General features: G+C 53.2%; 53 protein-coding genes and 1 pseudogene (1 of these 54 running past the window's edge). 27 read left to right on the forward strand and 27 right to left on the reverse strand.

The window, feature by feature from the left end; all coding sequences use genetic code 11:
• Nucleotides 1-144: 144 nt before the first annotated feature.
• Nucleotides 145-648: a molybdopterin-guanine dinucleotide biosynthesis protein MobB gene (mobB, locus tag OGX93_RS00040; protein WP_286448780.1), complete on the reverse strand. Its 504-nt coding sequence runs from the start codon at nt 646-648 to the stop codon at nt 145-147.
• Complete coding sequence (mobA, locus tag OGX93_RS00045; protein ID WP_286448781.1) at nt 645-1229, reverse strand: molybdenum cofactor guanylyltransferase MobA; 585 nt, start codon at nt 1227-1229, stop codon at nt 645-647. Before mobA ends, mobB begins: the two co-directional genes overlap by 4 nt.
• 68 nt (nt 1230-1297) lie before the next feature.
• On the opposite strand from mobA, the gene OGX93_RS00050 reads away from it, so the two are divergent.
• The 3 genes from OGX93_RS00050 (at nt 1298) to dsbA (ending at nt 3280) form a co-directional block, all read left to right on the forward strand.
• On the forward strand, nt 1298-1567 hold the full coding sequence (locus tag OGX93_RS00050; RefSeq protein WP_012133952.1) for a YihD family protein: 270 nt from the start codon (nt 1298-1300) through the stop codon (nt 1565-1567).
• Nucleotides 1568-1643: 76 nt separating this feature from the next.
• Entirely contained in the window at nt 1644-2630 is a 987-nt protein-coding gene (locus OGX93_RS00055) for a serine/threonine protein kinase (protein ID WP_200054094.1), read from the forward strand.
• A gap of 26 nt (nt 2631-2656) precedes the next feature.
• Nucleotides 2657-3280, forward strand: coding sequence for a thiol:disulfide interchange protein DsbA (dsbA, locus tag OGX93_RS00060; RefSeq protein ID WP_012133950.1), 624 nt, complete (start codon nt 2657-2659; stop codon nt 3278-3280).
• 12 nt (nt 3281-3292) lie between these two features.
• On the opposite strand, the gene yihG is transcribed toward dsbA, so the two are convergent.
• Nucleotides 3293-4228: a 1-acylglycerol-3-phosphate O-acyltransferase, YihG family gene (gene yihG / locus OGX93_RS00065; RefSeq protein WP_047459928.1), complete on the reverse strand. Its 936-nt coding sequence runs from the start codon at nt 4226-4228 to the stop codon at nt 3293-3295.
• A gap of 363 nt (nt 4229-4591) precedes the next feature.
• On the opposite strand from yihG, the gene polA reads away from it, so the two are divergent.
• Both polA and spfP read left to right on the forward strand, forming a co-directional pair.
• A complete protein-coding gene (gene polA / locus OGX93_RS00070; protein WP_049009351.1) occupies nt 4592-7378 on the forward strand; it encodes a DNA polymerase I in 2787 nt (928 codons plus the stop codon).
• Nucleotides 7379-7544: 166 nt separating this feature from the next.
• Nucleotides 7545-7592: a small protein SpfP gene (gene spfP / locus OGX93_RS22305; protein WP_071892919.1), complete on the forward strand. Its 48-nt coding sequence runs from the start codon at nt 7545-7547 to the stop codon at nt 7590-7592.
• 306 nt (nt 7593-7898) lie between these two features.
• Here the strand turns inward: spfP and yihA are convergent, their stop codons facing one another.
• The gene (gene yihA, locus OGX93_RS00075; protein WP_024130677.1) at nt 7899-8531 is read right to left on the reverse strand and encodes a ribosome biogenesis GTP-binding protein YihA/YsxC; all 633 of its coding nucleotides are present in this window, start codon (nt 8529-8531) and stop codon (nt 7899-7901) included.
• A 241-nt stretch (nt 8532-8772) separates the two neighbouring features.
• Here yihA and OGX93_RS00080 point away from each other — a divergent pair.
• The 3 genes and pseudogenes from OGX93_RS00080 to hemN all read left to right on the forward strand — a co-directional run bounded on the left by OGX93_RS00080 (nt 8773) and on the right by hemN (nt 11247).
• Nucleotides 8773-8997 (forward strand): annotated as a pseudogene (locus tag OGX93_RS00080) (hypothetical protein).
• A 178-nt stretch (nt 8998-9175) separates the two neighbouring features.
• Nucleotides 9176-9685 (forward strand): Der GTPase-activating protein YihI, encoded by a 510-nt coding sequence (yihI, locus tag OGX93_RS00085; RefSeq protein ID WP_012133944.1) that lies wholly within the window; start codon nt 9176-9178, stop codon nt 9683-9685.
• Nucleotides 9686-9873: 188 nt separating this feature from the next.
• Entirely contained in the window at nt 9874-11247 is a 1374-nt protein-coding gene (gene hemN / locus OGX93_RS00090) for an oxygen-independent coproporphyrinogen III oxidase (protein WP_101744345.1), read from the forward strand.
• A 90-nt stretch (nt 11248-11337) separates the two neighbouring features.
• Here the strand turns inward: hemN and OGX93_RS00095 are convergent, their stop codons facing one another.
• The 4 genes from OGX93_RS00095 to glnA form a co-directional block, all read right to left on the reverse strand.
• Nucleotides 11338-11448 carry a YshB family small membrane protein gene (locus OGX93_RS00095; RefSeq protein WP_096753919.1) on the reverse strand — a complete coding sequence of 37 codons (111 nt, stop codon included), beginning with the start codon at nt 11446-11448 and terminating at the stop codon, nt 11338-11340.
• Nucleotides 11449-11559: 111 nt separating this feature from the next.
• The gene (gene glnG, locus OGX93_RS00100) at nt 11560-12969 is read right to left on the reverse strand and encodes a nitrogen regulation protein NR(I) (protein WP_012133942.1); all 1410 of its coding nucleotides are present in this window, start codon (nt 12967-12969) and stop codon (nt 11560-11562) included.
• An 11-nt stretch (nt 12970-12980) separates the two neighbouring features.
• On the reverse strand, nt 12981-14030 hold the full coding sequence (glnL, locus tag OGX93_RS00105; protein ID WP_115609795.1) for a nitrogen regulation protein NR(II): 1050 nt from the start codon (nt 14028-14030) through the stop codon (nt 12981-12983).
• Between the two features lie 279 nt (nt 14031-14309).
• Complete coding sequence (gene glnA, locus OGX93_RS00110; protein ID WP_024130676.1) at nt 14310-15719, reverse strand: glutamate--ammonia ligase; 1410 nt, start codon at nt 15717-15719, stop codon at nt 14310-14312.
• A 377-nt stretch (nt 15720-16096) separates the two neighbouring features.
• Here glnA and typA point away from each other — a divergent pair, with 377 nt between their 5' ends.
• Complete coding sequence (typA, locus tag OGX93_RS00115; protein WP_012133937.1) at nt 16097-17920, forward strand: ribosome-dependent GTPase TypA; 1824 nt, start codon at nt 16097-16099, stop codon at nt 17918-17920.
• Between the two features lie 111 nt (nt 17921-18031).
• Here typA and ompL read toward each other — a convergent pair whose 3' ends face one another.
• The 7 genes from ompL to yihU all read right to left on the reverse strand — a co-directional run bounded on the left by ompL (nt 18032) and on the right by yihU (nt 26870).
• Nucleotides 18032-18724 (reverse strand): porin OmpL, encoded by a 693-nt coding sequence (ompL, locus tag OGX93_RS00120; protein ID WP_286448782.1) that lies wholly within the window; start codon nt 18722-18724, stop codon nt 18032-18034.
• A gap of 88 nt (nt 18725-18812) precedes the next feature.
• A complete protein-coding gene (locus tag OGX93_RS00125) occupies nt 18813-20207 on the reverse strand; it encodes an MFS transporter (RefSeq protein ID WP_286448783.1) in 1395 nt (464 codons plus the stop codon).
• A 45-nt stretch (nt 20208-20252) separates the two neighbouring features.
• Nucleotides 20253-21635, reverse strand: a complete 1383-nt coding sequence (locus OGX93_RS00130; protein WP_012133934.1) for an MFS transporter — start codon at nt 21633-21635, stop codon at nt 20253-20255.
• Nucleotides 21636-21680: 45 nt separating this feature from the next.
• Nucleotides 21681-23705: an alpha-glucosidase gene (locus OGX93_RS00135; protein ID WP_286448784.1), complete on the reverse strand. Its 2025-nt coding sequence runs from the start codon at nt 23703-23705 to the stop codon at nt 21681-21683.
• 110 nt (nt 23706-23815) lie between these two features.
• Nucleotides 23816-25057, reverse strand: coding sequence for a sulfoquinovose isomerase (gene yihS, locus OGX93_RS00140; protein ID WP_047459905.1), 1242 nt, complete (start codon nt 25055-25057; stop codon nt 23816-23818).
• Between the two features lie 15 nt (nt 25058-25072).
• Complete coding sequence (gene yihT / locus OGX93_RS00145; protein ID WP_047459903.1) at nt 25073-25951, reverse strand: sulfofructosephosphate aldolase; 879 nt, start codon at nt 25949-25951, stop codon at nt 25073-25075.
• Between the two features lie 22 nt (nt 25952-25973).
• Entirely contained in the window at nt 25974-26870 is an 897-nt protein-coding gene (gene yihU, locus OGX93_RS00150) for a sulfolactaldehyde 3-reductase (protein ID WP_024130674.1), read from the reverse strand.
• A 166-nt stretch (nt 26871-27036) separates the two neighbouring features.
• On the opposite strand from yihU, the gene OGX93_RS00155 reads away from it, so the two are divergent.
• The 9 genes from OGX93_RS00155 to OGX93_RS00195 all read left to right on the forward strand — a co-directional run bounded on the left by OGX93_RS00155 (nt 27037) and on the right by OGX93_RS00195 (nt 36018).
• Nucleotides 27037-27933, forward strand: a complete 897-nt coding sequence (locus OGX93_RS00155) for a sugar kinase (RefSeq protein ID WP_049009345.1) — start codon at nt 27037-27039, stop codon at nt 27931-27933.
• A 32-nt stretch (nt 27934-27965) separates the two neighbouring features.
• A complete protein-coding gene (locus OGX93_RS00160) occupies nt 27966-28769 on the forward strand; it encodes a DeoR/GlpR family DNA-binding transcription regulator (protein WP_012133927.1) in 804 nt (267 codons plus the stop codon).
• A 435-nt stretch (nt 28770-29204) separates the two neighbouring features.
• Nucleotides 29205-31919 (forward strand): autotransporter outer membrane beta-barrel domain-containing protein, encoded by a 2715-nt coding sequence (locus OGX93_RS00165; RefSeq protein ID WP_286448787.1) that lies wholly within the window; start codon nt 29205-29207, stop codon nt 31917-31919.
• A gap of 361 nt (nt 31920-32280) precedes the next feature.
• Complete coding sequence (yihX, locus tag OGX93_RS00170) at nt 32281-32880, forward strand: glucose-1-phosphatase (protein WP_047459890.1); 600 nt, start codon at nt 32281-32283, stop codon at nt 32878-32880.
• Complete coding sequence (locus OGX93_RS00175) at nt 32874-33746, forward strand: virulence factor BrkB family protein (RefSeq protein WP_012133924.1); 873 nt, start codon at nt 32874-32876, stop codon at nt 33744-33746. Before yihX ends, OGX93_RS00175 begins: the two co-directional genes overlap by 7 nt.
• On the forward strand, nt 33743-34180 hold the full coding sequence (dtd, locus tag OGX93_RS00180; RefSeq protein WP_047459887.1) for a D-aminoacyl-tRNA deacylase: 438 nt from the start codon (nt 33743-33745) through the stop codon (nt 34178-34180). The genes OGX93_RS00175 and dtd overlap by 4 nt, the downstream gene beginning before the upstream one ends.
• Nucleotides 34181-34224: 44 nt before the next feature.
• The gene (fabY, locus tag OGX93_RS00185; RefSeq protein WP_024130670.1) at nt 34225-35166 is read left to right on the forward strand and encodes a fatty acid biosynthesis protein FabY; all 942 of its coding nucleotides are present in this window, start codon (nt 34225-34227) and stop codon (nt 35164-35166) included.
• 235 nt (nt 35167-35401) lie between these two features.
• Nucleotides 35402-35644, forward strand: a complete 243-nt coding sequence (locus OGX93_RS00190) for a ribbon-helix-helix domain-containing protein (RefSeq protein WP_160880417.1) — start codon at nt 35402-35404, stop codon at nt 35642-35644.
• Nucleotides 35644-36018, forward strand: a complete 375-nt coding sequence (locus OGX93_RS00195) for a type II toxin-antitoxin system VapC family toxin (RefSeq protein WP_012133919.1) — start codon at nt 35644-35646, stop codon at nt 36016-36018. Before OGX93_RS00190 ends, OGX93_RS00195 begins: the two co-directional genes overlap by 1 nt.
• Before the next feature lie 36 nt (nt 36019-36054).
• On the opposite strand, the gene fdhE is transcribed toward OGX93_RS00195, so the two are convergent.
• The 4 genes from fdhE to fdnG are packed head-to-tail and all read right to left on the reverse strand — an operon-like array spanning nt 36055 to nt 41578.
• On the reverse strand, nt 36055-36984 hold the full coding sequence (fdhE, locus tag OGX93_RS00200; protein ID WP_286448789.1) for a formate dehydrogenase accessory protein FdhE: 930 nt from the start codon (nt 36982-36984) through the stop codon (nt 36055-36057).
• Nucleotides 36981-37616: a formate dehydrogenase cytochrome b556 subunit gene (fdoI, locus tag OGX93_RS00205; protein WP_049011887.1), complete on the reverse strand. Its 636-nt coding sequence runs from the start codon at nt 37614-37616 to the stop codon at nt 36981-36983. Before fdoI ends, fdhE begins: the two co-directional genes overlap by 4 nt.
• Entirely contained in the window at nt 37613-38515 is a 903-nt protein-coding gene (gene fdoH, locus OGX93_RS00210) for a formate dehydrogenase O subunit beta (RefSeq protein ID WP_012133916.1), read from the reverse strand. Before fdoH ends, fdoI begins: the two co-directional genes overlap by 4 nt.
• A 12-nt stretch (nt 38516-38527) precedes the next feature.
• Nucleotides 38528-41578 (reverse strand): formate dehydrogenase-N subunit alpha, encoded by a 3051-nt coding sequence (gene fdnG, locus OGX93_RS00215; protein WP_286448791.1) that lies wholly within the window; start codon nt 41576-41578, stop codon nt 38528-38530.
• A 642-nt stretch (nt 41579-42220) separates the two neighbouring features.
• On the opposite strand from fdnG, the gene OGX93_RS00220 reads away from it, so the two are divergent.
• The 6 genes from OGX93_RS00220 to OGX93_RS00245 all read left to right on the forward strand — a co-directional run bounded on the left by OGX93_RS00220 (nt 42221) and on the right by OGX93_RS00245 (nt 48066).
• Complete coding sequence (locus OGX93_RS00220; RefSeq protein WP_049009568.1) at nt 42221-42928, forward strand: DUF1120 domain-containing protein; 708 nt, start codon at nt 42221-42223, stop codon at nt 42926-42928.
• Between the two features lie 73 nt (nt 42929-43001).
• A complete protein-coding gene (locus tag OGX93_RS00225; RefSeq protein ID WP_012133912.1) occupies nt 43002-43685 on the forward strand; it encodes a fimbria/pilus chaperone family protein in 684 nt (227 codons plus the stop codon).
• A gap of 36 nt (nt 43686-43721) precedes the next feature.
• The gene (locus OGX93_RS00230; protein ID WP_115609785.1) at nt 43722-46145 is read left to right on the forward strand and encodes a fimbrial biogenesis outer membrane usher protein; all 2424 of its coding nucleotides are present in this window, start codon (nt 43722-43724) and stop codon (nt 46143-46145) included.
• The gene (locus OGX93_RS00235) at nt 46136-46756 is read left to right on the forward strand and encodes a DUF1120 domain-containing protein (RefSeq protein WP_286487709.1); all 621 of its coding nucleotides are present in this window, start codon (nt 46136-46138) and stop codon (nt 46754-46756) included. Before OGX93_RS00230 ends, OGX93_RS00235 begins: the two co-directional genes overlap by 10 nt.
• Nucleotides 46757-46972: 216 nt before the next feature.
• Nucleotides 46973-47725 carry a formate dehydrogenase accessory sulfurtransferase FdhD gene (fdhD, locus tag OGX93_RS00240; RefSeq protein ID WP_353622159.1) on the forward strand — a complete coding sequence of 251 codons (753 nt, stop codon included), beginning with the start codon at nt 46973-46975 and terminating at the stop codon, nt 47723-47725.
• Between the two features lie 128 nt (nt 47726-47853).
• Nucleotides 47854-48066, forward strand: a complete 213-nt coding sequence (locus OGX93_RS00245) for a YdgH/BhsA/McbA-like domain containing protein (protein WP_286448792.1) — start codon at nt 47854-47856, stop codon at nt 48064-48066.
• 88 nt (nt 48067-48154) lie between these two features.
• On the opposite strand, the gene OGX93_RS00250 is transcribed toward OGX93_RS00245, so the two are convergent.
• Together OGX93_RS00250 and OGX93_RS00255 are read right to left on the reverse strand one after the other, a co-directional pair.
• On the reverse strand, nt 48155-48478 hold the full coding sequence (locus OGX93_RS00250; protein WP_012133907.1) for an AzlD domain-containing protein: 324 nt from the start codon (nt 48476-48478) through the stop codon (nt 48155-48157).
• On the reverse strand, nt 48478-49137 hold the full coding sequence (locus OGX93_RS00255) for an AzlC family ABC transporter permease (protein ID WP_286448795.1): 660 nt from the start codon (nt 49135-49137) through the stop codon (nt 48478-48480). The genes OGX93_RS00250 and OGX93_RS00255 overlap by 1 nt, the downstream gene beginning before the upstream one ends.
• A gap of 101 nt (nt 49138-49238) precedes the next feature.
• Here OGX93_RS00255 and OGX93_RS00260 point away from each other — a divergent pair, with 101 nt between their 5' ends.
• Nucleotides 49239-49787 (forward strand): helix-turn-helix domain-containing protein, encoded by a 549-nt coding sequence (locus tag OGX93_RS00260; RefSeq protein ID WP_012133905.1) that lies wholly within the window; start codon nt 49239-49241, stop codon nt 49785-49787.
• Nucleotides 49788-49925: 138 nt separating this feature from the next.
• On the opposite strand, the gene rhaM is transcribed toward OGX93_RS00260, so the two are convergent.
• From rhaM to rhaB, 5 genes are all read right to left on the reverse strand, one after another.
• On the reverse strand, nt 49926-50240 hold the full coding sequence (gene rhaM, locus OGX93_RS00265; RefSeq protein ID WP_248623349.1) for an L-rhamnose mutarotase: 315 nt from the start codon (nt 50238-50240) through the stop codon (nt 49926-49928).
• Nucleotides 50237-51385, reverse strand: coding sequence for a lactaldehyde reductase (fucO, locus tag OGX93_RS00270; protein WP_286448797.1), 1149 nt, complete (start codon nt 51383-51385; stop codon nt 50237-50239). The genes rhaM and fucO overlap by 4 nt, the downstream gene beginning before the upstream one ends.
• A gap of 86 nt (nt 51386-51471) precedes the next feature.
• Nucleotides 51472-52299, reverse strand: coding sequence for a rhamnulose-1-phosphate aldolase (gene rhaD / locus OGX93_RS00275; RefSeq protein WP_012133901.1), 828 nt, complete (start codon nt 52297-52299; stop codon nt 51472-51474).
• A gap of 143 nt (nt 52300-52442) precedes the next feature.
• Entirely contained in the window at nt 52443-53702 is a 1260-nt protein-coding gene (gene rhaA / locus OGX93_RS00280) for an L-rhamnose isomerase (RefSeq protein ID WP_049009558.1), read from the reverse strand.
• Nucleotides 53699-55168 (reverse strand): rhamnulokinase, encoded by a 1470-nt coding sequence (rhaB, locus tag OGX93_RS00285; RefSeq protein WP_286448798.1) that lies wholly within the window; start codon nt 55166-55168, stop codon nt 53699-53701. Before rhaB ends, rhaA begins: the two co-directional genes overlap by 4 nt.
• A 300-nt stretch (nt 55169-55468) precedes the next feature.
• On the opposite strand from rhaB, the gene rhaS reads away from it, so the two are divergent.
• Nucleotides 55469-56305 carry an HTH-type transcriptional activator RhaS gene (gene rhaS, locus OGX93_RS00290; protein ID WP_012133897.1) on the forward strand — a complete coding sequence of 279 codons (837 nt, stop codon included), beginning with the start codon at nt 55469-55471 and terminating at the stop codon, nt 56303-56305.
• A gap of 153 nt (nt 56306-56458) precedes the next feature.
• Complete coding sequence (rhaR, locus tag OGX93_RS00295) at nt 56459-57307, forward strand: HTH-type transcriptional activator RhaR (protein WP_024130665.1); 849 nt, start codon at nt 56459-56461, stop codon at nt 57305-57307.
• Here rhaR and rhaT read toward each other — a convergent pair.
• A protein-coding gene (gene rhaT, locus OGX93_RS00300) for an L-rhamnose/proton symporter RhaT (RefSeq protein ID WP_012133892.1) crosses the window boundary here: on the reverse strand, nt 57304-57671 show its 3' portion. The gene runs 667 nt beyond the window's last position; the window shows 368 of its 1035 coding nt (coding positions 668-1035); its start codon lies beyond the right edge, outside the window — the gene reads right to left on this strand; it ends in the stop codon at nt 57304-57306. The two genes, rhaR and rhaT, sit on opposite strands and share 4 nt — an antisense overlap.

Raw genomic sequence — 57671 nt, forward strand, 5'->3', positions numbered from 1 at the left:
CCCATGCGAGAGTAGGGAACTGCCAGGCATTAATTAAAGTGAAGAGGCCATCCTGAGGGATGGCCTTTTTGCGTTCATGCACCCGGGTGCAGCCGGATGACGCTGCGCTTATCCTGCCTGCAAAAAACCTGTGCCGCCCGCGTACTATCGTCCCAGCCAACGCAAAACAAATGTAGCGATCTGTGGTATATCATTGATATCTAATAGCGGGACATCCAGGGAAAGCGGAATGTCGCTGGCGACGGCGATCACATGCTCATCAATGGTCAGCTCCTCCACTTCATGCCCACACCCCTGTCGGAATAATAAGATCTTCGCCACCGCTTCGTGCTTAAAACCTTCAACAAGCACTATATCCAGCTTAGAAGCATCCATTCGACTCACCAGATACGTTAAATCCAGCTCAGGTTCTTCCGGTGTTTCTGTCATCAGCGCCCAACGTTGCTGACTGGCGACAAGCGTTTGTGCTGCGCCTGCCTTGCGTAACTCGTAACTGTCTTTGCCGGGCTTATCTACGTCCATATTGTGATGGGTATGCTTAATTAACCCTGGGCGAACCCCTCTGGCGCATAACGCTGGAATCAATTTCTTGAGCAGCGTAGTCTTACCGGTGCCGCTCCATGCGGCTATGCCGAGTAGTGGGATCATGATTTCTCCTGCCATCTGGCGAGCTCTTCCGGCGTATTCACATTCACAAATGCCTGCTTAAAATCACTGAAATCAACAGCATGACCACCGGCCTGGCGCATAAAGACCATGACCCGCCGTTCACCTGACTGGAGATATTCCTGTAAGAAAGGTGCTACGGAGCGATTAACCAGTGCAATTGTCGGGTGGTCCCGCTCGCCGTCGTGAACCCATACGACAGGCGCGTTATTGCGCTGAGCTTTTAAACGCGCAACCAGATCGCGGGGAATGTAAGGTGTGTCGCAAGGGCAAAACAGAAACCAGTCTCCCTTCTCTTGCTGTAAAACAGACAACATACCCGCCAGAGGCCCCGGAAAATCGGCCAGTGAATCGGGGATCACTTTCAGACCGCTTTGTTGATAAATATCCTGATGGCGATTCGCGTTAATCACGACGGTTTCAAGCTGAGACGCCAGCGTATCAGCAACATGCTTCCAAAGTGGTTTGCCATCCAGCTCAAGCAGACCCTTATCTGCCCCCCCCATTCGCCTGGCTTTACCGCCTGCCAGCACAACCCCCGTTATTGCACTCTCCAGATTCACTGATATCGCCTCTTTTATTGTGGGATTGACCCTGCTAACGTATCTACATCAAATTAAGGAGCACAGCCATGAAATGTAAACGCCTGAATGAAGTCATTGAACTCCTGCAACCAGCCTGGCAGAAAGAGCCCGATCTTAATCTGCTGCAATTTTTACAGAAACTGGCGAAAGAGTCAGGTTTTGACGGCGAACTGGCGGATTTAACCGACGACATTCTGATCTATCACCTGAAAATGCGTGACTCCGCAAAAGATGCGGTGATTCCTGGCATTCAGAAAGATTATGAAGAAGATTTCAAAACGGCGCTATTACGCGCACGCGGCGTGATTAAAGAGTAAAACCTTGTAAGCGGCGCCACCGAAATCGCCACAAAATGATATCCTGAATCATTCGTAGTATTTTCCGGATGATGGGATGAACGATAACGCTTTTACTTTCCAGACATTACACCCGGATACCATCATGGATGCGCTGTTTGAACAGGGAATCCGGGTGGATTCCGGTCTTACCCCGCTCAACAGCTATGAAAACCGCGTCTATCAGTTTCAGGACGAAGACCGTCGACGCTTTGTCGTTAAGTTTTATCGCCCTGAGCGTTGGTCTGCCGATCAAATACGGGAAGAGCATCAGTTTGCACTGGAACTGGTAAAAGATGAGGTGCCGGTTGCGGCGCCGCTTGTCCTCAATGACCAGACGCTACTGAACCACCAGGGGTTCCACTACGCGATTTTCCCAAGCGTCGGCGGGCGACAGTTCGAAGCAGATAATATCGATCAGATGGAAGCGGTAGGGCGCTATCTGGGTCGCCTGCATCAGACCGGGCGTAAACACCCTTTTGCCTTCCGGCCGACAATGGGCCTGGAAGAGTATCTCATTGAACCTCGTAAACTTTTCGAAGACGCATCACTGATTCCCGCGGGGCAAAAAGCGGCTTTCCTGAACGCGACGGACACTCTTATTGCCGCCGTTACCGAACGTTGGCATACCCGTTTTGAGACGCTGCGTTTACACGGGGATTGTCATGCCGGAAATATCCTCTGGCGTGATGGCCCGCTGTTTGTTGATTTAGATGATGCCCGCAATGGCCCTGCCGTTCAGGATCTGTGGATGCTGCTGAATGGCGATAAAGCCGAGCAGCGGATGCAGCTTGAAACGATTATCGAGGCTTATGAAGAAGTTAGTGAGTTCGATACCGCTGAAATAGAACTTATTGAGCCTTTACGCGCGATGCGTTTGGTTTATTATCTTGCCTGGCTGATGCGTCGCTGGGCTGATCCTGCGTTTCCTAAAAATTTCCCGTGGTTAACCGGGGAAGATTACTGGCAACGGCAGACTGCGACATTTCTTGAGCAGGCAAAAGTGCTGCAAGAACCCCCTTTACAATTAACGCCAATGTATTAAACGGACACATCAGGAGAGAGTTGATCATGAAAAAGATTTGGCTGGCGCTGGCTGGTATGATTTTAGCTTTTAGCGCATCGGCAGCGCAGTTCAGTGATGGTAAGCAATACATCACACTGGATAAGCCCGTTGCTGGCGAGCCTCAGGTTCTGGAGTTTTTCTCCTTCTACTGCCCGCACTGCTATCAGTTTGAAGAAGTGCTGCACGTTTCTGATAACGTGAAGAAAAAGCTGCCTGAAGGCACCAAAATGACCAAATACCACGTTGAGTTCCTGGGCCCATTGGGTAAGGACCTGACGCAGGCATGGGCTGTGGCGATGGCACTGGGCGTAGAAGATAAAATCACTGCGCCGATGTTTGAAGCAGTACAGAAAAACCAGACCGTTCAGTCTGCTGCCGATATTCGCAAAGTATTCGTTGATGCGGGTGTGAAAGGTGAAGACTACGATGCGGCATGGAACAGCTTCGTGGTGAAATCACTGGTTGCGCAGCAAGAAAAAGCGGCCGCTGATCTCCAGCTTCAGGGTGTACCGGCGATGTTTGTAAACGGCAAATATCAGGTTAACCCGCAAGGGATGGATACCAGCAGCATGGATATCTTCGTACAACAGTACGCCGATACCGTGAAACATCTGGTTGAAAAGAAATAAAAAAATCGCCGGTCATTGACCGGCGTTTTTGTTTTCCGCTTTAATCTTTTCTATCTGTTCGTCTTTTTCATTCCAGAGTGCATTCAACCAAAGCTGGAAACGGCGTTTGAATCCTTTGTCGTTCACATAGTCACCGTGCAGCTCTTCTTTAATCGGCTCCAGATCGATACGTACCACGATGCGCGTCAGTTTACCGCTCAACATATCGTAGAATGGTTTCCGATCGTTTTCCGGGTAGCAGAGGGTAACGTTGAGCAGCTTATCAAACTGAGACCCTAAGACGTTTAGCGCCATCGCGATCCCCGCCGCTTTTGGTGGGAGAAGGTTTTTATATGGCGAGCGAGTTTGCCGACGTTTCTCTTCGGTAAAACGCGAACCTTCGACAAAATTTACGATCGTTGTGGGATGCGCGCGAAATTTCTCGCAAGAACGGCGGGTTGTTTCTACATCTTTACCGCGTTGTTCGGGATGACGGAGCAAATAAGCGCGCGAGTAGCGTTTCATAAACGGCATATCCAGCGCCCAGCAGGCCAGGCCGATAAACGGCACCCAGGCTAACTGCTGCTTAAGAAAGTATTTATTCATTGGAATGTGCTTACGGAACAGAACGCAAAGCACCACGATATCGGCCCAACTGTGATGGTTACAAATAAGCAGATACCAGTTTTTCTTGTTCAGGCCTTCCAGCCCTTCCACGTCCCATTTAAGCCACGGATTGAGATGCAGCAGCAGCGCCAACCCTTCACACCAGCAGTACATCATGAAATTACAAAAAACGGATACCTTGCGCCAGACGACAGGAATGGGCAAAAGGAGCTTCACGATCCCGGCAAGGATGATCGGCACAGAACAAAAAATAGTGACCAAAATGGTCAATACGATACTCAGCAACAGCGTTATCGCAGCGAGTATTCTTGTCATAATTAAATTATTCAACGGGTTAGCCATAAATAGTGCGCGAAAGAGACGCAAGGGGCTGATTTTATCAGAAAACGCATCAAATGACGGGTCTTAGCGAAACAGAAAAAATATTGATATCTATCCACACACTGAGATGACGCTGAATAATGGGATAAAGTTCTGGTGATTTAATTAACGTATTGAAAAATAAGAGTAAGTTTAATGAAAATTAAATCATCAGGATGAAATTAAATGAAATGTAATAATTTATGCACAAAGTTATCCACAGTTCGCTTTGCGAGCGATCCAGAAGATCTACAAAACTTTTTCGACAAATGCGGCGAAAAACTCATGTTTTCATCCTGTCTGTGGCATCCTTTACCCATAATCTGATAAACAGGCACGGACATTATGGTTCAGATCCCAGAAAACCCACTTATCCTTGTAGATGGCTCATCTTATCTCTATCGCGCGTATCACGCCTTTCCTCCTCTGACGAACAGCGCAGGGGAGCCTACAGGGGCGATGTACGGTGTTCTCAACATGCTGCGCAGCCTGATTATGCAGTATCAACCGACGCATGCCGCAGTGGTATTTGATGCCAAGGGTAAAACCTTCCGTGATGAGTTATTTGAACATTACAAATCGCATCGCCCGCCGATGCCTGATGACCTGCGTGCGCAGATTGAACCGCTGCATGCGATGGTAAAAGCGATGGGCCTGCCGCTGCTGGCCGTTTCGGGCGTGGAAGCGGACGACGTTATCGGTACGCTGGCGCGTGAAGCCGAGAAGGTGGGCCGTCCGGTGCTGATCAGCACCGGTGACAAAGATATGGCCCAGCTGGTGACGCCAAATATCACGCTGATTAATACCATGACCAATACGATTCTGGGCCCGGATGAGGTCGTGAACAAGTACGGTGTTCCACCCGAATTGATCATCGATTTCCTGGCGCTGATGGGCGACTCTTCCGATAACATTCCTGGCGTGCCGGGCGTGGGTGAAAAAACCGCCCAGGCGCTCCTTCAGGGGTTAGGCGGGCTGGATACCCTGTATGCCGAATCAGATAAAATTGCGGGCTTAACCTTCCGTGGCGCGAAAACCATGGCCGGGAAGCTTGAGCAGAATAAAGAGGTGGCTTACCTCTCTTATCAACTGGCTACCATCAAAACGGATGTCGAACTGGAGCTAAGCTGCGATCAGCTTGAAGTACAACAGCCAGCGGCTGAAGAGTTGCTTGGCCTGTTTAAGAAATATGAATTTAAGCGCTGGACCACCGATGTGGAAGCGGGTAAATGGCTACAGGCGAAAGGTGCGAAGCCCGCAGCAAAACCGCAGGAATCCATTGTTATTGATGAAACGCCAGACGTGCCTGCGACCGCGCTTTCTTACGATAACTACGTCACCATCCTGGATGAAGCGACGCTGGAAAGCTGGATTGAGACGCTGAAAAAGGCGCCCGTTTTTGCATTTGATACCGAAACGGACAGCCTGGATAACCATGCGGCGAATCTGGTTGGTCTCTCTTTTGCTATTGAACCGGGCGTGGCGGCCTATGTTCCTGTGGCGCATGACTACCTGGATGCGCCCGATCAGATTTCCCGCGAGCGAGCGCTGGAGCTGTTGAAGCCGCTGCTGGAAGATGAGAAGGCGCGTAAGGTTGGGCAAAACCTGAAGTACGATCGCGGCGTATTGCAGAACTATGGCATTGAGCTGCGTGGTATTGCTTTTGACACTATGCTCGAATCCTACATTCTGAACAGCGTTGCTGGCCGCCACGACATGGACAGCCTGTCCGAACGCTGGTTGAAGCATAAGACCATCACTTTTGAAGAGATTGCCGGTAAAGGTAAAAATCAGCTGACCTTTAACCAGATTGCCCTGGAAGAGGCCGGACGTTATGCCGCAGAAGATGCGGACGTTACGTTACAGCTGCATTTGAAAATGTGGCCAGAGCTACAGCAGTACAAAGGGCCGCTGAATGTCTTCGAGAATATCGAAATGCCGCTGGTGCCGGTGCTTTCCCGCGTAGAGCGTAACGGTGTAAAAATCGACCCTGCCGTGCTGCACAAGCATTCAGAGGAGATCACGCTGCGTCTGGCGGAGCTGGAGAAGAAGGCGCATGAGATCGCCGGAGAAGAATTTAACCTCTCTTCTACCAAACAGTTGCAAACCATTCTGTTTGAAAAACAGGGTATTAAGCCGCTGAAGAAAACGCCGGGCGGTGCGCCGTCCACCTCGGAAGAGGTGCTGGAAGAGCTGGCGCTGGACTATCCGCTGCCGAAGGTGATTCTGGAATATCGCGGGCTGGCGAAGCTGAAATCGACCTACACCGATAAACTCCCGCTGATGATCAACCCGAAAACCGGGCGAGTGCATACCTCTTATCATCAGGCGGTGACCGCGACGGGGCGTTTATCGTCTACCGATCCTAACCTGCAAAATATTCCGGTACGTAACGAGGAAGGGCGCCGTATTCGTCAGGCGTTTATCGCTCCGCAAGATTACGTCATCGCATCAGCGGACTATTCGCAGATTGAACTGCGTATTATGGCGCACCTTTCCCGCGATAAAGGTCTGTTAACCGCCTTTGCCGAAGGAAAAGATATCCACCGGGCGACGGCTGCTGAAGTGTTTGGACTGCCGCTGGAGAGCGTTACGGCTGAACAGCGCCGCAGCGCCAAAGCGATTAACTTTGGTCTGATCTACGGCATGAGCGCATTCGGTCTGGCGCGTCAGCTCAATATTCCGCGCAAAGAGGCGCAGAAGTATATGGATCTCTACTTCGAACGCTACCCTGGCGTACTGGAATATATGGAGCGCACGCGCGCTCAGGCAAAAGAGCGAGGCTATGTTGAAACGCTGGAAGGGCGTCGTCTCTACTTGCCGGATATTAAATCCAGCAATGCTGCGCGTCGTGCTGGTGCGGAACGTGCCGCCATCAACGCTCCGATGCAGGGGACGGCAGCAGACATCATCAAGCGCGCTATGATTGCCGTCGATAAATGGCTGCAAGATGAACAGCCGCGCGTGCGTATGATCATGCAGGTACACGATGAACTGGTGTTCGAAGTGCATAAAGATGATCTCGACGTGGTATCGAAAAAGATCCATCAACTGATGGAAAACTGCACGCGTATTGATGTGCCGTTGCTGGTGGAAGTGGGTAGCGGCGAAAACTGGGATCAGGCGCACTAAGGCTTTACTGAATAACGCGCTTTTTTCGTAACTAAGCAACATAAGATAGAACGTTTTGTGATGATCATTAGAATTCCCTATGTAAAGAATGAAAAAAAATTACAAAAAGTGCTTTCTGAGCTGCTCAAAAAAGAGTAAAGTTATTCGCGTAGGGTACAGAGGTAAGATGTTCTATCTTTCAGACCTTTTACTTCACGTAATCGGATTTGGCTGAATATTTTAGCCGCCCCAGTCAGTAATGACTGGGGCGTTTTTTATTTTGCTCGTCATACTTCAAGCTGCATACGCGTTGGCTTCGAATTATTCGGCTCATCCATGAGCCTCACCCTTACGGGCCGCCGCTTCGCGGCGTTCAAATCTGTTCCAGACAGATTTGTCGCTCACCCCAGTCACTTACTTATGTAAGCTCCTGGGGATTTGCTGTGTTGCCGCCTTTATGCAACTCGAATTATTTAGAGCAAGAATAAAGAACTGTAGGCCGGATAAGACGCGCAGCGGCGCCATCCGGCATATCGGTGGGTTATTCCCCGTCCTGCGTCTCTTCCACGGGAGCCAGATCGTTAAACCAGCTATCCAGTTTCTGACGTAATTTATCCACGCCTTGCTTCTTCAGGGAAGAAAACGTTTCTACCTGCACATCGCCGTTAAAGGCCAGTACCGCTTCACGCACCATATTCAGCTGCGCTTTACGTGCGCCACTGGCCAGTTTGTCCGCTTTGGTGAGTAAAACCAGAACCTGAATGTTGCTCTCTACGGCCCACTGGATCATCTGCTGGTCGAGATCTTTTAACGGGTGACGGATATCCATCAGTACCACCAGGCCTTGCAGACTCTGACGTTTTTCCAGATATTCGCCCAGCGCGCGTTGCCACTTACGCTTCATCTCTTCCGGGACTTCTGCATAGCCATAGCCGGGCAGGTCAACCAGACGTTTGCCTTCAACCACCTCAAACAGGTTGATGAGCTGAGTACGGCCCGGTGTTTTGGATGTACGCGCCAGACTCTTCTGATTCGTAAGCGTGTTCAGCGCGCTGGATTTGCCTGCATTGGAACGGCCAGCAAAAGCCACTTCGATTCCGGTATCGGAAGGTAAATGGCGAATATCAGGCGCACTCATCACAAAGTGCGTCTGTTGATAATTCAAATTAGTCAAAGCGGTCGTCTCCGTCAGTCAAAGCTTTGCAGCGATTATACCTGAACAGCGGCAAAAGACGGATTTTTCAGCATGCGGGGTGTGTGTAAGCTAAAACCATGCTCTTTGTGAGACATTGCCGATTGTTCTTATGCGAAATTTCAGAGTAAGCGCAGACCGAAAATTAAGATAAAATAATAAAATCATAACGTTATGTTTCAGGCAATATTCTGAAAAGTGGACATTCGCGTTTCGATTACTTGTGCGTTTATGCCAGAAGAGTAAAGTAGCATCCATAGCGAGGAAGCTGTCAGGATTACGACTCAGGATGAGGGTCAGGAGCGCCAGGAGGCGAAGACGCAGGATTTGTCAGGAAGACAAACGTTCGGAGACGTTAGTAAAAGGAAATGGAAACAACACGGAATGTTTCAGGCTAAGGGAAAAACAGGGCGTGTTGGTAGCCAACAGGGATCGTAGAGCCCGTTAGGGTTGTTAGACAGCAAAAAAGGCGACAGATTACTCTGTCGCCTTTTTTCTTTATAGGGTTTCTGCTAGATTCCGCGGCAAATGAAACTCGTCATACTTCAGGTTGCATGTGCGTTGACTTCCTGCAACTCGAATTATTTAGAGTATATACTGACTAAAACAGCCAAAGACGAATCACTATGAAATCAACTTCTACACCACGCGGTAAAGGTCCCGCAAAAGCGCGTCGTAAAACACGCGAAGAGCTGAATCAGGAAGCGCGCGACCGTAAGCGTCAGAAAAAACACCGTGGTCATGCGGCGGGGAGCCGTGCGACAGGTGACAACGCGGCTTCAGGCGGTAAAAACCAGAACAAGCAGAAAGATCCACGAATTGGCAGTAAAACCCCCATTCCCCTGGGTGTGACCGAAAAAGTCACCAAACAGCACAAACCGAAGAGTGAGAAACCTATGCTTTCACCGCAGGCTGAGTTGGATTTACTGGAAACGGATGAGCGCCTGGATGCGCTGCTGGAACGTCTGGAAGCAGGCGAAACCCTGAGTGCGGAAGACCAAACCTGGGTAGATGCCAAACTGGATCGTATTGATGAGCTGATGCAGAAGTTGGGCCTCTCTTATGATGACGATGAAGAAGAGGAAGAGGACGAAAAGCAGGAAGATATGATGCGCCTGCTCCGGGGCGGCAACTAACGGGTTTACACCGTGGGCCTTCCCGTCCTGCTTATAACCCTTCCGGTTGTATGTTATCTGGTGTGGTTATTCGTTAAACTACAGCGGTTGTCGCGGCGACAGAAGTGGCTGCGCAACCGGTTTATTACCCGTAGTGGGGTAAAGCCGGTACGCCGTACCCGCCAGCGACGCCATCGGAAGGAGTGAGCATGTCTGAACAGTTGATAGACTGGGATCTGGCCCTGATCCAGAAATATAACTATTCCGGGCCACGATATACCTCGTATCCCACAGCGCTGGAGTTTTCGGAAGACTACGGCGAAGAGGCATTTCAGCACGCTGTGGCGCGTTACCCTGAACGTCCGCTGTCTCTGTACGTTCATATCCCGTTTTGCCATAAATTGTGCTACTTCTGCGGTTGCAACAAGATTGTGACCCGCCAGCAGCATAAGGCCGACCAATATCTCGATGCGCTTGAACAAGAAATTATTCATCGCGCGCCGCTGTTTGCCGGACGTCGCGTTAGTCAACTGCACTGGGGCGGCGGAACGCCAACGTACCTGAATAAAGCGCAAATCAGTCGGTTAATGACGCTTCTGCGTGGAAACTTTCATTTTAACGACGACGTCGAAATCTCGATCGAAGTCGATCCCCGTGAAATTGAGCTGGATGTGCTCGATCATTTACGCGCGCAAGGGTTTAACCGCCTGAGTATGGGGGTGCAGGACTTCAATAAAGACGTTCAGCGTCTGGTTAACCGCGAGCAGGATGAAGAGTTTATCTTCTCGCTGCTCAATCATGCGCGCGAGATAGGCTTCACCTCGACGAATATCGATCTGATTTACGGGCTGCCAAAGCAAACGCCGGAAAGCTTCGCCTTTACGCTCAGACGCGTGGCAGAGCTGAGCCCCGATCGCCTGAGCGTCTTTAACTACGCTCATTTGCCCACGTTATTCGCCGCTCAGCGCAAAATCAAAGAGGCTGACCTGCCCAGCGCGCAGCAAAAACTCGATATCCTGCAAGAGACCATCTCATCGCTGACGGAGACGGGCTATCAGTTCATCGGGATGGATCACTTTGCCCGCCCGGATGACGAGCTGGCCGTTGCCCAGCGTGAAGGTGTTCTGCATCGTAACTTCCAGGGCTATACCACTCAGGGCGATACGGACCTGCTGGGGTTGGGCGTTTCCGCCATCAGTATGATTGGCGACAGCTACGCGCAGAACCAGAAAGAGCTGAAGCGCTACTATCAGCAGGTGGATGAGCTGGGGAATGCGTTATGGCGCGGCATTGTGCTGACCCGCGATGACTGCATTCGTCGGGATATTATTAAGTCGCTGATCTGCAACTTCCGTCTCGATTACGCAGCGGTTGAACAGCAGTGGGATCTCAACTTCGCGGCGTACTTTGCGGAAGATTTAGCGCTGCTGGCGCCGCTGGCGAAAGATGGGCTGGTGGATGTGGATGATAAGGGGATTCAGGTTACGCCGAAAGGCCGTCTGCTGATCCGTAACATCTGTATGTGCTTTGATGCTTATCTGCGCCAGAAAGCGCGGATGCAGCAGTTCTCACGGGTGATTTAGTGGCGTTGCCCGGTGGCGCTACCGCTTACCGGGCCTACAAGTTAACATCAACCGTAGGTCGGATAAGCGTTAGCGCCATCCGGCACGCATTTAGCTAAACAGCCCAACCAGCGCTGCACACAGCACTGCGGCAACCGCAGTTTGTGGCGTGTGGCTGTCGACCGCTCCGCTCGATACCAGATTGATTAATGATTCCAGCATGATGATTCCCCCTGTTTGCCGGGCATGATCATACTCAACTCATCGGAACAGTAAAGCGCAAAATAACGGCAATTTGCGCTTAAATATTAATCTTTACACAACGACGAATCGTCACTCCATACCCAGCTCTTTTAGCTTGCGAGTCAGGGTGTTACGACCCCATCCCAGCAGCCGTGCCGCTTCCTGTTTGTGCCCCTGGGTATGACGCAGCGCGGTGGTTAACAGCGTACGCTCCAGCTCAGGCTGCGCTTCAGAAAGCAGGTTTTGATGACCGGAACGCAACGCGCGATCCGCCCACTGTGCCAGCAATGTGGCCCAACTGTCTGACTGTATGTGCGACTGGCTGTCTGGCACCGTGGCTTCAAACAGCTCGCCGGGTAAGTCCTGAATCAGAACCTCCTGTCCGGCGGCCATCACCGTTAACCAACGGCAGGTATTCTCCAGTTGACGCACGTTGCCAGGCCAGGCCAGACGCGTCAGCGCCGCTTCGGTTTCCGGGTGGAGCAATTTGGCTTCGACGCCCAGCTCGCGAGCAGCCACTTGCAGGAAATGCCGCGCCAGGCGTGGAATATCTTCCCGGCGCTCGCGCAGCGGCGGCAAATGTACGCGAATCACGTTCAGGCGGTGGAACAGATCTTCACGGAACTTACCTTCCTGTACGCGTAATTCCAGGTTCTGATGGGTGGCGGCGATAATCCGCACATCAACCTTCACCGGCGCATAGCCACCAACGCGGTAAAACTGCCCATCGGCTAAGACGCGTAGCAAACGCGTCTGCACATCCAGCGGCATATCGCCGATCTCATCGAGAAACAGCGTGCCGCCGTCGGCCTGCTCAAAGCGCCCCTGACGAATGGTATTCGCCCCGGTGAACGCCCCTTTTTCATGACCAAACAGTTCGGACTCGATCAAATCCTTCGGAATAGCCGCCATATTCAGGGCGATAAAGGGAGCTTTTACGCGTGGGCTATGGCGATGCAGCGCATGGGCGACCAGCTCTTTACCGGTCCCGGACTCGCCGTTGATCAGCACGCTGATAGACGAGCGTGAGAGGCGGCCAATAATGCGAAAGACATCCTGCATCGCGGGCGCTTCGCCGATGATATCGGTTGTCGGGCCGTTGATCTGGACATTGCGCGGCTGTTGCTGCTCCTGATAATGGCTGATCGCGCGTTCAACCAGCGCGACCGCTTCGTCAATATCAAAAGGCTTTGGCAGATAATCAAACGCGCCTTGTTGATAAGCGCTGACGGCGGCATCAAGATCGGAATGCGCCGTCATTATGATGACCGGAAGCATGGGGTGACGCTGTTTGATCTGTTTTAACAGCGCCAGTCCGTCCATTCCCGGCATACGGATATCCGACAGCAGGACATCCGGCGTTTTACTCGCCAGCGCGTCCAGCACTTCGTTGCCGCTTTCAAATGTGGTGCAATGTAATCCCGCCCCGGCGAGCGCACGTTCAAGCACCCAACGGATGGAACTATCGTCATCGACTACCCAGACTATCCCTCGTTGCATAAACGTCACCTTTATTTCCTGATAGGCAGGTAAACCGAGAACTCGGTATGACCCGGCCAACTGGTAAATTCAATTTTGCCGGAATGCTGATCAATCAAATTACGGGCAATGGATAAGCCCAGCCCGGTGCCGCCTTCGCGGCCGCTGACCATCGGGTAAAACAGCGTGTCCTGTAAATGGGACGGAATACCCGGCCCGTTGTCCTCAACGTCGATGCGCGCCGCCAGGCGATAACGCACGCCATGCAGCGTCAGCTGGAATGCGGTACGGGTACGCAGAATGATTTCACCGCCTTCCGGCCCTAACGCCTGTAAAGCGTTACGCACGATGTTCAGCAGGACCTGTTCAATCTGGTCCGGGTCGTGAGGCAGTTCCGGCAGACTGGGGTCGTAATCACGAATCAGCATGACGTTCTCCGGCAGCTCCATCGACACCAGTGCGACGACGCGTTCTGCGACTTTGTGGATACTCTCCGTGACGTGCATACCCGGCTGTTGCGGCCCCAGCAGTCGGTCAACCAGATTACGCAGCCTGTCGGCCTGCTCAATAATGACTTTGGTATACTCCAGCAACGCCGGGTCAGGCAGGGCTTTACTGAGCAGTTGGGCCGCGCCGCGTAAACCACCAAGCGGGTTTTTGATCTCATGCGCCAGACCGCGCACCAGATCGCGGGCGGCGATTTGCTGGGCATGCTGAAGCTGTTCCTGGCTCAGGCGACGCTGGTTATCCATCGGCGCCATTTCCAGCAGGATGAAGTTATCCGGCAGGCGCTGGGCGGTTAGCGAGAGAATATGGGAGCGTCCGTCGATCACCAGCGTGACTTCGTTGTCCGTAAATCCCTGACCTGCTTCCAGGCTTTCGCGCATCAGCCCAATATTTAATGAAAAATAGCTCAACAGCTCAGGCAGCGGCGTACCAAACAGCTTGCGGGCGCTTTGGGCGAGCAGCTGTTGTGCGGCCGGGTTGGCGTAATGCACCGCCAGTTCGTCGTCGACCAGTAAAATGCTGTTGATTAAAGAATTGAGGATCTGCCCAGCATCGGGCTGCGTGCCTGTTGCCATTTAGCAGTCTCCTGGAATAGTTTGCACCAATTTAGTGCATTATAGCTTTTTACGTGTAAAAAGCGCGTGGGATCAGAACGTTGGTGGAGAAAAAAGCCCATCGTGTGATGGGCTACAGATGAGTGGCAAACGTTGTGCCGGATGGCGGCTTTGCCTTATCCGGCCTACAAGGTGATGTTACCGGTAGGCCTGATAAGCTTGCGCCACCAGGCGTCTTATCATTCGCCATCAATCTCAAACCTGCCTGAACAGGCTAAAAGTTCCACGGCAACTCAACGATTAAACGCTGTAGTACAGCTCAAACTCTACCGGGTGCGGCGTCATGCGCACACGGTCATTTTCTTCAATGCGCAGGGCGATGTACGCGTCGATCGCTTCATCAGTGAACACGCCGCCTGCTTTCAGGAATTCGCGGTCAATATCCAGCTCGTTGAGCGCTTCTTCCAGAGAGCCTGCAACCTGTGGGATCTCTTTCGCTTCTTCCGGCGGCAGGTCATACAGGTTTTTGTCCATCGCTTCGCCTGGGTGGATCTTGTTCTTAATACCGTCAAGACCCGCCATCAGCAGAGCGGCAAAGCACAGGTACGGGTTTGCAGCCGGGTCCGGGAAGCGCACTTCGATACGACGCGCTTTCGGAGAGGCCACAACCGGAATACGGATAGAAGCAGAACGGTTACGGGCGGAGTAGGCCAGCATGACCGGTGCTTCATAACCCGGGACCAGACGCTTGTAGGAGTTGGTGGTCGGGTTCGCCAGGGCGTTGATCGCTTTCGCGTGTTTGATTACGCCGCCGATGTAGTACAGCGCCTGCTCAGACAGACCCGCATATTTGTCGCCGGAGAACAGGTTAGTCCCGTTTTTGGACAGGGACATGTGGCAGTGCATACCGGAACCGTTATCGCCGAACATCGGTTTTGGCATAAAGGTCGCAGTTTTACCGAAACGGTGAGCGACGTTGTGCACAACGTATTTGTAGATCTGAATTTCGTCCGCTTTTTTGGTCATGGTGTTGAAGCGGGTTGCCACTTCGTTCTGACCTGCGGTTGCCACTTCGTGGTGGTGTGCTTCTACAACCAGACCCATTTGCTCCATAACGGAACACATTTCAGAACGGATGTCCTGAGAAGAGTCTACCGGCGGAACCGGGAAGTAACCGCCTTTTACTGCCGGACGGTGACCTTTGTTGCCACCTTCGTACTGGGTGGAGGAGTTCCATGCGCCTTCGATATCGTCGATAGCGACGTGGGAACCAGAGATAGAAGAACCGAAGCGGATATCGTCAAACAGGAAGAACTCTGGCTCTGGCCCGAACAGAACGGTGTCTGCGATGCCGGTAGAGCGCAGGTACTCTTCCGCGCGCTTGGCGATGGAACGCGGGTCGCGATCGTAACCTTGCAGGGTGCCTGGCTCCAGGATGTCGCAACGAATAATCAGCGTAGAATCAGCGTAGAACGGGTCAATGACCGCAGTGGATGCGTCCGGCATCAGAACCATGTCGGATTCGTTGATACCTTTCCAGCCACCGATCGAGGAGCCGTCAAACATTTTGCCTTCTTCAAAGAATTCGGCATTCACCTGATGAGCAGGAATCGTGACGTGCTGTTCTTTACCTTTGGTATCGGTGAAGCGCAAATCAACAAACTTCACTTCATGCTCATTCAGCATCGTCAAAACGTGTTCAGCGGACATACTTAACTCTCCCGGATTGGTCATTGTCGTCGTGGTAACGAAGTCTTCAATTCTGCAAAAATTGGCCGTGTCGCCGTAAAAAATACAAAGCGAAATCTGTGCCAACTTTTAAATTGCCCCTAAAAGGCGTTATCATGCGCACCATCGTGCAAAAGGGCCGCACCATAGTGGATATGTTGCACCAATATAGTGCTTTAATGTGAACATTAAGCACCATGTTGGTGCAATGGACAGTGAGTGACCCTTTTAACGCTCCGTGAAAGCGATCACAAAGAAACTCTGCAATACTTGTTTGCGGAGGATCTCTGTGATCCTGTTTTGTAGTGCGATTAATCCGTGTACAATAACGCGCTATTTCTAATGCCTGAGGCAAAGTTGTGATCGAAAATTTGCGTAACATCGCCATCATCGCGCACGTTGACCACGGTAAAACTACCCTGGTCGATAAGCTGCTACAGCAATCCGGTACGTTTGATGCGCGTGCCGAAACTCAAGAGCGTGTGATGGACTCCAACGATTTGGAGAAAGAGCGTGGGATTACCATCCTCGCTAAAAACACTGCTATCAAATGGAATGATTACCGTATCAACATCGTTGATACCCCAGGACACGCCGACTTCGGTGGTGAAGTTGAACGTGTAATGTCCATGGTAGACTCCGTGCTGCTGGTGGTTGACGCATTTGACGGCCCGATGCCGCAGACGCGCTTCGTGACCAAAAAAGCCTTTGCTCATGGCCTGAAGCCGATTGTTGTTATCAACAAAGTTGACCGTCCTGGCGCGCGCCCTGACTGGGTTGTAGACCAGGTATTCGACCTGTTCGTTAACCTCGACGCGACCGACGAACAGCTGGACTTCCCGATCATCTACGCTTCGGCGCTGAACGGTATCGCAGGTCTGGATCACGAAGATATGGCGGAAGACATGACCCCGCTGTATCAGGCGATCGTTGACCACGTACCGGCACCGGACGTTGACCTGGACGGCCCGCTCCAGATGCAGATCTCTCAGCTGGACTACAACAACTATGTTGGCGTTATCGGCATTGGTCGTATCAAACGCGGTAAAGTGAAGCCGAACCAGCAGATCACTATCATCGATAGCGAAGGCAAAACCCGTAACGGTAAAGTGGGCAAAGTGCTGACTCACCTGGGTCTGGAGCGTATTGATAGCGACCTGGCGGAAGCGGGCGATATCATTGCAATCACCGGTCTGGGCGAGCTGAACATCTCCGACACCATCTGCGATCCGCAGAATGTTGAAGCGCTGCCAGCGCTGTCTGTTGATGAGCCGACCGTTTCTATGTTCTTCTGCGTAAACACCTCTCCGTTCTGCGGTAAAGAAGGTAAATACGTGACCTCTCGTCAGATCCTTGAGCGTCTGAACAAAGAACTGGTACACAACGTTGCGCTGCGCGTTGAGGAAACCGAAGATGCGGACGCGTTCCGTGTATCCGGTCGTGGTGAACTGCACCTGTCCGTTCTGATTGAAAACATGCGTCGTGAAGGTTTCGAGATGGCGGTTTCCCGTCCGAAAGTTATCTTCCGCGAAATCGACGGCCGTAAACAGGAGCCGTACGAAAACGTCACGCTGGACGTCGAAGAGCAGCACCAGGGTTCTGTGATGCAGGCGCTGGGCGAGCGTAAAGGCGACCTGAAAAACATGAATCCAGATGGCAAAGGCCGCGTACGTCTCGACTACGTGATCCCAAGCCGAGGTCTGATCGGTTTCCGTTCAGAGTTCATGACCATGACCTCCGGTACGGGTCTGCTGTACTCCACCTTCAGCCACTACGACGATATCCGTCCGGGCGAAGTGGGCCAGCGTCAGAACGGCGTACTGATCTCCAACGGTCAGGGTAAAGCGGTTGCGTTCGCACTGTTCGGTTTGCAGGATCGCGGTAAGCTGTTCCTGGGTCACGGCGCGGAAGTTTACGAAGGCCAGATCATCGGTATTCACAGCCGTTCTAACGACCTGACCGTAAACTGCCTGACCGGTAAGAAACTGACCAACATGCGTGCGTCTGGTACTGACGAAGCAACGGTTCTGGTTCCGCCGATCAAGATGACCCTGGAGCAGGCTCTGGAGTTCATCGATGACGACGAACTGGTAGAAGTGACTCCAACCTCTATCCGTATTCGTAAACGTCACCTGACGGAAAACGATCGTCGTCGTGCAATGCGCGGCGCGAAAGAAGAGTAATACGGGCTTACAAAATCGGCCTGATAACTCCGATTCGTAGGCCGGATAAGGCGTTAGCCGCCATCCGGCAACAAAAAGCCGCTGATTTCAGCGGCTTTTTTATTATCCTGTTCAGAAGAAATATTTTACCCCGACACGAATCTGGTTTTGCTCCCGATGGTAGGGCTCCACATTGCGATCCAACCAACGTAACTCTAAGTACGGCAGCCAGTTCTGGTTAATCCGGTATCTGAAAGTATTGGTAATTTCCCAGTGGTGTTTGGTTCCGTTGCTGCTGTTAAAATCATTCACATTATAAAAATAGTGTGGCTCAAAGGTATAAGAAAATTTATCAGTAATGATGAAATTCCAGTAGTTGCCGATTTCATAGCTATCGTTATTATCTAATTCACCATTTAAATCAGTAGAACTGTAGTTATTATGGTTGTAACGGTTACGAACCGTCAGGTTAAACCACGGCGTGAATTTATAATTGACGTCCAGATAAACAGCGACGCCAGAACCGATGCTTTTATCGTTTATCAGACCACCGGGTTGAATGGTTAACCGGTCCGTCGGTTTAAATAACGGATACCAACCCTCAATTTCATTATAACCATGCTTTAATTCATCATCACGCTGTAGCGTATAGGTGTTGGTCAACATAATTCCGGCCCCCATATCGGAGTTGTAGCCAACGCGCAGCATGAATTCCATTTGATCGGATGCCAGATTATAGGCCTCGCGGTTTTCCACATACGCGCCCGCAAAAACAGAAGTGGAGATAACAGAGGATAACAGCATTATTGTGTTCAACGTTTTCATAGTAAATCCATTTTTTAAGCGTAGGGAGCCGCTATCCATCGAAATGGATAGAGCGGCAATTATTTTATTTAATTAGAACAGAGGTTTTTTAATGGCTTACAACGCCGGTTTGTATCGATTGTTTCTTTCGTTGGCTAATTTCCTCAATAATAAAAGCAAAGCGTTTTTCATTGAGCTTATAAAAAAAGCCCATTGTGAGTGCGGCGATAATCGCCAGGCCGCATGGCCAGAGAAATATCAGCTGACGCAGGCCAAGTAACGTCTCCGCGCTTTGCGCTATGTTCGGCACGTAGCCAATTTGCGTCAGCATAATGCCGGGCAAGAAACCCGCCAGCGCCGCAGAAATTTTTCGTGAGAAGGTATAACCGGTATAGACCGACCCTTCCGCACGAATACCTGTTTTCCATTCGCCGTAATCGACCGTATCAGGAACCAGCGCCCAGTTCAGGCTGTTAACGAACGCGGTGCCGAAAAACGCCATGCAGGAGAAGATCACGAACAGGAAAGAGGTTCCACCCCAGAGAAAGTTCAGCACATCGCCGATAGCCCACAGCGTCAGGCCGCCGAGATAGACCTGCTTTTTCCCAAACCGTTTTACGGTTACGGGCACCAGCAGTACGCCGACCAGAATGCACCCCATACTGAAAAATCCCATCCATGACAGCAAATGGATGTCGTTCAGCACGTACTGGGTGTAATAGACCTGAATCGCCAGTTTGATGTTAAACGCGGCCAGCGTACATAAGTTGGCCACGCAGAGCACCAGCAGCGGCGGATTGCGGAAAATCGCACAGAAGGATTTAAGAATGCTGGGCTTATGGTGGGCCGGAACGATATCGATATACCGTTCTTTCACCCCGCTGAAACACCACCACATACTGAACAGGCCGCAAACGGAGAAAATCAACGCGGCTACCAGATAACCCAGAGAAGATGACTGGGTAAAGAGCGCCTGAATCGGCATAAAGCCAACGGTACACAGCAACAGACCGAGCGTTGCGCCGCCCTGACGCCATGCTGCGAGTTGGGCGCGCTCATGCGGGTTTCTGGTGATAGCGGGCACCATCGCCCCGTATGAGCAATTCATCAGGCTGTAAAACAGGCCAAACAGCATGAACAGTACGGTTGCCAGCGCTGTTTTGACCGTCAGTGTAAAATCGGTGGCGAGAAACTGCGCGCTGGCAACCAGCGCGACAGGAAATGATGCATGCAGAATGAAAGGGCGAAACTTACCTTTAGCGCCAATATGACGACGGGAATCCAGCAGCACCCCCGTCAACATATCGGTGAACGCGGTAAAGAACTTCGCCACCAGAAAGATAATCCCACCGTAATATGCGGGCATCCCCAGTTCATCGGTATAAAACTTAAGCAGATACAGCGTACCGATACACAGCATCAAATTTGAGCCGAAGTCACCCATGCCATAGGCATATTTTTCCCGTAGGCTCAGTTTTAGCGTCAGCGGATCATGGTCAGACATAATCGCTCCTCAATAACGCCCCGAAGGGCGCCTTTATTATCGTTGTTAAGCCGTTTGTTTACGGGCTTCTATCTCTTCAACGATGCGGACATACATCTTCTCGTTGAGGTTGTAGAAACACCCCATTGCGATGATGGTTATCACCGCCAGCGCGCACGGATAAATGAAGATCAGCTGCCGCAAACCTTCGACAGTGCCTGCCGATTGCACCACATTGGGCACGTAGCCGATTTGGGTCAGCATCCAACCGGGGAAGAAGCCCGCCAGCGCCTGAGACACCTTACGGAAGAAGGTAAAACCGGTGTATACCGTTCCTTCTGAACGCACGCCGGTGCGCCATTCACCGTATTCCACCGTGTCGGAGACCAGTGCCCAGTTCAGGCTGTTCACAAACGCTGAACCGAAAAACGCCAGGCAGGAAAACGCGACAAAACTGACCGAGCCGCCGCCAAAGAAGTAGTTGAGAAGATCGCCGATAACCCAAACCAGCAGGCCGCCGATGTAGACCTTTTTCTTGCCGAAGCGTCTTACCGCGCCGGGCATTAAAAAGACGCCGATAAAAATGCAGCCCATGCTGAAAAAGCCCATCCAGGAGAGGAGGATCGGGTCATTCAGTACGTACTGGGTGTAATACACCTGGATCGCCAGCTTAACGTTGAAAGCGCCCAGGGTGCAGAGATTCGCGATACATAAAATGAACAGCGGACGGTTCCCGGCAATGGCGCGAAACGACTGAAGCAGCCCCGGTTTTTCGGTCGCTTCAACCGGTTTTACCTCCACATAACGCTCTTTGACGCCTGCGTAGCAGAGCCACATAAACAGCAGGCCAAACAGTGAGAACAGCGTGGCGGCGAAAATATAGCTTAGCTGTGCGTTCCCTTCGATCAGATTCATCACCGGAACAAAACCGACGGTGCACAGCAGCAGGCCGAGCGTGGCGCCGCCCTGACGCCAGGCGGCAAGCGAGGCGCGCTCATCCGGGTTTTTGGTAATGGCGGGCACCATCGCGCCATACGAACAGTTCATCATGCTGAAGAACAGGCCGTACAGCATAAACAGCACCGTCGCCATCACCGTCTTACCGGTAATTTCAAACGGCGTGCCGACAAAGTTGGCGATGGCCAGCAGGGTCACCGGAAACGCGGCATAGAGCACGAACGGACGGAACTTGCCTTTCGGGCCGATTTTACGTCGCGAGTCGAGCATAATCCCGGTGCCCATATCGGTGAAGGCGGTAAAGAATTTGGCGATCAGGAAAATAATACCGCCATACGTGCCCGGTAGACCCAGCACATCGGTATAAAACTTAAGTAAATAAAGCGTACCAATATCCAGCAGGATATTGGAGCCTAAATCACCCATCCCATAGGCAAGTTTTTCTTTAAACGGCAAGCGTAGGGTCGCCGGATTTGATGACGTTTGACTCATTATTTTTCTCCATATGCCCGTGAGTTTCCCCACGGGCGAGCCGTATTAGATAGTGCGTAAAGAGGCAAACAGAGATGCCCACTCGCTCTCTGCACGGTAAAAGACCGGAGGCTTGCCGAGCGGCGCGTCCACGGTAATCTCGCCGCCGCGAAGCGTTTCGCCCGTCCACGCGTTGATCCAGTTATCCTCAGGCAGATATAGCGTCCAGTCGCGGCGTCCTTGTTCGTGGACCGGCGCAACCAGCAGGTCGCGACCCAGCAGATACTGGTACTTCAGGGTGTAAGTCTGCGCATCGTCCTCGTAGTGCAGGAACAGCGGGCGCATGACCGGCAGACCGGTTCTGGCGTTCTGCGCCACCGCCTGTTTGAGATACGGTTTCAGGGTGGTAAAGACGGTTGTCATACGGGCAAAGTGGGCGATAGTTTCCGCGTCGCCATCAAACTGCCAGTTATCGCCGGGGCGGTTCCCTTCGTGGGTACGCATCATCGGGGTGAAGGCGCTGAAGTCACACCAGCGCAGCAGCAGCTCTTTGCTGCGCTTCATGTCGAACAGGGTGGTATAACCGCCAATATCGCTGTGATGCAGACCGTGACCCGTCATCGCCAGCGACAATGCGGCAGGCACCACGGAGGCGAGACCGTCGTCCAGACTCCAGTCGACGTTCTGATCGCCCGCCCACATCATGGTGGAGTATTTCTGGCTGCCGGTATAACCCGCACGCATAAAGAACAGGATCTCGCCCAGCTTGCCGGTCTCTTGTAGCGCTTCGTAGTTACATTTCGCCCACAGCGCCGGCCAGGCGTTATGCATAATTTCCGCGCTGACGCCGTTATGCAGGTAAGTGTCGGTAGGCAGGTATTCCCCGAAATCCGCCATCCAGCCGCCGCAACCCAGCTCAATCATGTTTTTCTTGATGACATTCTTGAACCAGTCATAGGCTTCAGGATTGGTCAAATCCACGACGCCGCCATAAAACTCGCCGAACTCAACCAGATAGTCATCGCCCGCAGCGTCTTTTGCCAGATAACCGTGTCTGGCCGCTTCGGCGCAAAGATCTTTATCGCTGGCGACGTAAGGATTGATGTAGGAGAGGAACTGCACGCCTTCTTCTTGCCACTGCTTGATACGGGTATCCAGCTGCGGATAGTTGTCGCTGTTCCACTTCCAGTTCCACATCACGCGTTTGCCGAAAGAGGTCATGCGGATGCCGGACCAGTCCTGCGCCCAGATGCCATTCACCTTCACGCCTGCGTTGCGCATGGTGTCCAGCTTCTGCTGGCAGACGTCGGTGCCGCCCTGAATGCCGAGCGTCACGCCGTCGTAAACCCAGTCCGGCAACACCGGCTGGCGGCCTAACAGCGCCGTCAATTTTTCCAGCAGGGCGATGTAGCTGTCGGCGCATTCAAAACGCAGGGTGGCATTGTCTTCCCATAGCGCCAGCTCATGGTATTCCGGCGCGCTAAAGTCGAAATTCATGTAGCAGCTGTTATCGACGTGGCAGTAGTACTTTTGCGTGCTGACAAAAGTGGGCTGTGGGAAAAAGGTCCAGTAGTAATCCCCGCCCGCGTTTTCTTTGCAGTCCGCCTGCCAGGTGACATAGCTGTTTTTGTTGCGCCCGACGCCTTGTTCGCTGGTCCAAAGCGGGAAAGGCTTGCCGCGTAAATCGAAATAAGAGAATTGTTCGCCGCAGCCATAGATGTGATCTTCTGGCTGGGCGGCCAGGCGTAACCAGATGCGGTTATGGGTAAGATCGCTGTTTTGCAGTTTCAGCGTCAGGCGGCCCGCCTCATCGGTGGTGATGTGTAACGCTGCGCTGATGGCATCGCCGCGATTGAAATGGATCAACCAGCCATCCGGGGACTGGCTTATCGTTGCGTCAGTCAGCGCGATTTTCTCATTCAGCTTATCTTTTATGCTGAAATTACCGCGAAACATGTCGATATCGGCGACGCCGGCGCCGATCCACAGGCAGGGATTTTCTGCGCTGTGGGATAGCAGCAGACGATCTTGCCAGCTCAGGGTGAAGCCGCCATCGGTTGTTGTCAGGGTGATATTGTGTAGGGTATGCATAAGTTTTCTATCCTCAATGTTGCCGGACGGCAGCGCTCTTGCCTACGGTTAGCATGGCGCTCGTCGGCCGGATAAGACGCCTTAACGTCGCCATCCGGCATGTCATATTGTTATTTCGCGTTGCTATCCAGCAGACCCGCAGCAACGGCGGGTGCCAGCCCCGGTGCCAGCGGCAGGCGCGGGATCACCAGGCAATGCAGCAGGTGGTAAATATCCTGCTTGCCGTCCCACACTTTGGTGGTCACCTGGTTATTGGTATCCAGCTCCTGCCACCACGAACCGTTCTCGTAGTCCATCAGATAAGTGATGCAGTAATCCCACCACTTCTGATACCAGGCTTCGTATTGGCTATCGCCGGTGAGGGTATACAGGGCGTAAGCGGTGCCCATTGCTTCCACAATCGGCCAGCGCACTCTTTCACGTACAATCGGTTTGCCGTCCCAGTCCACGGAGTAGACGAAGCCGTCTGCGCCATCGGGCGCCCAGGCGTCGCGAAGGGTGGCGTGGAATAACCCTTTGGCATCTTCCAGCAGCCAGGCGGGAGGAGTTTCAAAACGCGCTTCCAGGGCCGCATGCAAGTGCAGCATCAGGCGACCCCACTCGATCCAATGCCCCGGCGTGCCGCCGTAAGCGCGGAAACGGTGGGCAGGGTTATCTTTGTTGTAATCGCGAATGGGGTTCCACTGCGCATCGAAGTGCTCGTTGACGCGGTAGTCGCCGTTGCGGGCCACATCGTGAATAATGACGGAGGCGATGCGCAGCGCGCGGTCGAGCCATTTACGATCGTGGGTCACGTCGTACACGATCAAAAAAGCCTCTACGGCATGCATGTTGGCGTTGCCGCCACGGTAATCTTCGGTCTGGCTGAAGGCTTCGTCCCAGGACTCCAGGCACATCTGCTCCTCTTCGCTCCAGAAGTATTTTTCGATGACCTCGATCGCGTCATCCAGCAGTTTTCTGGCCTGTGGATGGCCCGTGGTGACGGCGCTTGCCGCCCCTAACAGGACGAAGAAATGCTGATATCCCTGTTTGGAGGCGTCCATCACGCCTTCATCGTTTACACAGGCATACCAGCCGCCGTAGCGCCGATCGCGTAACGCGCCGTTCAGCGCGTTAATACCATGGTCGACTAACTGATATGCGCCCGGACGGCCCATCGATGCGGCAACGGAATAAACGTGCAGCATACGGGCGGTAATCCACAGGTGCGTACCCATCTCCGCTCTGATCTGTCCCTGGTTTCCCAGCCAGCCGAAACCGGTAGGTACTGCGGATTTTTTCCCAAAGTCAAAAATGCGATCGGTTTCTTGCTCCAGCCAGCGGTTGTGGCTCAACGTGTTAAACCATTTCATGCTTTCATCCTCACATTAACGACGGCGGGCCATCATTTCGTCGACGATCTCACCCAAACGCTGCAACTTAGGCACAGAAATATCACGCAGCATCAGTTCGGTATCCGGCAGGCCAATCACCGATGACCAGACGGCGCGACCCGCCAGAAAACCGGATGCGCCCGCGGTCATTGCGACTCTGACCGCCCGAGGGAACAATTTTTCATCAATACCGGAGGAGAGGATGACCCACGGCATATTGATATGCTCGTTCAGGCGCTGTGACGCGGCGAGAAGGTCGTGCTGCGCGCCTTTGCCGTACAGCGGCATTTCAACTTTGTAGAGATCCGCGCCGCTGTCGCCCAACTCTTTCGCGGCATCAATGATGGCCTGTTCACGGTCGAACTTATCGCCACGGCGAGGTGGGCGCACAACCGGTTCGATAATGCTCACCAGACCATTGCTGTGGCACATCTCATTAAATTCTTTGACCATATCAAGACGCTGTTGGGCATCTTCATCGCTGCGCCAGAGCACCAGCAGTTTTAGCGCTTTACCGCCGTCTTGCTTTATCGCTTGTGGATTGATCTTTTTATCAATGACGACGCTATCGACAGGAATGCCATTGCCGGGAATGAACGCATCGGCGGCGACGATCATGGCGCAGTTTTTCGCAATCGCGTTTTGCTCCACCACCTGGCGGTAACAGAACTGTTGGTCAATCAGAATGGCGGAGGCATAAGGAGACAGCGCTTTTGCGGCATTCACTTTGAAATCCGTCAGTACGCTGTCGGCAACAGGAGACTTCGCACCAGCAGCTGCAAACATTAAGCGCATCGCTTCACGCTGATCGACCGCCAGCATGGCAAAGCCGCCGGATGCGCGCGTAATGTCTTTGATGGTGTAGTTGTTCATTCAGTTTTCCTTTATTCAGTCGTTACATTTTGAATTTGTTCGGTAATCCGGCGCTGTTACGCACCTGTTCGAGAATGGCTGTCCAGTCTTCCCGGCCACGACCGGCGGCGCGAGCCTGGTTATAAACTTCACGGGATGCGGCGCCGAGCGGCATCGGCACATGCAGTTGGTTGGCAACATCCAGCGCAATCCCCAGGTCTTTGTGCGCCAGATCGATCATGAAGGAGGGAGAAAGGTCGCCTTTCAGCACTTTGTTCGGCCAGGAGGTGGTGAAGTGGCCTTTGCCTGCCGGGGTTCCGCTCATCACTTTTAACGCGACGTCGAAGGAGAGGCCCAGCGCTTCGCATAACGCGGCGGCTTCGGCAGAAAGCGCATTCAGCGCGATGCTCATATAGTTATTGATAAGCTTTACGCGAATCCCCATGCCGGGGCCGCCAGCGTTAATCAATTCATTGCCCATCGCCATCAGTACCGGCGTTGCGCGCTCCACCTGTTCTGCGCTGCCGCCTGCCAGTAATAGCAACGTCCCCGCAATGGCGTGATCGGACGTTCGACCGACCGGGACATCCATCATGCTGAACCCTCTGGCGCGCATATCTGCGATAAGTTTGTCCGTCTGTAGCGGATGGATGGTGGACATATCGATCACCAGCGCGTCCTGCGACAAGCCTTCGCAAACGCCTTGATCGCCGAATAACACGCTGCGAACGAGATCGCCATTAGGCAGCATTGTGATGACAAACTCGGCCTCTTTCGCCGCCTGCGCCGGGCTGCTGGCCGGACGAGCGCCTTTTTCCACCAGGGTCTGTATGGCGTCGGGGTTCACATCAAAGACGCTGAGCTGATGGCCCTGCTTGAGCAAATTACTCGCCATGGGCGAACCCATCTGGCCTAATCCGACAAATGCAATCACTGCCATATCGTTCTCCTGAAACGTGAATGTCATTTTTTGTCACTTGCGTGACGCTGATTTTGTCTGTTTTTGATCGTATTTGTAATTTATGGTCAAAAAATTGACAGCCGTCACTTTTTAAACATTTTGCGAAATTAAAATAATCGCATCCCGAAATGCTTAAGGAATGACCATGATTCGTGTTGCTTGTGTGGGTATCACCGTGATGGATCGCATCTATTACGTTGAAGGTTTACCGACTGAAGGAGGTAAATATGTGGCGAAACGTTATACGGAAGTGGGCGGCGGGCCTGCTGCAACTGCCGCAGTGGCTGCGGCGAAACTGGGGGCGCAGGTGGACTTTATTGGGCGTGTGGGAGATGACGACACCGGAAACAGCCTGCTGGCGGAGCTGGAATCCCTGGGGGTAAATACCCGCTATACCCGGCGTTACGCGGGGGCGAAGTCCTCACAGTCTGCGGTCATCGTCGATGCGAAAGGGGAGCGGATTATCGTCAATTATCCCAGCCCGGATTTATTGCATGACGCTGACTGGCTTAATGAGATCGACTTTTCTCAATGGGATGTGGTGCTGGCGGATGTTCGCTGGCATGAAGGGGCGAAACGGGCGTTCACGCTGGCGCGCCGGGCCGGAGTCATGACGGTTCTGGATGGCGATGTGACGCCACAGGACATCAGCGAGCTGGTGGCGTTAAGCGATCATGCCGCCTTCTCTGAACCGGGTCTGGCGCGCCTGACGGGAATACAGGATACCGTAAGCGCGTTAAAAAAATCACAAATGCTCACAAATGGACATGTCTATGTCACGCGCGGCGGTGAAGGATGCGACTGGTTAGACGATAATGTCTTCCGGCATCAACCCGGATTCCTGGTAGAGGTGGTCGACACCACCGGCGCGGGGGATGTTTTTCACGGTGCGCTCGCCTTTAGCCTGGCGGGCGGAACGCCAATCGAAGAGGCCGTCAGGTTTGCCAGCGGCGTGGCCGCACTGAAATGCACCCGACCAGGCGGGCGTGCCGGAATCCCTGACTGTGATCAAACCCGATCTTTTCTGTCACTTTTTGTATAAAATGTAAGGCAATGGTTTTTCGAGGAATTTGCATGAGTCTTACTGAACTGACCGGTAACCCACGGCATGATCAGTTGCTGGCGCTGATTGGCGAGCGCGGTTACATGAATATTGACGAACTGGCTGGCCTGCTGGATGTGTCCACGCAGACCGTGCGTCGCGATATCCGCAAACTGAGTGATCAGGGATTGATTACGCGTCATCACGGTGGCGCGGGACGGGCTTCCAGCGTTGTGAATACCGCCTTTGAGCAGCGAGAAGTCTCCTGGACGGAAGAGAAAAAAGCCATCGCGGAAGCGGTGGCGGACTATATTCCAGACGGCTCCACGGTCTTTATCACCATTGGTACGACCGTTGAGCAGGTAGCGCGGGCGCTGTTAAACCACAATCATCTGCGCATTATCACTAACAGCCTGCGTGTGGCGCATATTCTGTACAATAATCCGCGTTTTGAAGTGATGGTGCCTGGCGGAACGCTTCGCCCGCATAACAGCGGCATTATCGGCCCTTCTGCGACGGCGTTTGTGGCGGGGTTTCGTGCGGACTATCTTGTCACCAGCGTCGGTGCGATAGAAAGCGATGGCGCGTTGCTGGAGTTTGACGTCAATGAAGCCAGTGTGGTGAAAACCATGATGGCTCACTCCCGGCATATCCTCCTTGCTGCCGATCATACGAAATACCATGCTTCCGCAGCGGTAGAGATTGGCAACGTGTCGCAGGTAACGGCGCTGTTTACTGATGAGTACCCAGGCCCGGCATTGCATAACCTGCTTCAGTCACAGCAGGTTGAGATTGTCCAGGTTAGCCCAGGCCAGGATGACGCAACGTCAGTCTGAAGGGGTTATAAAAAGAACCGTCTTTTTAGACGGTTCTTTTTCACTTTTTTGCTAAATATATAATCATCCTGGTGGTGATATAAAAATCTTAAAATAAAACCGCCTGCTTATTGTTACCCTGATAGCTGTTGTTTTATAAGACGTTTATTTTCCTGCCAGGGATGCTTTTATTTTATAAAAATAGTTATTAAGAATAATGCCAATAAATAAGGTGCATTTTATTTACTGTTATCTCATGGGCCCCTGCCGTACATTGACAGATTAAATGAATACTTGTATTTATTCTGCTAAGGTGACAATTCATTACGCCTTTGAACTCTGACTCTTTAATTATTTAAAGATGAGCGGATGGATTTCGCCTTTTATAAATATCTTATGCACGCGTCTTTGATGCTTTTATCCGAATAAAAAAGCCTTACGGAAAAGGTGGCTCTCATGAAATCTTCTCGTCTTATTCAAAAAACGCCGATCCCGGCAAAGCTTGCGCTCTGTATCGCCAGTGCGCTGGCGTTGAGCGGGCAGGCTGTAGCAGGATGTAGTTACACGTCTACCGCACAACTATTTTGTGACAATACAACTATATATCACTATGGTAATCCGCTCGGAGGAGCTGCAAGGGATTACAGTGGATTTGATGAAGTCCGTATTGATACCACCTCAGAAGGAACCACTTCAGGATTAACTGGCTGGGGTGTCTATATTGATAACATTGGCTATAAATTTAAAAATTTGGTTATCAATACAACAGGCACCGCAGCAGATGGAATCCACTCTAAAAATGCAGGTGGTAAACTGGTTGCAGATAATATCTATATTACCGCAACAGGAAGTAGTGCTGATGGAATAAATATTGGTCGCGAATTACAGGCTGATTATTCAATTGTTGAAGTCAATGGTGATGTAACGGTTGATGCTGAAAATGGAATGGGGCTACGCGCCAACGCGTCTGCGAATAAAGACAACGCCCAGTCATCAATAATTATCCATGGTGATACTGATATTGTTACCCGTGGTCCTGGTGGCGCGAATACGGGATACGGGATCTATGCAGGTAGAGATCCCGCGCAATTTACAGGTACAGCAAAAGGCGATGCGAGTATTACGGTTAATGGCACCGCATCAGTCGCGACGTCAGGGCGTAGTGCTCATGCGGTATATGTGGCCCGTAAAGGGTTAATAAACCTTAATAATGTGGATTTGAAAACCTCCGGCGTGAGCGCACATGGCGTTTATGCGTATTCATCTACTGATTCTGCAACGGTGAACCTTAGCGGTGATAGTAAAATTCAGGTTACTGATAGCGGCGCTTATGCCATTTACGCCTATGGTTCACAGGCGTTGGTTCGCTCGTGGGATTATGCTACCGATAGTGCTGGCTCTGGCGTATATGACATTGAAGGAAATTTACGCGCATATTACGGCGGTACGATGGATCTGCGGATGGAAGAGGGGAGCCGTTTTGTGGGGCAAACGGATTCTTCACAACAAAATAGTAACGCGAACTACCATGGTACGCTGGATCTGGATATAAACGGTGCAAACAGCGAATGGACGATGACCGGTAACTCTGTGGTCTCTACTCTGACGCTGAACCAGGCCGCATTGCGTTATAGCGCAGATGGCGTGTCCCGCGATGACGAAAGTACCTTTAAAACCCTGACCGTGATGGGCAACTACACCGGCACAGATGCGTTACTGGTGTTGAACACCGTGCTTGAAGGCGATGACTCTTTTACCGATAAACTGATCGTCAAAGGGGATACCTCCGGCAATACCAACGTAGGCATCAATAACATCGGCGGTGTGGGCGATCTGACCCTTAACGGCATTGAGATTGTGGACGTTGAGGGCGTTTCCGACGGAACGTTCACCAAAGCCGGACGTATTGTGGCGGGCGGCTATGACTATGACGTGGTGAAAAATGCCAGTAACTGGTATCTCACCAGCCAGCTAAGCCCGGTGGAGCCAGAACCAGAACCTGAGCCGGAGCCGGAACCAGAAAACCCGGACCCGGTCGATCCACCAACACCGCCGGGACCGGTTGACCCGGTGGACCCGCCGGCACCACCAGGGCCGGTTGATCCCGTGGAACCACCAACGCCGCCAGGACCGGTCGATCCTGTTGATCCCCCTGCGCCACCAGAGCCGCCGCTGCCGCCAGCGCCTGAACCTGGTGAACATCAATACCGCCCTGAATTTGGTAGCTATCTGGCGAACAACTATGCCGCTAATACGCTGTTTATCACCCGTCTGCACGATCGCCTGGGTGAAACCCAGTACACCGACATATTAACGGGCGAGCAGAAAGTGACCAGCATGTGGATGCGTAACGTAGGTGGTCATATGCGCTTTACTGATGGCAGCAAGCAGCTGAAAACGCAGGCTAATCGCTATGTATTGCAGATTGGCGGCGACCTGGCGCAGTGGAACAGCGATGGTCTCGACCGCTGGCATCTGGGTGTGATGGCAGGTTACGCCAATCAGAAAAGTAAAACGCATAACACCCATAATGGCTACGCTTCACGCGGTCATGTGAACGGCTACAGCGCGGGGTTGTATGCGACGTGGTATGCGAATGAAGCGGATAAAACCGGGACGTATCTGGATAGCTGGGTGCTCTATAACTGGTTTGATAACACCGTGCAGGGTGACCATCTTGCCAGTGAAAAATACAAATCTGACGGTATCACGGCATCCATCGAAGGGGGATACACCTTCCTGATAGGCGAAAGCGAGCGTACGAGTTACTGGCTCCAGCCAAAAGCCCAGGTGATCTGGATGGACGTGCAGGCTGACTCGCACCGTGAAAGCAACGGCACTCAGGTGAAAGACAAAACTGACGGCAACCTGATGACCCGACTCGGTGTGCGTGCATACCTGAAAGGCCATAACGCCATTGATGACGGCAAAGACCGCGAGTTTCAGCCGTTTGTTGAAGCAAACTGGCTCCACAATACCCATAACCAGAGCGTCCAGATGGGGGCGATCCGGGATGAAATCAGCGGCACCAAAAATATTGGTGAGTTGAAAGTTGGTGTGGAAGGGCAAATTAACCCGCGTTTGCAGGTGTGGGGGAATGTAGCTCAGCAGGTAGGCGACAACAGTTACAGCGATACCGCAGCGATGTTGGGGGTGAAATACAGTTTCTGAACCATAATGGCAGATAGCTTACCGGGCCTACGGACTGTTTTGTAGGCCGGATAAGGCAAAGCCGCCATCCGGCAGGTCGCCCGGTGGCGCTACCGCTTACCGGGCCTACGGACTATTTTGTAGGCCGGATAAGACACAGCCGCCATCCGGCAGGCGCCCGGTGGCGCTACCGCTTACCGGGCCTACGGGCTATTTTGTAGGCCGGATAAGGCAAAGCTGCCATCCGGCGAAAAGTGTTAAGGCGATGCATTGCATCGCCTTTTTTCCGGTTGCGTTAGTCGATTTTTTCCCTGTCCGGCGCATAGTCAAACTCTTGCTTTCCCGCTACAGTTATTCATCCACGGCTTGCAAGGAGAGGATCATGCTCTATATCTTTGATTTAGGTAATGTGATTGTCGATATCGACTTCAACCGCGTGTTAGGTGCATGGAGTGACCTGAGCCGTGTCCCGCTGGCTTCGTTGAAGCAAAGTTTTACGATGGGAGAGGCGTTTCATCAGCATGAGCGGGGGGAGATCACTGATGAAGCCTTCGCAGAAGCATTGTGCCATGAGATGGCGTTGCCGCTGAGCTATGAGCAATTTTCCCACGGCTGGCAGGCGGTATTTGTCGCATTACGGCCCGAGGTTATCGACATCATGCATAAGCTTCGCGAGCAGGGGCATCGTGTCGTCGTATTGTCTAATACCAACCGTCTGCATACGACCTTCTGGCCGGATGAATACCCTGAAGTTCGCCAGGCTGCCGATCATATTTATCTGTCCCAGGAATTGGGCATGCGTAAACCTGAGGTGCGGATTTACCAGCATGTTTTGCAGACAGAAGGTTTTTCCGCCGCCGATACGGTCTTTTTTGACGACAACGCCGATAATATAGAAGGGGCTAACCAGTTGGGGATCACCAGTATTCTGGTGACGGATAAAACGACCATCCCGGACTATTTCGCGAAGTTGTTATGCTAAAAAACGTGCATCAAAAAGCCAGGCATCATACGCGTCCAGTCAGGGCCTGGCTTAAACTGTTGTGGCAGCGCATTGACGAGGACAATATGACCACCCTGGCGGGGAACCTGGCCTATGTCTCGTTGCTCTCGTTAGTGCCGTTGATCGCCGTCGTTTTTGCGCTTTTCGCCGCCTTTCCCATGTTTTCCGATGTCAGCCTCCAGTTACGCCATTTTATTTTTGCTAACTTCATCCCGGCGACGGGAGATGTTATTCAGCGTTATATTGAGCAGTTCGTCGCAAATTCCAACAAAATGACGGCGGTAGGCGCTTGTGGACTGATCGTCACGGCGCTGTTGCTGATGTATGCCATCGACAGCGCCCTGAACACTATCTGGCGTAGCAAACGCACGCGTCCAAAGGTGTATTCTTTCGCCGTTTACTGGATGATCCTGACCCTGGGGCCACTGCTGGCGGGCGCCAGCCTGGCGATCAGCTCCTATCTGCTTTCTCTGCGCTGGGCCAGCGAGCTCAATACGGTTATCGATAACGTCCTGAGGGTATTCCCTCTGATTCTCTCCTGGATTTCGTTCTGGCTGCTGTACAGCATTGTGCCGACCACGCGCGTACCAAACCGCGATGCCGTCGTCGGCGCTTTTGTCGCAGCGGTACTGTTCGAAGCAGGAAAGAAAGGATTCGCGCTTTATATCACCATGTTCCCGTCATATCAGTTGATTTACGGCGTGCTGGCGGTTATCCCCATTTTGTTTGTCTGGGTGTACTGGACATGGTGTATCGTCTTGCTTGGTGCCGAAATAACTGTCACTCTCGGGGAATACCGCAAACTCAAACAAGCCGCAGAACAAGAAGAAGCAGACCAATCATGATTGCATTAATTCAGCGCGTAACCCGTGCCAGCGTCACCGTGGAGGGCGAGGTGACGGGTGAAATCGGCCAGGGACTTTTAGTGTTATTAGGTGTCGAAAGGGATGATGACGAACAGAAAGCGAATCGCCTGTGCGAGCGCGTGCTCGGTTATCGAATTTTTAGCGATGCCGAAGGCAAAATGAATCTCAACGTGCAACAGGCGGGGGGAAGCGTGCTGGTGGTATCGCAATTTACGCTGGCCGCCGATACCGAACGCGGTATGCGACCGGGCTTCTCAAGAGGCGCCGCGCCGGATCGCGCTGAAGCGCTGTATGAATACTTTGTTGAGCGCTGCCGCCAACAGGAAATGAACACGCAAACCGGACGTTTCGCTGCCGATATGCAGGTCTCGCTGGTCAATGATGGCCCCGTAACGTTCTGGCTACAGGTATGAGCCAGCTTCCGGCGTGGCCGCGGGTAACAAGAGAGAGTACAGCTATGTATCACCTTCGAGTACCGCAAACAGAAGAAGAATTAGCGCGTTACTACCAGTTTCGCTGGGAAATGCTGCGCAAACCGCTCCACCAGCCGAAAGGCTCCGAACGCGATGCCTGGGATGCGATGGCACATCATCAAATGGTGGTGGATGAAGAGGGGAACCTGGTTGCGGTAGGGCGTTTGTATATCAATGCGGATAACGAAGCCTCTATTCGTTTCATGGCCGTTGAACCGTCTGTTCAGGATAAAGGGCTGGGAACGTTGATGGCGATGACCCTGGAGTCCGTGGCGCGCCAGGAAGGAGTAAAACGCGTCACCTGTAGCGCCCGTGAAGATGCGGTAGCGTTCTTCGCCAAACTTGGCTTTGTGAATCAAGGGGAAATCACGACCCCGCAAACCACGCCGGTTCGCCATTTTCTGATGATTAAACCGGTCGCGACGCTGGATGACATTCTGCACCGTGGCGACTGGTGTGGGCAGCTTCAGCAGGCCTGGTATGAGCACATCCCGTTAAGTGAAAAAATGGGGGTGCGCATTCAGCAGTACACTGGTCAGAAATTTATTACGACCATGCCTGAAACGGGCAATCAGAATCCTCACCACACGTTGTTTGCCGGGAGTCTGTTTTCACTGGCGACGCTTACCGGCTGGGGGCTGATCTGGCTCATGCTGCGCGAGCGTCATCTGGGCGGTACGATTATTCTCGCCGATGCGCATATTCGCTACAGCAGGCCCATCAGCGGCAAACCCAGCGCAATTGCCGATCTGGGGTCGTTGAGCGGCGATCTGGACAGGCTGGCGCGAGGCCGTAAAGCACGCGTGCAACTGCAAGTGGAGTTGTTTGGCGACGAGACGTCAGGCGCAGTTTTTGAAGGTATTTATATCGTATTGCCGGCAAAACCGTTTGGCCCTTATGAAGAGGGCGGCAACGAGGAAGAGTAGGATAAAGGGGGCAATCCTCCTTTATTCGATATTTTGCTCCCTTTGTCTGTATGGATATACAGCGTTATAACCTGGTTTTTAGCGAAAAGGAACGGGGAGTGTTGACGAGGTTGCAATTCTGGAAAGCGGCTCGTAAAAGCAAAAATCGCGCTCATAAAGTCTTTTTTCTGGTCTTTCATCGGTGTATGTTGTTTGAAAATTAATCGCCAATGATATACTGGAGGTATATATGAGTATGATGGCTGGGATGGAAATGGGCAGAATATTACTTGATTTATCAGATGAGGTTATCAAGCGGCTTGATGACCTCAAACAACAGCGTAATCTTCCGCGAGCAGAGCTATTACGCGAAGCAGTTGAACAATACCTGGAAAGGCAGGGACAAGCCGAAACCACTATTTCCGATGCGCTGGGGCTCTGGCAAGGTTGCGAAGAAGATGGCGTTGAATACGAAAGGAAACTTCGCGAGGAGTGGTGATGATTAAAGGTCCGGTGTTGTTTGACACCAATATTCTCATTGATTTATTTAGCGGGCGTGGTGAAGCGAAGAAGGCTCTCGAAGCTTACTCACCCCAGAATGCCATTAGTCTCATTACCTGGATGGAAGTGATGGTAGGGGCAAAAAAGTACCATCAGGAATCCCGCACACGTATAGCATTGAGCGCTTTTAACGTTATCGGCGTTTCACAGGATATTGCCGAAAGAAGTGTCAGTCTCAGGCAGGAATATGGGATGAAGTTGCCGGATGCGGTTATTCTGGCTACAGCGCACATTCATCGTTTTGCGCTCGTGACGCGCAATACAAAGGACTTCGCGGGGATTCCGGGAGTCATTACGCCTTATCATTTATAAGCCGGGCGGCACGCGCCACCCGACCTGACGTCAGAATTACTCCCCTTCGCCCGGGAACAGGAACGGGTTGATGGAGCTGCGGGCAAAGCCCTCTTGCTCCATGCGCGCGTCGAGCACCAGTGAGGCGAGATCGTCGGCGACGGCTTCCACTTTCGGGTCTTTTTCCTGATACAGAATTTTCAGGTAAGTACCGCAGTCGCCACAGCTTTCTGCTTTAATCGACGCCTGTTCGTTATCCAGCGACCAGTAGTGCAGATCGCGACTCTGCTCGCAGTTGCTGCATTTGACGCGCACCACATGCCACTCGGTTTCGCACAGGTTGCAGTGCAGGTAACGCAGACCCTGCGTGGTGCCGATTTGCACCATGCTGGAAACCGGCATTGAGCCGCACACCGGGCAATACTGACGCTGTTCGCCGTACTCCGCACGGGCTTTACCGGGGATCAGGTTGGCCATTTGCGCCCAATAGAGCGACAGCGCCGCCCAGATAAACGGGGCCTTATCACTGCTGACGGAGGCAAAATCGGATTCAAATAGCGCGCTCGCCATTTGCTCCAGTTCCTGTTCCGAAGCCTTCTCCAGATTTTCGATTACCGCCAGCGCGGGGCCGCTCATCTCCGGTTTCAGCTCAGCAATCAGCGAATGCAGCAGTTTCTGCCAGTGCTTATCGCGCGGTAAAACGTGAATATCCAGCGGCGGTTTGCCCTGCGCGTTCGCTTCTTTGATGCGCGCGGTTAGATCCATCTCCAGCGGATGGTCGTACAGCACCACTTCCTGGGCATGTGCGATCAGCGCGGCAAAGCGCAGATAATCGCCCAGCGGGTTGTTTTCGGCCAGCTCGCGCAGACGCTCGGCGCGGCGGTTATACAAATTTTTGAGCCGGGGGAACAATAACGGCGGAATCATATCCGCCGTACGTTTCTCGCTCTTCTCCAGCTCATCTTGCGGGATTATGCGAATACTCATTCAGATGACTTTTCCTGTTTCTGGCGGACTTCACGGTACCAGCGCGGGTGATGTTTCTTCGCCCATGACCGGGTTACCCATCCCTCCACCATCGCGGTAATGGTGCCTTTCACCCAGAGGGCGGCGTAAATGTGCACCATGATAACCACAATTAACGCTACTGCGGCAAATGAATGCAGCATTAACGCGAATCGGATCACCGGGATTGAGAAAGCAGGCGCAAAATACGGACGCCAGATGATCACTCCGCTGACCAGCAACAGGACCAGGAAAATAATCGCCGCCCAGAATACGCATTTCTGGCCGAAGTTATAACGTCCGGTGTCGCCGACTTCCTCGTTGACGACGATCTTACGAATATTCTTCGCCCAAAAGATATCATCCCGATTGATTAGATTGTGGTGCCAGTAACGGAAAAACATGATGATGAATGAGGCGAACATGATCACGCCCACGAACGGGTGCACAATGCGCGCCAGCTGTGGGGTGCCCATGATATGCATCAGCCAGTTGAAGGACGGGAACAAAAAGCCCAGTCCGCTCACCGCCGCCAGTACGAAACAGAAGGCGGTTACCCAGTGGTTGATGCGTTCCGGCGCCGTATAGCGCACGATGGTGTCACGTCGTTTCATTTGCGCACCTCGTCTTTCTCTTCATGCAGATTGTCTTCTTCCTCATCTGCACGGTTCGGGCCGACACCGACATAGTGGAAGATGCTGGCCGCAAAGGTCGCAGCAAAGCCGACCGCTGCGAGAGGTTTCCAGATGCCTTTCCAGAATTTCACCGTCGCGCTGATTTCCGGGTTTTCCGGCAGACCGTGGTACAGATTCGGTTTGTCGGCATGGTGCAGCACGTACATGACGTGAGTACCGCCGACGCCCGCCGGATCGTACAGACCTGCATTGTCGTAACCACGGGTTTTCAGCTCAGCCACACGTTCGCCTGCCAGCGTTTTCATCGCCTCTTTGGAACCAAAGTGGATAGCGCCAGTCGGGCAGGTCTTCACGCAGGCCGGTTCTTGCCCCACCACCACGCGGTCAACGCACAGCGTACATTTATAAACGCGGTTGTCGTCCGGGTTGAGGCGCGGCACATCGAACGGACAACCGGCGATGCAGTAGCCGCAGCCGATGCACTGTTCAGACTGGAAGTCGACAATGCCGTTGGCATACTGAATGATAGCCCCTTCTGCCGGACATGCCTTCAGGCAGCCCGGATCGGCGCAGTGCATACAGCCATCTTTACGGATAAGCCATTCCAGTTTGTCGTCTTGCTCCACTTCCGAGAAGCGCATCACCGTCCAGGATTTTGCGGTCAGATCAGCCGGGTTGTCGTACACCCCGATGTTGCTGCCCACTTCATCACGAATATCGTTCCATTCCGAACAGGCCACCTGACAGGCTTTACAGCCAATACAGGTGGTGACGTCGATAAGCTTCGCCACCTCTTGCTGGTGATCCCGCGCCTGTGGCGCGGGAGTGAAACCGTTAGTCGCGGAACGACGAATGATGTCTTGCGATTGATAAGCCATAGGTCGTCTCCGTTACACCTTTTCCACATTCACCAGGAAGGACTTGAACTCCGGTGTCTGCGTGTTCGCATCACCGACGAATGGCGTAAGCGTATTGGCGATAAAGCCTTTTTTCGCCACCCCTTCGTAGCCCCAATGAATAGGAATACCGATGGTATCGATATCCTTGCCGTCTGCTTTCAGCGTGCGAATGCGCTTGGTCACTACCGCCTTGGCTTTGATATAGCCACGGTTGGAGGAGACTTTTACGGTATCGCCATGCGCGATGCCGAGCTTGTTCGCCAGCTTCTCGCCGATCTCCACAAACTGTTCCGGCTGCGCGATAGCGTTAAGCAGCGCGTGTTTGGTCCAGTAGTGGAAGTGCTCGGTCAGACGGTAAGTTGTTCCGACGTAAGGGAACTTATCGGCTTTACCCAACGCCTCTGCGTCGCCTTTAAAGATACGGGCGGCAGGGTTGGAGATAACGTTCGGGTGCAGCGGGTTCGTCCCCAGCGGCGTTTCAAACGGCTCGTAGTGTTCCGGGAACGGCCCTTCCGCCATCTTGTCGAGCGCGAACAGGCGACCCATCCCTTCCGGCTGCATGATGAACGGCCCGACGTTGCTACCTGGCGCAGCGGCGCTGTAGTCCGGGATATCCATCCCGCCCCATTTCGCGCCGTCCCATTTCAGGATTTGGCGCTTCGGATCCCACGGGTTGCCCTGTGGATCGGCGGAGGCGCGGTTATACAGAATGCGGCGGTTCAGCGGCCATGCCCATGCCCACCCCAGCGTATTGCCGAGGCCTGACGGATCGGAGTTATCGCGGCGCGCCATCTGGTTGCCTTCCGGCGTCCAGCTACCGGCGAAAATCCAGCATCCGCTGGACGTGGTGCCATCGTCACGCAGCTGGGCGAACGAGCTGAGCTGTTGGCCTTTCTTCACGATCACCGCACCCGTTTCCGGGTCGATAAGATCGGCCAGCGCCTTACCGTTACTTTCCATCGCCACTTCTTCCGAAGACGGTTCATGCGGCGTGGAGTAGTCCCAGGTCATATTCAGCACCTGTTCCGGGTTCGCGCCGCCTTGCTCAGCGTACATCTTACGCAGGCGTAAGAAGATACCGGCCAGGATCTCGCCGTCGGTTACGGCGTCGCCGGGGGCGTCCGCGCCTTTCCAGTGCCATTGCAGCCAGCGGCCGGAGTTGACGATAGAGCCGTTCTCTTCGGCAAAGCAGGTTGACGGCAGACGGAACACTTCGGTCTGGATTTTCGACGGATCAACATCGTTCGACTCACCGTGGTTTTGCCAGAAGGTGGACGTTTCGGTATTGAGCGGGTCGATAGTCACCAGGAACTTCAGTTTAGAGAGTGACGCAACCACTTTGTTTTTGTTCGGGAATGAGGCGACCGGGTTAAAGCCCTGGCAGAGATAGCCATTGACCTTGCCTTCGTTCATCATCTCGAAGTATTGCAGGACGTCGTACCCTTTGTCCCACTTCGGCAACCAGTCGAAGCCCCAGTCGTTGTCCTTCGTCGCGTTATCGCCAAAGAAGGCTTTCATCATAGAAACGAAGAATTTCGGGTAGTTGCTCCAGTAGTTGACCTGACCTTCCAGCAGCGGTTTTGGCGTGTTGGCGGCAAGGTAGGTTTGCAGGTCGGTCTGTTTTTCGCTGGGCAGCGTCATGTAACCCGTCAGACTTTGCGACAGCAACCCTAAGTCAGTCAGCCCCTGAATGTTGGAGTGACCGCGCAGCGCGTTGACGCCGCCGCCAGCCATCCCCATGTTGCCGAGCAACAGTTGGATCATCGCCATCGTGCGGATGTTTTGCGCGCCGATGGAGTGCTGCGTCCAGCCGAGGGCATACAGGAACGACGCGGTTTTATCTTTGACGCTGGTTTCCGCAATGTATTCGCATACTTTCAGGAAATCGGCTTTCGGCGTGCCGCAGATATTTTCCACTACATCCGGCGTATAGCGGGAAACGTGCTGCTTGAGCAGGTTCCACACGCAGCGAGGATGTTGCAGCGTGGTATCGCGTTTAGCGAAGCCATTTTCATCCAGTTCGTAGGCCCAACTGGTTTTGTCGTACTTGCGTTTATCCGCGTCATAGCCCGTAAACAGGCCATCTTCGAAGCCAAAATCTTCACGCACGATCAGGCTGGCGTTGGTATAGGCTTCGGTGTATTCGCGGTTGTATTTTTCGTTGTTCAGCAGGTACAGCAGTACGCCTGACAGGAAGGCAATGTCAGTACCGGAACGGATAGGGGCATAGAAATCGGCCACCGACGCCGTACGCGTGAAGCGAGGATCAATCACAATCAGCTTCGCGCCGTTGTGAATTTTAGCTTCCATCGCCCAACGGAACCCTACCGGGTGGGCTTCAGCGGCGTTACCGCCCATCACCACGATGAGGTTGGCGTTCTTCATGTCGACCCAGTGGTTGGTCATCGCACCGCGACCAAATGTTGGAGCAAGACTTGCTACCGTTGGTCCGTGTCAGACACGCGCCTGGTTGTCGACCGCGAGCATACCGAGCGCGCGGGAGAATTTTTGCGTTAAATAGCCGGTTTCGTTACTGGATGCGGAAGCGCACAGCATCCCGGTGGAGAGCCAGCGGTTAACGGTCACGCCTTCGGCGTTCTGCGCAACGTAGTTGGCGTCGCGGTCCTCTTTCATCAGTTTAGCGATGCGGTCGAATGCCTCATCCCAACTGATTTGCTGCCATTTATCTGAACCTGGCGCGCGGTATTCCGGGTATTTCAGGCGGCTTTCGGAGTGAATGAAGTCCACCAGACCGGCCCCTTTCGGGCAAAGCGCGCCACGGCTGACCGGATGATCCGGATCGCCCTCGATGTGGAAGATAGATGCTTTGGCGTTTTTTGCACCGTCGCCGAGGCTGTACATTAACAGCCCACAACCAACGGAACAGTAAGTGCAGGTGTTACGGGTTTCGCGGGTGCGCAGCAATTTATATTGCCGTGTTTCCGCTAGCGCTACGCTGGGTGCGAAACCCAGTGCCGCTGCCGTGGTGCCTGCCATACCGCCAGCGCAGATCTTAAAGAACTGCCTTCTGCTGACCTGCATGGTTTGCTCCTTGTTTCGACATTGCTATGTAGTTTTACTTTGCGGACCACAATGAAACCGGCCGCAAAGGGAAGAATTTGCGCATTCCCTCAGTTCCGGGAGGGATATAACTCAGGATACCATAATGTTGGTAGGTGTGTTCTGTTGCGGTTAAATAAAAGTGAATGAGTTTTCATGATGGCAACATGAAAATGTGATGTTTATCACATTGATGCATAATGACTGACGATCTTTGCAACCGAAAAAGCAGGAACTAATACTTTGGAGTTAATAAATTTCGCTGCGTAATCATCACTATGTTAAATAATTGTGTTGTTGTTCGAAAAGAGATGAGGTATCAGCATTCTTTATCGGTAGTTCTGGATGGATCGGCTTTTCTGGCGGTAGATAATATTTATTATTTATACAATAACGGGATTTAATCTTTTATATGAATCATTGTATATGTTTGATGAATATATATAAGGATTTCCTTTGAGGATTTTCCTGGAATAAATTCTTAAAAATAATCTTTCGATTGTATGGTTTTTTGACAAATGATAAATTTCGCCAACCAATATTGTATGTTGGTGTCATGTCAATTTTTTGAAATATGCAGAGGTCATCATTATATAAAGTGGCTTCTTTTATAAGGAAATAAAAATGAATGTTTTTTTTAAAAAAAGCCTGATGGCGTCTGTGCTGGCGCTGACGGCTTCTTCCGTTATGGCGGCACCGAGCGTTGATATTAAAGTATCAGGGAAAATTGTTCCCGCTTCCTGTATTCCGTCATTCCCAAGCGGCGGCGGTATCGCTGATTTTGGCACCATCAAAGTGGCGTCATTAAATTCAACTGCGCCAACCGCGCTGCCTGACATTAAAACCGTGCCAGTCGCCATTACCTGTGAAGAAGATACGCGTGTCGGCGTTTCTTTTACTGATATGCATAGCGCTTCTGCACCGACCACCGGTTATGCCATTAATTTCGCATCGACTGATTTCATTTCTTCTGCTAATTATCTTTTTGGCCTGGGGCTGTACGGTAGCCAGAAAATTGGGGCATATGCGCTGGGTATTCAGATTGATTCAGGAACGCTGACTAACGGCAATGGCGATAACCTGGTTGCCTATTTCTCAGCAAATGACGGCACTACCTGGGGAACAAAAGCAGGCAACAGCTATATGCAGATCATAAATAATAACAGCGAGGTTTACAGCTTTGGTAAAAGCTCGGCTTCTGCGCCAGAACCGCAAACAAAAGTCAACTTTAACGTCGGTGTGTCCGCGATTATCAACCCGACAGACGATCTGCAAATTACCGATGAAGCGACGCTTGACGGCTTAACCACCGTAGAGCTGGTATACCTGTAATTACACTGCACGTATCGTAGATGCTCCCCATATTACTATGGGGAGCAGTTATGAATATTAATGGACTAATATTATGCTTTCCTTCAAGAAAACATTAATCTGCGCCTGTTTATTGGCGTCATTTAACTGTCTGGCTGCCGGGATGGTGCCCGACACGTCGCTGCTGCTGATTAATGAAGAAGAGCAAGGCGGCAGTATGGATGTTAAAAACACCGATGCTGATGCCCAGCTCTTGTATACCAAAATCGTCAATCTTCCAGACGATCCTCAGCCTGGCCTGATTGTCACGCAACCCGTTACGCGTGTTGATGCCGGTAAGACGCAACGTGTGCGATTCGTTCTTAAAAATAGCGCGGAGCCGTTAAAAGTTGAGCATTTGAAGCGCGTTATTTTTACGACTATCCCGCAACGGGATAAAAACAAAGTTAAAGTGGTCTTTAGCCAAAACCTTCCCGTCATTATTCATCCTTCGGGTTTAGACGTGAATATGGAGCCGTGGAAAGATCTCCAGTGGCATATGCGCGGCGGAAAACTCAGCGTGGAAAATAAAACACCTTATGTTATCCGTCTGGAGCAGAAAGTAAAATTATTGCCATCAGGTGCGCACGCTGATTTACCAAAGGCTTATATTCTGCCGGGTGAAACAATAAGTGCCCATGCCTCGACCACATTATCCGCACTGGATAAAAATATCGAAATGTATCCTGCTACGCGCTATGGCTATAAGGCGAAGAGTTTTGTCGCAGAAATAAAATAATTAATCTCAGTTTATTGTAAAACACATGGAGTGGTTATGATTCGCGGTTCCGCTAAAAAAGGAATTATTGTGTTTTGTCTGACGGCAATCGCTTTCAGTATACGGGCGGAAATAATGCCGACCTCTACTGGAACGATGGAGTTGGCGAGAGCGGTATTTGATACTGATGCATTAGAATCTAATGGTCTCGATCCTGTGATTGCTGATTATTATTCCTTAGCGTCCCGGTTCACTCCTGGTGTCCATAATGTGACCGTTATTATTAATGGCAAAAAACACAGTGTCATGTCGGTTAAGTTTAATGAGGAAGGGCAGCCCTGTATTGATAAAGCATTTCTGGAAAGCGCAGGACTCATCACGAAAATAAAAAGAGAAACCTGCCCGCTGATCCATCAATACTGGTCTACGGCAACCGTTAGCGCTACGCCTGAAACAGAAGAAATGTCGCTGGTTGTTCCGCAGGAAGCGATTGATCCAGATAATAACCGACAGGTCGCGGACGTTCGCGGTGGTCATGCCGCAATGCTGAATTACTCCATGTTTGGCACGCATTATAAATATGACGGCGATAATTCAGACCGCTTTCAGTCAACGTTTGAACTTGGTTTTAATGCGGGTGACTGGATTGTGCGCAGCACACAATTCGTCAGCGACGGCAGCGACCAGGAATTAGAGACCGACTCGTATTATACCTACGCGCAACGCACTTTCGCCGACTATGGCGTGATGGTGCAGGGCGGGCAAATCAACATTGCCAACAGCCGCTTTAGTATTCCATCGGTCTACGGTGTGCAAGTCATGCCGGATAATACCCTGCTGCCGAACGAGGGGAGTGGCGTCGAGGTGACGGGGATCGCCAGATATTCTCAGGCGCGCGTGGATATTCGCCAGGGCGGGCAGATCATCTATTCAACGCTTGTTCCCGCTGGCCCCTTTACCTTAACCGATGTACCCATTGCTAACCTCAACACCGACCTGAATGTCACGGTGACGGAGACCGATGGAAGCGAGAGCCATTTTACCGTATCGGCGAGCACGTTTCGTAGCAACCATGTCGGCAGGGCGCCGGGCTTTTCTCTGGCCGTGGGGCGTGCGGAAGATATGGACACGAATTTTGAGCAGCCCTGGATTGTGTCGGCGTCTGATGGCTGGTCAGTGAATAATCGTATGAATCTCATGGCCGGAATGGTGATGGCGGATAACCACTATTACGGTTTCTCTGCCAATGTGGATACCGTTCCCGTACAGAATTTATATGCCTCGCTCGGGTTTCTTGGGTCGATCGATAACCGTAGCCAGACTGATGGGCACAAAACCACGCTGGATCTTGGGTATTCCTTGCCCTGGGGGATGGGGATTTCGCTGGGCGGCAGCTACGGCACGGCGGACTATCGCGAAATGCAGGAACTGTATAGCGACGACGATGATTACTCCCCAACGAAATACGATACGAACGTCGCGGTCAGTTGGTCGGATACGCTTCTGGGGCGTTTTTCGCTCGGCTACTACCGTAATGAGGCCTGGGACAGCGACTATAATAGCCGCCGCATTATCTCTTCCTGGTCGCAAACCTATAAATATTTCAGCGTCAGCGTGAACTGGGAATCGGATATCAGTCGTGGGGATGAGAGCGATCGCGATATGTTCTACGTGAACGTTTCTGTTCCGTTAGGCCGTACCGGTGTTTCAACGAACTCGTGGTATCGCGAGAGTGAAGGAAGAAGCTCTTATGGCACGCGGGCGATGGGGTCGCTGAATGACGACAACCAATACACGGTCGGCGTGTCTCGCGATCAGGACGAAAGTGTTACCGACTGGGATAGCTCGCTCAACAGCAATCTTCACTATACCACGCTGTCCGTGGCGGCTGGCGGCGATAACGACAGCAATACGAACTACTCTGCCGCATTGAGTGGCGGCATTGTGGCGCATGACGATGGCGTGACCTTCTCACCGTATCCGGTCGCGGACACGTATGCCATTACCCAACTGGACAAGCCTGTTGCCGGTATCGAAATCGTGACGTCGCGCGGGCCCGTCTGGACCGATAAATGGGGTCAGGCCGTTGTCCCGTCATTGACGCCGTTCCATGAAAGTACGCTGGAACTCAATACCCAAAGTCTTCCGGGCAATCTTGACGTCAATAATGGCCGGACGGCGATTAAAGCATCGCACGGGGCGGTCGCGAAATGGCAATTCACCACGCTGAGTCAGCGGCGCGTGCTGCTCTCTGTTATGCGCGCAGACGGTACTCCGTTGCCGAAAGGCGTCTCCATTGTTAACGACGCCGGGGAATACATCACTTCCGCGCCAGAGGACGGTTTGATCTTCCTGAATGATATCTCAGCAAGCCATCAGCTGTATGCGAAGGTGGACGGTGGACGATGCAAACTGAACTACACCCTGCCGGAAGCCGATCCGCAGAAATTCTACGAGGAGATAAAAGGGAAATGTCTCTAATGAAACAGGGAGCTGGCTCCATGAAACACCTTAGCGTTTTTATGCCTGTATTACTGGCGGGTTTCTTGTGTGGGAATGCGCCATCCGCGCTGGCGGAAGAAGGCGACTGTCAGATTTTATCTTCGACAAAACAGGTCGACTATGGGCGGTTCCGCAGGGAGGATATGAGGGAGGGGAGCACCGAATACGCCGGGAATATGTATCACGGTTATGCCTCCGTCACCCGGGAGTTACAGGTCTCCGTCATCTGTACTGATGAACATAAAATTCGGCTCTTTGTGGATGGCCCCGCCCGGCAGGGGCAGGCCTGGCAGTTTTCTGACAACGGCGCGATGTCGATTAAAATGAAAAATGCCAGAGTCGATAACGCTCCCGTTCAGTTGGCTTCGGTTCCCCGGGGCGCGGCGCAGGTATCGGGCGGCGCTGCGGAAATGACGCTGTTGCCGGATATGTCCGCTGCTGCGGTAAACGGCCAGGAAGTGGCAGGAAAACAGTGGGTTGCAACACTGATGATCACCACTTATCTTGCCGATAAAGCTTTCCAGACCAGCAATACGCAGGATCTGGAAGAAACCTACACCGTGTCGTTTGACGCTCTCGCGGCTAACTAGCGTTCTCATCCTGCCGACCGGGGCGGTTTTGCCCCGGTTTTGACCTCACAAAAATAATGGAGGACAATAACCGCAGTTAAATGCGCAAAGGCTCTCTCATCCTGCCTGAACGCAATCTCTCTTATCGTGAGTCCATACCAGGAAGCTGCTTTGTCTGACCATCAAAATTCATCCCCGGAGGGCGCTGTTTCTCATGCCGTTTGGACGCGCGGGTGCCTGACGCAATCAAAACCGGATATGCTGGCGACGGAAGTTCCTGTCGCGCTGGTCTATAACGGCATTTCCCATGTGGTGATGATGACCACGCCGAAAGATCTGGAACAATTCGCGATCGGTTTTTCACTGTCGGAAGGCATTATTGAATGTCCGCAGGATATTTATGGCATGGACGTCGTTCCTTCCTGCAACGGCCTTGAAGTGCAGATTGAGCTTTCCAGCCGCCGCTTTATGGGGCTGAAAGAACGTCGTCGCGCCCTGGCCGGGCGTACCGGCTGCGGCGTTTGCGGCGTGGAGCAGCTGAATGACATCGGCAAACCCATTACGCCGCTCCCGTTTACCCAAACCTTTAACCTGGCGAATCTTGATCGCGCGTTGAAGCATCTGTCTGATTTTCAACCGGTCGGTCAGCTTACCGGCTGTACTCACGCGGCGGCGTGGGCGATGCCGTCCGGTGAATTAGCGGGCGGGCATGAAGATGTCGGTCGCCATGTCGCGCTGGATAAACTGCTGGGGCGCCGGGCGACGGAAGGCGAAATCTGGCAGCAGGGCGCGGTGCTGGTCTCCAGTCGCGCCAGCTATGAAATGGTGCAGAAATCGGCGATGTGCGGCGTTGAAATCCTGTTTGCCGTCTCCGCTGCCACCACGTTAGCGGTTGACGTGGCTGAGCGCTGTAACCTGACGCTGGTGGGCTTTTGCAAGCCGGGCAAGGCGACAATTTATACGCATCCACGGCGTTTGATGACAGGTTGAGTTTTATTCAGTAAATTTGAAAAAGAATAGCAAATCCTTCCGCTTTTAGTTGTTCGAATACCGGCCTATTATTTATCACATCAAGGCACGGTGCCTTATTCAAACAACTAAGTTAAAGGGTTTATATCATGAAAAGCATCAAAACTTTTGTCGCAGTTATCGCTCTCGCTACTTCTTTCGGTTCTTTCGCCGCTCAGTCTGTTACCGCGACGGGCTCTACTCTGGAAAGCGTAGAAGCAAAAATCGCCGCTCAGGCTCAGCAGGCTGGCGCCAGTGATTACAAAATCACTTCCGCATACTCCGGTAACCGCGTGCATATGACCGCTGAACTGCTGAAATAAGTGATTCAAAACTGTCGAAAGAGCGCCTTCAGGGCGCTTTTTTCGTTTCTGCGTTTACTGTTTTACTATTCCGATAAATGCCTCATATTTAGTGCATACCCGCCAGCCTTAGCAGCGCTGTCACCACCGCCGCAGCGATAATCACCACAATCAGCGGCATTTTGCGCCACGCCAGGAAAACAGCGAACGCGACGCCCAGTACCCGCGCCATTCCGGCAAAATGTTCGCCTTCATAAAACGTGGTTGCCAGCGCCACTGAAAACAGCAATACCGTTGCCGCATCCGACAATAGCGCCTGAGAACGTTCGGAGAGCGCCAGCCGGTTGCCGAGCTTTGCTCCGCCAAGACGCATCAGATAGGTGCCTGCCGATAACACAGCAATACCGACGATAAACAGCGTCATGTTGCCCATTATTTTTTCCTCGTCAGTAAGCCAAGCAGAGAGAGCAGTACCGGCAACCCGACCGGTGCGAAGGGGACAGCGGCAAGCGACAGCCCGGCGCCGCTACAGGCGCGGATTAGCGTGGTGCGATTCCTGAACGCCGGGATCACTAACGCCAATAAAATGACGGGAAATACCGCGTCCAGACCGATGGTTTCCGGTGCCGGGAGCAGTTTGCCGACCATCGCGCCAAGCAGTGCGCCCAGCGGCCAAAAAATTGCGACGCCCGCGCCACACAGCCAGTAGGCGGCTTTGCGCTGTTGCCGTGTTTTTTGCGACAGACCAAAGACGACGCTTTCATCATTCATGATATGGCAGCCCAGAAAGCTGGCGGCGCGGGTGCCTACCAGTTCACGTACCGTTACGCCGAATGGAATGTGGCGGGCATTCACCAGCAAACCGGCAGCGGCGGCGGCCAGCGGGTTCCCGCCGCTGGCGACAATGCCGATAAACATAAATTCGGACGCCCCCGCCAGGACAAAAATGGAGAGTACAAACGGCACCCAAATCGGGAAGCCGTAGGCCATCGCCAGCGATCCGTAGGACATCCCGACGACGCCAACGGCCAGGCACACTAAAAATATCGCTTTTATCGTGTCTCCGCTGAGACATGAGAGGTGATGTTTCATACTATTTTAGCCATATCGAACGAATTTCCATTATAATGAACGCAACAGAATTGATTTACAAGTCGAACGATTCGTTCGATATAAAGAACGCGGAGTCGTGAATGACACAGCCCATTAGCGTGATCGCGAAAAGCCTGGTGCGCGAACGTCAACGTACCGGCCTGTCGCTGGCGGAAATCGCCCGGCGTGCGGGGATTGCGAAATCTACCCTGTCGCAACTGGAAGCGGGCAATGGAAATCCTAGCCTGGAAACGCTCTGGGCGCTTTGCGTGGCCCTGGATATTCCCTTTGCACGTCTGCTGGAGCCGCAGGCGCAAAAAACGCAGGTGATTCGTCGCGGAGAAGGGACAAAAGTGGTGGCAGAACAGGCCCACTATCAGGCTATTTTACTGGCTGCCTGTCCGCCAGGGGCGCGGCGCGATATCTACCTGCTGCTGACGCAGCCGGGGGCGGATCGTATTTCACATCCACATCCGCCGGGATCGGTGGAGCATATTATTGTGACGCAGGGGAAAGCGCTTGTCGGGCTGACAGAGGCGCCGGAAGAGTTAGGTGAGGGCGATTATATTTGTTATCCCGCCGATCAGGAGCACATCTTTAAAGCGCTGGAAGCGGATACGCAGGCGATCTTGGTGGCCGAGCAAAATTAATTCCGCGCGATGAGGTTTATGATGCCGGATGGCGCTGACGCTTATCCGGCCTACAATTTCGTGCCGTTTGCTACCTGTAAGCCGGATAAGACGCGTTAGCGCCGCCATCCGGCGTTGAGTCATCCGGCTTCAGACCGCCTACGCCAGGTAAAACACTTCTTTCAGTTCTGCGCTCACCGGGCTGTTATCCGGGTTGGCAGGCATCACGTCGCGCATATGCTTCCACCAACGCTGGCACACGTCGGTACTGGCGATGGCATTCCAGCGCTCTTCCGATTCAATCTCGACGGTCGCGAACAACAGGTTGCGTTCTTTATCGAGGTAAATCGCATAGTGATGCGCGCCATGCGCTTTCAATACGCTTTCCAGCTCCGGCCAGATGGGATTATGGCGACGCTGATACTCCTCGCGTGCGTCGGCATTCACCTGCATCACAAACGCTTTGCGGATCATAGCGCCTCCAGATACAACTCGCGGACGTCATCGCGGCTGGCGGTGCGTGGATTGCACGGCGCACACGGATCTGCCAGCGCTTTGTCCAGCCAGCCTTCAATATCGTCTTTCGTGACGCCCAGTGTGCTGAAACCTTCAGGAATGCCGACGCATTTGCTCAATGCGCGGATTGCATTGATCGCTTCCATACTCGCCGCCTCAATGCTCATACCTTGAGTATCGACGCCCATCGCCTGGGCGACGCGGGCAAAACGCGTGACCGCGTTCGGGCGGTTAAAGTTCTCAATGATCGGCAGCAGGATGGCGTTACAGACGCCGTGCGGCAGGTTGTGCGTGGCGCCTGGCTGATGCGCCAGCGCGTGTACCAGACCAAGGCCAGCGCTGTTGAACGCCATACCCGCCAGATACTGGCCAAACGCCATCTGCTCACGCGCTTCGAGGTTGTGGCCGTCATCAACCGCTTTCGGCAGCCACAGGTTAATCAGCCGAATGGCTTCCAGCGCGTTGGCGTCGGTAAGCGGATGCGCGCCAACCGAGACATAGGCCTCAATGGCGTGGGTCAGCGCATCCATACCGGTGGCGGCAGTGACGGATGGCGGGATGTCCAGCATAACGCTGGCGTCGTCCACCGCGATATCAGGGATGATATTCGGGTCGATGATGACCTCTTTGACCTGGCGCGCGGAGTCGATAATGACGGCATTGCTGGTCATTTCCGCTGCCGTACCGGCGGTGGTATTAATCGCCACCAGCGGAATGCCCGCGTTTTTGACTTTGCCGACGCCAGAATAGGCGGTAGAGGGGCCAGGGTTCGCCGTCAGAATTTTGACCGCTTTGGCGGTATCGATCGGGCTGCCGCCGCCGAAGGCGATGATGTAATCACACTGCGCGTCCTGATATGCCGCATACCCTTTTTGCACCAGTTCTTCAGTGGGGTTCGGGAAAACCTCGTCGAAAAGGTGGTACGACATCTGATGCGCGTCAAGCGCGGCAAACAGGCTGTCCAGCAGGCCCAGTTTTACCAGTTGCCCGTCAGTGACGACCAGCGCTTTACCCCATTGCTTATTCGCGACGAGGTTAACCATATCGCCGATTGCGCCTGCGCCATGCAGGCTAATTTTGGGAAGTGCCAACATGAAGCTCATGAATATTCTCCTTAAGATTGACGCGTTACCCTATTGCCCGATGACGCTGCGCTTATCGGGCCTACGGCATTGGATTGCGGGAAGAATCAGTACAACGCTAATGCACTGGCAAGCGGAGTCACGCCAAAGCGTTTGCCAAGCGCTACCAGTTCTTCACGCGTGATGGTTTGCTTCATACCGCCCATCGAATAGATTTTGACCAGCACCTCCGCAGACTTCTCGGCGGTATCGATCAGGCCGAATGTTTCATCCAGCGTCGGGCCGCTGCCGAACACGCCGTGGAAGGGCCACAGCACCAGCGAATGCTTCTGCATTTCCTGCGCGGTGGCCTGACCGATCTCATCAGTGCCCGGCACCATCCACGGCAGAATGCCGACGCCGTCCGGGAACACCACCAGGCACTCGGTGCTGCCTTCCCACAGTTTGCGGGTGAAAAGCGGCGTGTTGTTTTCCAGCACGTAGGTCAGCGCGATCAGGTTGGTGGCGTGGCAATGCATAATCACGCGGTCTTTGCCGTCGGTGGCGTTAATGCGCTCGCAGTGGGAGAGGAAGTGAGCCGGCAGCTCGGAGGTTGGAACCGCCTCATGATTCAGCCCCCACAGAATGTGGTAGCCCGCGCCGTCGCTGTCCACTTTCACCACGCCTAAATTCGCTGCCGGATCGAGCTGTACGTTGCGGAAGAATTTGCCGGAGCCGGTGACGATAAACGGCGTGTTCGCCAGCAGTGGCATTGGCTGACTCAGCGCGATATAGCGCGGCTCCTGGTGGAAATCGTCGGTAAACGGCGCGATATCCGCCTCATCCAGACGCAGCGTAAGGTTGCCGCCGTTGCGTTCGTCCCAGCCCTTCAGCCAGGCGTCGGAGGTGGCTTTGATCATTCCCTGGACAAACCAGGAGTGGGTAATGTTCTGCATGTTCGGTGTTCCCATTTATTGCCCGAACGTTATCGGGTCTTACGTAGGCCGGATAAGCGCAGCGCCATCCGGCAATCGTGTTTCATTTATTGCCGGATGGCGACGCGGAACGTCTTATCCGGCCTACAAGTCAGGCGTCGCGGTTAGCTACGTTTGCTCAGAATCTCTTTTTCATAGGCACGGACGCTTTCCAGCCACTGGCTGCCGGCTGGCGTGTCGTGACGCTGGCAATACATTTCCCAGACGGCTTGCCACGGCAGGGATTTCTGCTCTTCCAGCAGCGCCAGGCGGGCGGTGTAATCGCCGCTGGCTTCTAACTGACGCAGTTGCCCGGTTGGTTCCAGCAGCGCGCGCAGCAGCGCTTTCTTCATATTGCGCGTGCCGATAACCCACGCGGCGATACGGTTGATGGAGGCATCGAAGAAATCGAGGCCGATATGCACGCGGTCAAACAGGTTATGACGCACGATTTCGCTGGCAATTGCCTGGGTTTCATCATCCAGCAGCACGACGTGATCGCTGTCCCAGCGCACCGGGCGGCTGACGTGCAGCAGCAGGCGCGGCACATACAGCATGGCGGCGGAAATCTTGTCGGAAATCACTTCGGTCGGATGGAAGTGGCCCGCGTCGAGGCACAGCGCGGTCTGGCGGCTGGTGGCGTAGCCCATGTAGAACTCGTTGGAGCCAACGGTATAGCTTTCCGCGCCAATACCGAACAGTTTGCTTTCCACGGCGTCGATGTGATGCGCCGGATTCAGTTTTTCGCTGATCACCTCGTCCAGCGCCTCCAGCAGGCGTTGGCGCGGCGCTAAGCGGTCAACGGTGATGTCTTTCATGCCATCCGGGATCCAGATGTTCATCACCGACGGCGTGCCCAGTTGCTCACCGAAGTACGCGGATACGCGGCGGCTGGCCTTGCAGTGGTCAATCCAGAACTGGCGAATGTTGTCGTCCGCGTGCGCCAGGGTAAAGCCGTCAGCGCTCAGTGGGTGAGAAAAGCAGGAGGGGTTGAAGTCCAGCCCTAACTGGTTCGCTTTTGCCCATTCCACCCAGTTTTTGAAGTGCTCCGGTTTGATCTGGTCGCGGGACACCGGCGTGTCAGACTCCAGATAGATTGCGTGTAAGTTCAGGCGTTTTGGCCCCGGGATCAGGCTTAGCGCCTGTTCCAGGTCGGCGCGCAGCTCGCTGGCGCTGCGCGCTTTACCGGGATAGTTACCGGTGGCCTGAATACCGCCGGTGAGCGATCCTTCCGGGTTTTCGAATCCGGCGACGTCATCGCCCTGCCAGCAGTGCATCGATACCGGCAGACGATCGAGCTGGCGTAACGCCTCCTCGACATCAATACCTACCGCAGCAAAACGTTGTTTCGCCAGTTCCCAGGCTTGTTCAAGTTGAGTGGTCATGCGCAAAGCTCCTTTGTCTGTCGTTTTGATTGAAACTGCGCAACGTGGCGGGCAATTTCACTGTCAGGATTTGGGGTAAAGGTCGTCAGGTCGTAGTTGGTTCTTACCACCTGACGGAAGTCGTCAACGTTGTTCAGTTCGTCCAGCGTCATGAGCTGGATGCCGATATTGCCGAGGGTGGAAGCCTCAATCGGCCCGGCCATCACGCGAATGCCGCAGGCATCAGCGCACAGCTGGTTCAGCAGGGCGTTCTGGCAACCTCCGCCGACGATGTGCAGCTGGCTAAAGGCTTCACCACGCAGGTTCGCCAGCTCCTGCAACACATCGGCATACAGCAGCGCCAGACTGTCGAAAATGCAGCGTGCCAGTTCGGCGTTACGGGTGGGTTCCGGCTGGCCGGATTCACGGCAGGCCGCCTGGATCTCTGCGCTCATATTGGCGGGGTTGATAAAGCGATCGTCATTCGGGTTTATCAGGAAACGGCAGGCCGGAAGCGACTGGGTCTCGGCGATCAGCGCGGGCAGGTCGGTAATCTGGCGCTCTTTCAGTACGCGCTGAAGCAGCCAGAGCCCCATGATGTTTTTCAGCACCCGGTAGCGGCCTTCTGCGCCGCCTTCATTGGTGATGTTCGCCGCCAGCGCCGCGTCATCGGTGTAGGGTGTTCTGCTCTCGAAGCCCATCAACGACCAGGTGCCGGAAGAGAGATAAGCGCTGTTTTTATCGGCCAGCGGAGAGGCGATCACCGCGCTGGCGGTGTCGTGACTGGCGACGGCGACCACCGGAATCTGATTTTTCTGTGGGCAGATCCAGTAGCCGATCACGTTGCCCGGATGGGTGGGCCTGCCAAACCAGGCTTTGTTGGCGCCGGTCCAGTCCAGCAGGGTATCGTCCCAGTCATCGCTGTTGATATTGACGAGCTGCGTGGTGGTGGCGTTGGTGTATTCCCAGTTCATTTCGCCCGTCAGGCGGAAACTGAAATAGTCGGGGATCAGCAGGGCATGCGCCACCTGCGGGATAAGTTCAGGCTGTTGTTCAACCAGCGCGCGGAGCTGATACAGCGTATTGAACGGCAGAAACTGAATGCCGCTGCGGCGATAGATATCATGCTTGCCGAGCTGCGCCAGCGCCTGCTGCATCACCCCCGTGGTACGGTTGTCGCGATAAGATACGGGCAGACCGATGCGCTGGCCGTGCTTGTCGAGCAGCACATAGTCCACGCCCCAGGTATCAATGCCGATGCTGTCAATACGGATACCTTCATCGCAGACTTTCTCCAGTCCAAGGCGAATTTCATTTTCCAGGCTGTCGATATCCCAGGCGTCGAACCCGTCTGTTTTTTGCAAACAGTTCGCGAAGCGGTGGATTTCACGCAGCGTCAGGGCGTGTTGTTCACTGTCGTAACGCGCCAGCATTACGCGCCCGCTGGATGCCCCGAGATCGACAGCGACACAATGGCGAAAAGTCATGGTGAAGTCCTTCTGAGTTTCATTGCACTCAGTCTAAGAACCCCCAGGAAGGCGTACCTTCCTGTTACTGACAGGTTAAATTGGCCGCTGGCAAGGAGGCAAAGGTGAACGTGATAGCGTTCACAATTTCCGTTTATCAGCGTGAATTGGCCGGATGTGACGGCGTCCGCATTTCCTGATCTTTCCCGTCCTTTCTTGAAAAAACGACCGGGTTTGCGCGCTTTGGCGTTAAAAATTTAAGGTGAGGGTAGTAACCCTTAATTACTATTTCTGACATGTTTCTCATATCAGGAAGCCATCATGACCGTACTGCATAGCGTGGATTTTTTTCCGTCAGGTAAAGCGCCCGTGGCCATTGAACCCCGGCTTCCTCAGTCCGCTTTTCCTGAACATCATCATGATTTTCACGAGATTGTGATTGTTGAACATGGCACCGGCATTCATGTGTTCAATGGGCAGCCCTACACCATTAGCGGCGGTACGGTCTGCTTTGTTCGCGATCATGACAGACATCTGTATGAACACACCGACAACCTGTGTCTGACGAATGTGCTCTATCGCTCGCCGGACGCGTTTCAGTTTCTGGCAGGGCTGAACCAGCTCTTGCCGCAGGAACAGGATGGGCAGTACCCGTCACACTGGCGCGTGAATCAGAGCGCGTTGCAGCAGGTGCGGCAACTGGTGGCGCAGATGGAAAACGCCGGAGACGAGATGGACACGCCTGCGGTCGCCAACCGTGAAATTCTGTTTATGCAGTTGCTGGTGCTGCTGCGTAAAAGCAGCCTGATGGAAGGGGCAGCCAATAACGATGCGCGGCTGAATCAGTTGCTGGCCTGGCTGGAGGATCATTTTGCTGAAGAGGTGTGCTGGGAGTCGATAGCCGACAAGTTTTCGCTCTCGCTGCGCACGCTGCACCGTCAGCTCAAACAACAGACCGGCCTGACGCCGCAGCGCTATCTTAACCGTCTGCGGCTTATCAAGGCTCGCCATCTGCTGCGTCACAGTGATGAAAGCGTCACAGATATCGCGTATCGCTGCGGTTTTGGCGACAGTAACCATTTTTCGACGCTGTTTCGCCGGGAATTTGACTGGTCGCCCAGGGATATTCGCCAGGGGCGGGACGCATTGCTACAGTAACGCGAAAGCTATCACCGTTTTTTGTCGCCAATTTGCTGATAATCGTCCCCTTCAATGCCGGATGGCGGCTTCACCTTATCCGGCCTACGGCGGCGATCTGTAGGCCAGATAAGCGTAGCGCCATCCGGCAAGCATTCAACGTGAGGTGCTGCGGTGGCAAATCAGTTAGTCCTTCTGAAAAAAGACTTTTTTGCGAATGACGGCCAGGCTGTCGCGGTTGCCGATCGCTATCCGCAAAATGTGTTCGCGGAACATACACACGAGTTTTGTGAACTGGTGTTGGTCTGGCGCGGCAACGGTTTGCATGTGCTCAACGATCGCCCTTACCGCATCACGCGTGGCGATCTGTTTTATATTCGCGCCGAGGACAGACACTCCTACACCTCCGTTAACGATTTGGTTTTGCAGAATATTATTTACTGCCCGGAGCGGTTGACCCTGAATCTTGGCTGGGAAAGCGCCATTCCGGGCTTTAACGGCAGTGAACGGAGCCCGCACTGGCGGCTGGGCAGCGTGGGGATGAATCAGGCGCGGCAGGTTATCAGCCAGCTTGAACATGAGAGCAATCAGGGCGATCCGCTGGCGAATGAGATGGCGGAACTGCTATTTGGTCAGCTGGTGATGACGCTGAAAAGACACCGCTATGCCACCGATGATCTCCCGACCAGAGCGAGCGAAACGTTGCTGGATAAATTGATTACCGCACTGGCCGGCAGCCTGGAGCGCCCCTTTGCGCTGGATGCGTTTTGCGACCAGGAGCAGTGCAGCGAGCGGGTGCTGCGACAGCAGTTTCGCTCACAGACCGGGATGACTATCAACCAGTATCTTCGCCAGATCCGCATCTGCCATGCACAGTATTTGCTTCAGCACAGCCGCCTGATGATCAGTGAGATTTCAATGCAGTGCGGCTTTGAGGACAGTAACTACTTTTCGGTGGTGTTTACGCGGGAAACCGGGATGACGCCCAGCCAGTGGCGTCATCACAGTACGCAAAACGATTAGCTTGCCATTCCCATGCCGACGATGTTGGCGGCGATAATAATGACCACGCAACCCAGACTGAGAACGCTGACAGGACGACGACCCGCGTTTTTCCACTCTTTCAGCACCAGACCCACAATCCCACCGCACAGCACGTAGAAGCTCATGTGCAGCATCCAGCTGATGTAGTCATACTGCGGCGGAATGCGAGCGTGGCCCCAGGCGTAGAAAAAGAACTGCAAATACCACATCAGGCCACCCAGCGCTGACAGCAGGATATTGGTGATGATCATCGATTTTGCCAGCGAGAAGTCGGCTTTTATCGACAAGTTTTTCACTTTTGCCAGACGAACGAAACAGAAACCCAGGTTGATCAGCGCGCCGC

The sequence above is a fragment of the Citrobacter sp. CK195 genome (assembly GCF_030333365.1).
In the GTDB taxonomy this organism is placed as follows: domain Bacteria; phylum Pseudomonadota; class Gammaproteobacteria; order Enterobacterales; family Enterobacteriaceae; genus Citrobacter_B; species Citrobacter_B koseri.

Excerpts from the sequence above, each read along its gene's own strand:
- mobB (WP_286448780.1), bottom strand. The coding sequence starts at position 648 with ATGATCCCACTACTCGGCATAGCCGCATGGAGCGGCACCGGTAAGACT.
- OGX93_RS00050 (WP_012133952.1), top strand. The coding sequence starts at position 1,298 with ATGAAATGTAAACGCCTGAATGAAGTCATTGAACTCCTGCAACCAGCC.
- OGX93_RS00055 (WP_200054094.1), top strand. The coding sequence starts at position 1,644 with ATGAACGATAACGCTTTTACTTTCCAGACATTACACCCGGATACCATC.
- dsbA (WP_012133950.1), top strand. The coding sequence starts at position 2,657 with ATGAAAAAGATTTGGCTGGCGCTGGCTGGTATGATTTTAGCTTTTAGC.
- yihG (WP_047459928.1), bottom strand. The coding sequence starts at position 4,228 with ATGGCTAACCCGTTGAATAATTTAATTATGACAAGAATACTCGCTGCG.
- polA (WP_049009351.1), top strand. The coding sequence starts at position 4,592 with ATGGTTCAGATCCCAGAAAACCCACTTATCCTTGTAGATGGCTCATCT.
- yihI (WP_012133944.1), top strand. The coding sequence starts at position 9,176 with ATGAAATCAACTTCTACACCACGCGGTAAAGGTCCCGCAAAAGCGCGT.
- hemN (WP_101744345.1), top strand. The coding sequence starts at position 9,874 with ATGTCTGAACAGTTGATAGACTGGGATCTGGCCCTGATCCAGAAATAT.
- OGX93_RS00095 (WP_096753919.1), bottom strand. The coding sequence starts at position 11,448 with ATGCTGGAATCATTAATCAATCTGGTATCGAGCGGAGCGGTCGACAGC.
- glnG (WP_012133942.1), bottom strand. The coding sequence starts at position 12,969 with ATGCAACGAGGGATAGTCTGGGTAGTCGATGACGATAGTTCCATCCGT.
- glnL (WP_115609795.1), bottom strand. The coding sequence starts at position 14,030 with ATGGCAACAGGCACGCAGCCCGATGCTGGGCAGATCCTCAATTCTTTA.
- glnA (WP_024130676.1), bottom strand. The coding sequence starts at position 15,719 with ATGTCCGCTGAACACGTTTTGACGATGCTGAATGAGCATGAAGTGAAG.
- ompL (WP_286448782.1), bottom strand. The coding sequence starts at position 18,724 with ATGAAAACGTTGAACACAATAATGCTGTTATCCTCTGTTATCTCCACT.
- OGX93_RS00125 (WP_286448783.1), bottom strand. The coding sequence starts at position 20,207 with ATGTCTGACCATGATCCGCTGACGCTAAAACTGAGCCTACGGGAAAAA.
- OGX93_RS00130 (WP_012133934.1), bottom strand. The coding sequence starts at position 21,635 with ATGAGTCAAACGTCATCAAATCCGGCGACCCTACGCTTGCCGTTTAAA.
- OGX93_RS00135 (WP_286448784.1), bottom strand. The coding sequence starts at position 23,705 with ATGCATACCCTACACAATATCACCCTGACAACAACCGATGGCGGCTTC.
- yihS (WP_047459905.1), bottom strand. The coding sequence starts at position 25,057 with ATGAAATGGTTTAACACGTTGAGCCACAACCGCTGGCTGGAGCAAGAA.
- yihT (WP_047459903.1), bottom strand. The coding sequence starts at position 25,951 with ATGAACAACTACACCATCAAAGACATTACGCGCGCATCCGGCGGCTTT.
- yihU (WP_024130674.1), bottom strand. The coding sequence starts at position 26,870 with ATGGCAGTGATTGCATTTGTCGGATTAGGCCAGATGGGTTCGCCCATG.
- OGX93_RS00155 (WP_049009345.1), top strand. The coding sequence starts at position 27,037 with ATGATTCGTGTTGCTTGTGTGGGTATCACCGTGATGGATCGCATCTAT.
- OGX93_RS00160 (WP_012133927.1), top strand. The coding sequence starts at position 27,966 with ATGAGTCTTACTGAACTGACCGGTAACCCACGGCATGATCAGTTGCTG.
- OGX93_RS00165 (WP_286448787.1), top strand. The coding sequence starts at position 29,205 with ATGAAATCTTCTCGTCTTATTCAAAAAACGCCGATCCCGGCAAAGCTT.
- yihX (WP_047459890.1), top strand. The coding sequence starts at position 32,281 with ATGCTCTATATCTTTGATTTAGGTAATGTGATTGTCGATATCGACTTC.
- OGX93_RS00175 (WP_012133924.1), top strand. The coding sequence starts at position 32,874 with ATGCTAAAAAACGTGCATCAAAAAGCCAGGCATCATACGCGTCCAGTC.
- dtd (WP_047459887.1), top strand. The coding sequence starts at position 33,743 with ATGATTGCATTAATTCAGCGCGTAACCCGTGCCAGCGTCACCGTGGAG.
- fabY (WP_024130670.1), top strand. The coding sequence starts at position 34,225 with ATGTATCACCTTCGAGTACCGCAAACAGAAGAAGAATTAGCGCGTTAC.
- OGX93_RS00190 (WP_160880417.1), top strand. The coding sequence starts at position 35,402 with ATGATGGCTGGGATGGAAATGGGCAGAATATTACTTGATTTATCAGAT.
- OGX93_RS00195 (WP_012133919.1), top strand. The coding sequence starts at position 35,644 with ATGATTAAAGGTCCGGTGTTGTTTGACACCAATATTCTCATTGATTTA.
- fdhE (WP_286448789.1), bottom strand. The coding sequence starts at position 36,984 with ATGAGTATTCGCATAATCCCGCAAGATGAGCTGGAGAAGAGCGAGAAA.
- fdoI (WP_049011887.1), bottom strand. The coding sequence starts at position 37,616 with ATGAAACGACGTGACACCATCGTGCGCTATACGGCGCCGGAACGCATC.
- fdoH (WP_012133916.1), bottom strand. The coding sequence starts at position 38,515 with ATGGCTTATCAATCGCAAGACATCATTCGTCGTTCCGCGACTAACGGT.
- OGX93_RS00220 (WP_049009568.1), top strand. The coding sequence starts at position 42,221 with ATGAATGTTTTTTTTAAAAAAAGCCTGATGGCGTCTGTGCTGGCGCTG.
- OGX93_RS00225 (WP_012133912.1), top strand. The coding sequence starts at position 43,002 with ATGCTTTCCTTCAAGAAAACATTAATCTGCGCCTGTTTATTGGCGTCA.
- OGX93_RS00230 (WP_115609785.1), top strand. The coding sequence starts at position 43,722 with ATGATTCGCGGTTCCGCTAAAAAAGGAATTATTGTGTTTTGTCTGACG.
- OGX93_RS00235 (WP_286487709.1), top strand. The coding sequence starts at position 46,136 with ATGTCTCTAATGAAACAGGGAGCTGGCTCCATGAAACACCTTAGCGTT.
- OGX93_RS00245 (WP_286448792.1), top strand. The coding sequence starts at position 47,854 with ATGAAAAGCATCAAAACTTTTGTCGCAGTTATCGCTCTCGCTACTTCT.
- OGX93_RS00250 (WP_012133907.1), bottom strand. The coding sequence starts at position 48,478 with ATGGGCAACATGACGCTGTTTATCGTCGGTATTGCTGTGTTATCGGCA.
- OGX93_RS00255 (WP_286448795.1), bottom strand. The coding sequence starts at position 49,137 with ATGAAACATCACCTCTCATGTCTCAGCGGAGACACGATAAAAGCGATA.
- OGX93_RS00260 (WP_012133905.1), top strand. The coding sequence starts at position 49,239 with ATGACACAGCCCATTAGCGTGATCGCGAAAAGCCTGGTGCGCGAACGT.
- rhaM (WP_248623349.1), bottom strand. The coding sequence starts at position 50,240 with ATGATCCGCAAAGCGTTTGTGATGCAGGTGAATGCCGACGCACGCGAG.
- fucO (WP_286448797.1), bottom strand. The coding sequence starts at position 51,385 with ATGAGCTTCATGTTGGCACTTCCCAAAATTAGCCTGCATGGCGCAGGC.
- rhaD (WP_012133901.1), bottom strand. The coding sequence starts at position 52,299 with ATGCAGAACATTACCCACTCCTGGTTTGTCCAGGGAATGATCAAAGCC.
- rhaA (WP_049009558.1), bottom strand. The coding sequence starts at position 53,702 with ATGACCACTCAACTTGAACAAGCCTGGGAACTGGCGAAACAACGTTTT.
- rhaB (WP_286448798.1), bottom strand. The coding sequence starts at position 55,168 with ATGACTTTTCGCCATTGTGTCGCTGTCGATCTCGGGGCATCCAGCGGG.
- rhaS (WP_012133897.1), top strand. The coding sequence starts at position 55,469 with ATGACCGTACTGCATAGCGTGGATTTTTTTCCGTCAGGTAAAGCGCCC.